General features: G+C 71.0%; 55 protein-coding genes (1 of these 55 cut by a window edge). 35 read left to right on the top strand and 20 right to left on the bottom strand.

The window, feature by feature from the left end; all coding sequences use genetic code 11:
• The 3 genes from JYK17_RS16300 to JYK17_RS16290 all read left to right on the top strand — a co-directional run.
• The coding region (locus JYK17_RS16300) for an FUSC family protein (RefSeq protein ID WP_222810618.1) at window positions 1-1,058 on the top strand (1,058 nt) is incomplete at its 5' end.
• Complete coding sequence (locus tag JYK17_RS16295; RefSeq protein ID WP_108009404.1) at window positions 1,055-1,597, top strand: MarR family winged helix-turn-helix transcriptional regulator; 543 nt, start codon at window positions 1,055-1,057, stop codon at window positions 1,595-1,597. The genes JYK17_RS16300 and JYK17_RS16295, both read left to right, overlap by 4 nt.
• Window positions 1,594-1,851: a DUF1905 domain-containing protein gene (locus JYK17_RS16290; RefSeq protein ID WP_108010122.1), complete on the top strand. Its 258-nt coding sequence runs from the start codon at window positions 1,594-1,596 to the stop codon at window positions 1,849-1,851. The genes JYK17_RS16295 and JYK17_RS16290 overlap by 4 nt, the downstream gene beginning before the upstream one ends.
• Window positions 1,852-1,876: 25 nt before the next feature.
• On the opposite strand, the gene JYK17_RS16285 is transcribed toward JYK17_RS16290, so the two are convergent.
• Complete coding sequence (locus tag JYK17_RS16285; protein ID WP_108009402.1) at window positions 1,877-2,269, bottom strand: VOC family protein; 393 nt, start codon at window positions 2,267-2,269, stop codon at window positions 1,877-1,879.
• A gap of 70 nt (window positions 2,270-2,339) precedes the next feature.
• On the opposite strand from JYK17_RS16285, the gene JYK17_RS16280 reads away from it, so the two are divergent.
• A complete protein-coding gene (locus JYK17_RS16280; protein WP_108009400.1) occupies window positions 2,340-2,876 on the top strand; it encodes a GNAT family N-acetyltransferase in 537 nt (178 codons plus the stop codon).
• A 15-nt stretch (window positions 2,877-2,891) separates the two neighbouring features.
• On the opposite strand, the gene JYK17_RS16275 is transcribed toward JYK17_RS16280, so the two are convergent.
• Window positions 2,892-3,575, bottom strand: coding sequence for a glycerophosphodiester phosphodiesterase (locus tag JYK17_RS16275; RefSeq protein WP_108009398.1), 684 nt, complete (start codon window positions 3,573-3,575; stop codon window positions 2,892-2,894).
• A 384-nt stretch (window positions 3,576-3,959) separates the two neighbouring features.
• On the opposite strand from JYK17_RS16275, the gene JYK17_RS16270 reads away from it, so the two are divergent.
• The 5 genes from JYK17_RS16270 (at window position 3,960) to JYK17_RS16250 (ending at window position 8,574) form a co-directional block, all read left to right on the top strand.
• Window positions 3,960-5,357, top strand: coding sequence for a DUF6421 family protein (locus JYK17_RS16270; protein WP_108009396.1), 1,398 nt, complete (start codon window positions 3,960-3,962; stop codon window positions 5,355-5,357).
• A gap of 41 nt (window positions 5,358-5,398) precedes the next feature.
• Window positions 5,399-6,148, top strand: a complete 750-nt coding sequence (locus JYK17_RS16265) for an SDR family NAD(P)-dependent oxidoreductase (RefSeq protein ID WP_108010120.1) — start codon at window positions 5,399-5,401, stop codon at window positions 6,146-6,148.
• Window positions 6,145-7,218 carry a threonine aldolase family protein gene (locus JYK17_RS16260; RefSeq protein WP_108009394.1) on the top strand — a complete coding sequence of 358 codons (1,074 nt, stop codon included), beginning with the start codon at window positions 6,145-6,147 and terminating at the stop codon, window positions 7,216-7,218. The genes JYK17_RS16265 and JYK17_RS16260 overlap by 4 nt, the downstream gene beginning before the upstream one ends.
• Before the next feature lie 81 nt (window positions 7,219-7,299).
• Window positions 7,300-7,872 (top strand): transglutaminase domain-containing protein, encoded by a 573-nt coding sequence (locus tag JYK17_RS16255; RefSeq protein ID WP_108009392.1) that lies wholly within the window; start codon window positions 7,300-7,302, stop codon window positions 7,870-7,872.
• Between the two features lie 9 nt (window positions 7,873-7,881).
• Window positions 7,882-8,574 carry a B3/B4 domain-containing protein gene (locus tag JYK17_RS16250; RefSeq protein WP_108009390.1) on the top strand — a complete coding sequence of 231 codons (693 nt, stop codon included), beginning with the start codon at window positions 7,882-7,884 and terminating at the stop codon, window positions 8,572-8,574.
• Window positions 8,575-8,578: 4 nt separating this feature from the next.
• On the opposite strand, the gene JYK17_RS16245 is transcribed toward JYK17_RS16250, so the two are convergent.
• Both JYK17_RS16245 and JYK17_RS16240 read right to left on the bottom strand, forming a co-directional pair.
• Window positions 8,579-9,307 (bottom strand): lysophospholipid acyltransferase family protein, encoded by a 729-nt coding sequence (locus JYK17_RS16245; protein ID WP_108009388.1) that lies wholly within the window; start codon window positions 9,305-9,307, stop codon window positions 8,579-8,581.
• A gap of 148 nt (window positions 9,308-9,455) precedes the next feature.
• Window positions 9,456-9,863 carry a DUF4395 domain-containing protein gene (locus tag JYK17_RS16240; protein ID WP_128803891.1) on the bottom strand — a complete coding sequence of 136 codons (408 nt, stop codon included), beginning with the start codon at window positions 9,861-9,863 and terminating at the stop codon, window positions 9,456-9,458.
• 75 nt (window positions 9,864-9,938) lie between these two features.
• Here JYK17_RS16240 and JYK17_RS16235 point away from each other — a divergent pair, with 75 nt between their 5' ends.
• The 4 genes from JYK17_RS16235 (at window position 9,939) to JYK17_RS16220 (ending at window position 13,154) form a co-directional block, all read left to right on the top strand.
• Window positions 9,939-10,352 carry a TlpA family protein disulfide reductase gene (locus JYK17_RS16235; protein ID WP_108010118.1) on the top strand — a complete coding sequence of 138 codons (414 nt, stop codon included), beginning with the start codon at window positions 9,939-9,941 and terminating at the stop codon, window positions 10,350-10,352.
• A gap of 208 nt (window positions 10,353-10,560) precedes the next feature.
• Window positions 10,561-11,076 (top strand): flavin reductase family protein, encoded by a 516-nt coding sequence (locus JYK17_RS16230; protein WP_108009384.1) that lies wholly within the window; start codon window positions 10,561-10,563, stop codon window positions 11,074-11,076.
• Between the two features lie 265 nt (window positions 11,077-11,341).
• Window positions 11,342-12,127: an electron transfer flavoprotein subunit beta/FixA family protein gene (locus JYK17_RS16225; protein ID WP_108009382.1), complete on the top strand. Its 786-nt coding sequence runs from the start codon at window positions 11,342-11,344 to the stop codon at window positions 12,125-12,127.
• 64 nt (window positions 12,128-12,191) lie between these two features.
• Window positions 12,192-13,154, top strand: a complete 963-nt coding sequence (locus tag JYK17_RS16220; RefSeq protein ID WP_222810617.1) for an electron transfer flavoprotein subunit alpha/FixB family protein — start codon at window positions 12,192-12,194, stop codon at window positions 13,152-13,154.
• 87 nt (window positions 13,155-13,241) lie between these two features.
• Here JYK17_RS16220 and JYK17_RS16215 read toward each other — a convergent pair whose 3' ends face one another.
• Window positions 13,242-14,117, bottom strand: a complete 876-nt coding sequence (locus JYK17_RS16215; RefSeq protein ID WP_234548431.1) for an endonuclease/exonuclease/phosphatase family protein — start codon at window positions 14,115-14,117, stop codon at window positions 13,242-13,244.
• Between JYK17_RS16215 and JYK17_RS40550 the strand changes: the two genes are divergently transcribed.
• The 3 genes from JYK17_RS40550 (at window position 14,005) to JYK17_RS16205 (ending at window position 17,749) form a co-directional block, all read left to right on the top strand.
• Window positions 14,005-14,292, top strand: coding sequence for a hypothetical protein (locus tag JYK17_RS40550; RefSeq protein ID WP_234548544.1), 288 nt, complete (start codon window positions 14,005-14,007; stop codon window positions 14,290-14,292). The genes JYK17_RS16215 and JYK17_RS40550 overlap by 113 nt on opposite strands.
• Window positions 14,293-14,345: 53 nt before the next feature.
• A complete protein-coding gene (locus JYK17_RS16210; RefSeq protein WP_128803893.1) occupies window positions 14,346-15,665 on the top strand; it encodes a DUF6986 family protein in 1,320 nt (439 codons plus the stop codon).
• Window positions 15,666-15,760: 95 nt separating this feature from the next.
• A complete protein-coding gene (locus JYK17_RS16205) occupies window positions 15,761-17,749 on the top strand; it encodes a serine/threonine-protein kinase (protein WP_108009374.1) in 1,989 nt (662 codons plus the stop codon).
• Here JYK17_RS16205 and JYK17_RS16200 read toward each other — a convergent pair.
• Both JYK17_RS16200 and JYK17_RS16195 read right to left on the bottom strand, forming a co-directional pair.
• Window positions 17,695-18,498 (bottom strand): hypothetical protein, encoded by an 804-nt coding sequence (locus tag JYK17_RS16200; protein ID WP_222810616.1) that lies wholly within the window; start codon window positions 18,496-18,498, stop codon window positions 17,695-17,697. The two genes, JYK17_RS16205 and JYK17_RS16200, sit on opposite strands and share 55 nt — an antisense overlap.
• A gap of 7 nt (window positions 18,499-18,505) precedes the next feature.
• Window positions 18,506-19,555 (bottom strand): LacI family DNA-binding transcriptional regulator, encoded by a 1,050-nt coding sequence (locus JYK17_RS16195; RefSeq protein WP_108009370.1) that lies wholly within the window; start codon window positions 19,553-19,555, stop codon window positions 18,506-18,508.
• Between the two features lie 234 nt (window positions 19,556-19,789).
• On the opposite strand from JYK17_RS16195, the gene JYK17_RS16190 reads away from it, so the two are divergent.
• Entirely contained in the window at window positions 19,790-20,737 is a 948-nt protein-coding gene (locus JYK17_RS16190; protein WP_128803896.1) for an ROK family protein, read from the top strand.
• An 80-nt stretch (window positions 20,738-20,817) separates the two neighbouring features.
• Here JYK17_RS16190 and JYK17_RS16185 read toward each other — a convergent pair whose 3' ends face one another.
• Complete coding sequence (locus JYK17_RS16185) at window positions 20,818-22,839, bottom strand: NPCBM/NEW2 domain-containing protein (protein WP_222810615.1); 2,022 nt, start codon at window positions 22,837-22,839, stop codon at window positions 20,818-20,820.
• A 132-nt stretch (window positions 22,840-22,971) separates the two neighbouring features.
• Entirely contained in the window at window positions 22,972-23,310 is a 339-nt protein-coding gene (locus JYK17_RS16180) for a hypothetical protein (RefSeq protein ID WP_108009363.1), read from the bottom strand.
• A gap of 95 nt (window positions 23,311-23,405) precedes the next feature.
• Between JYK17_RS16180 and JYK17_RS16175 the strand changes: the two genes are divergently transcribed.
• The 7 genes from JYK17_RS16175 (at window position 23,406) to JYK17_RS16145 (ending at window position 31,044) form a co-directional block, all read left to right on the top strand.
• Entirely contained in the window at window positions 23,406-23,609 is a 204-nt protein-coding gene (locus JYK17_RS16175) for a hypothetical protein (protein WP_108009361.1), read from the top strand.
• Window positions 23,610-23,756: 147 nt separating this feature from the next.
• On the top strand, window positions 23,757-24,800 hold the full coding sequence (locus JYK17_RS16170; protein ID WP_128803898.1) for an NUDIX hydrolase: 1,044 nt from the start codon (window positions 23,757-23,759) through the stop codon (window positions 24,798-24,800).
• A 211-nt stretch (window positions 24,801-25,011) separates the two neighbouring features.
• Entirely contained in the window at window positions 25,012-26,832 is a 1,821-nt protein-coding gene (locus JYK17_RS16165; RefSeq protein ID WP_128803899.1) for an ABC transporter family substrate-binding protein, read from the top strand.
• Window positions 26,833-26,917: 85 nt separating this feature from the next.
• The gene (locus tag JYK17_RS16160; protein WP_108009355.1) at window positions 26,918-27,904 is read left to right on the top strand and encodes an ABC transporter permease; all 987 of its coding nucleotides are present in this window, start codon (window positions 26,918-26,920) and stop codon (window positions 27,902-27,904) included.
• On the top strand, window positions 27,897-28,817 hold the full coding sequence (locus JYK17_RS16155) for an ABC transporter permease (RefSeq protein ID WP_222810614.1): 921 nt from the start codon (window positions 27,897-27,899) through the stop codon (window positions 28,815-28,817). Before JYK17_RS16160 ends, JYK17_RS16155 begins: the two co-directional genes overlap by 8 nt.
• The gene (locus JYK17_RS16150) at window positions 28,814-29,977 is read left to right on the top strand and encodes an ABC transporter ATP-binding protein (RefSeq protein ID WP_128803900.1); all 1,164 of its coding nucleotides are present in this window, start codon (window positions 28,814-28,816) and stop codon (window positions 29,975-29,977) included. Before JYK17_RS16155 ends, JYK17_RS16150 begins: the two co-directional genes overlap by 4 nt.
• The gene (locus JYK17_RS16145; RefSeq protein WP_128803901.1) at window positions 29,974-31,044 is read left to right on the top strand and encodes an ABC transporter ATP-binding protein; all 1,071 of its coding nucleotides are present in this window, start codon (window positions 29,974-29,976) and stop codon (window positions 31,042-31,044) included. The genes JYK17_RS16150 and JYK17_RS16145 overlap by 4 nt, the downstream gene beginning before the upstream one ends.
• Here the strand turns inward: JYK17_RS16145 and JYK17_RS16140 are convergent.
• From JYK17_RS16140 to JYK17_RS16130, 3 genes are all read right to left on the bottom strand, one after another.
• Window positions 31,017-32,072, bottom strand: a complete 1,056-nt coding sequence (locus JYK17_RS16140) for a protein kinase family protein (RefSeq protein ID WP_222810613.1) — start codon at window positions 32,070-32,072, stop codon at window positions 31,017-31,019. The two genes, JYK17_RS16145 and JYK17_RS16140, sit on opposite strands and share 28 nt — an antisense overlap.
• Window positions 32,073-32,083: 11 nt before the next feature.
• The gene (locus JYK17_RS16135) at window positions 32,084-32,788 is read right to left on the bottom strand and encodes an MBL fold metallo-hydrolase (protein WP_128803903.1); all 705 of its coding nucleotides are present in this window, start codon (window positions 32,786-32,788) and stop codon (window positions 32,084-32,086) included.
• Window positions 32,789-32,850: 62 nt separating this feature from the next.
• Entirely contained in the window at window positions 32,851-34,206 is a 1,356-nt protein-coding gene (locus JYK17_RS16130; RefSeq protein ID WP_108009345.1) for a dipeptidase, read from the bottom strand.
• A 132-nt stretch (window positions 34,207-34,338) separates the two neighbouring features.
• Between JYK17_RS16130 and JYK17_RS16125 the strand changes: the two genes are divergently transcribed.
• Window positions 34,339-35,625 carry a geranylgeranyl reductase family protein gene (locus tag JYK17_RS16125; protein WP_108009343.1) on the top strand — a complete coding sequence of 429 codons (1,287 nt, stop codon included), beginning with the start codon at window positions 34,339-34,341 and terminating at the stop codon, window positions 35,623-35,625.
• Here the strand turns inward: JYK17_RS16125 and JYK17_RS16120 are convergent.
• Window positions 35,615-36,064, bottom strand: coding sequence for a nitroreductase family deazaflavin-dependent oxidoreductase (locus tag JYK17_RS16120; RefSeq protein WP_108009341.1), 450 nt, complete (start codon window positions 36,062-36,064; stop codon window positions 35,615-35,617). The genes JYK17_RS16125 and JYK17_RS16120 overlap by 11 nt on opposite strands.
• A 168-nt stretch (window positions 36,065-36,232) precedes the next feature.
• Here JYK17_RS16120 and JYK17_RS16115 point away from each other — a divergent pair, with 168 nt between their 5' ends.
• From JYK17_RS16115 to JYK17_RS16105, 3 genes are all read left to right on the top strand, one after another.
• Window positions 36,233-36,919 carry a TetR/AcrR family transcriptional regulator gene (locus tag JYK17_RS16115; protein WP_222810612.1) on the top strand — a complete coding sequence of 229 codons (687 nt, stop codon included), beginning with the start codon at window positions 36,233-36,235 and terminating at the stop codon, window positions 36,917-36,919.
• A gap of 132 nt (window positions 36,920-37,051) precedes the next feature.
• Window positions 37,052-38,287 (top strand): sensor histidine kinase, encoded by a 1,236-nt coding sequence (locus JYK17_RS16110; RefSeq protein WP_222810611.1) that lies wholly within the window; start codon window positions 37,052-37,054, stop codon window positions 38,285-38,287.
• Window positions 38,284-38,949, top strand: coding sequence for a response regulator (locus tag JYK17_RS16105; RefSeq protein WP_108009337.1), 666 nt, complete (start codon window positions 38,284-38,286; stop codon window positions 38,947-38,949). The genes JYK17_RS16110 and JYK17_RS16105 overlap by 4 nt, the downstream gene beginning before the upstream one ends.
• Here the strand turns inward: JYK17_RS16105 and JYK17_RS16100 are convergent.
• Entirely contained in the window at window positions 38,910-39,194 is a 285-nt protein-coding gene (locus JYK17_RS16100; protein ID WP_222810610.1) for a DUF6332 family protein, read from the bottom strand. The genes JYK17_RS16105 and JYK17_RS16100 overlap by 40 nt on opposite strands.
• A 74-nt stretch (window positions 39,195-39,268) precedes the next feature.
• Window positions 39,269-40,753: an MFS transporter gene (locus JYK17_RS16095; RefSeq protein ID WP_222810609.1), complete on the bottom strand. Its 1,485-nt coding sequence runs from the start codon at window positions 40,751-40,753 to the stop codon at window positions 39,269-39,271.
• Window positions 40,754-40,838: 85 nt separating this feature from the next.
• Between JYK17_RS16095 and JYK17_RS16090 the strand changes: the two genes are divergently transcribed.
• Window positions 40,839-41,216, top strand: a complete 378-nt coding sequence (locus JYK17_RS16090; RefSeq protein WP_108009331.1) for a MarR family winged helix-turn-helix transcriptional regulator — start codon at window positions 40,839-40,841, stop codon at window positions 41,214-41,216.
• Between the two features lie 32 nt (window positions 41,217-41,248).
• Here the strand turns inward: JYK17_RS16090 and JYK17_RS16085 are convergent, their stop codons facing one another.
• From JYK17_RS16085 to JYK17_RS16070, 4 genes are all read right to left on the bottom strand, one after another.
• Entirely contained in the window at window positions 41,249-41,989 is a 741-nt protein-coding gene (locus JYK17_RS16085) for a maleylpyruvate isomerase family mycothiol-dependent enzyme (RefSeq protein ID WP_108009330.1), read from the bottom strand.
• A 24-nt stretch (window positions 41,990-42,013) separates the two neighbouring features.
• Entirely contained in the window at window positions 42,014-43,228 is a 1,215-nt protein-coding gene (locus tag JYK17_RS16080; RefSeq protein ID WP_222810608.1) for a L,D-transpeptidase, read from the bottom strand.
• Window positions 43,229-43,434: 206 nt separating this feature from the next.
• Window positions 43,435-44,787 carry a helix-turn-helix domain-containing protein gene (locus JYK17_RS16075; RefSeq protein WP_108009326.1) on the bottom strand — a complete coding sequence of 451 codons (1,353 nt, stop codon included), beginning with the start codon at window positions 44,785-44,787 and terminating at the stop codon, window positions 43,435-43,437.
• Between the two features lie 224 nt (window positions 44,788-45,011).
• Complete coding sequence (locus JYK17_RS16070) at window positions 45,012-45,776, bottom strand: GntR family transcriptional regulator (protein ID WP_222810607.1); 765 nt, start codon at window positions 45,774-45,776, stop codon at window positions 45,012-45,014.
• A gap of 411 nt (window positions 45,777-46,187) precedes the next feature.
• Here JYK17_RS16070 and JYK17_RS16065 point away from each other — a divergent pair, with 411 nt between their 5' ends.
• The 6 genes from JYK17_RS16065 (at window position 46,188) to JYK17_RS16040 (ending at window position 53,228) form a co-directional block, all read left to right on the top strand.
• A complete protein-coding gene (locus JYK17_RS16065) occupies window positions 46,188-47,678 on the top strand; it encodes a glycoside hydrolase family 3 protein (RefSeq protein ID WP_108009322.1) in 1,491 nt (496 codons plus the stop codon).
• Window positions 47,679-47,895: 217 nt separating this feature from the next.
• Entirely contained in the window at window positions 47,896-48,927 is a 1,032-nt protein-coding gene (locus tag JYK17_RS16060; RefSeq protein WP_222810606.1) for a phytanoyl-CoA dioxygenase family protein, read from the top strand.
• Entirely contained in the window at window positions 48,924-50,285 is a 1,362-nt protein-coding gene (locus JYK17_RS16055) for a DUF6271 family protein (RefSeq protein WP_108009318.1), read from the top strand. The genes JYK17_RS16060 and JYK17_RS16055 overlap by 4 nt, the downstream gene beginning before the upstream one ends.
• Window positions 50,282-51,490 carry a type III PLP-dependent enzyme domain-containing protein gene (locus JYK17_RS16050; RefSeq protein ID WP_222810605.1) on the top strand — a complete coding sequence of 403 codons (1,209 nt, stop codon included), beginning with the start codon at window positions 50,282-50,284 and terminating at the stop codon, window positions 51,488-51,490. The genes JYK17_RS16055 and JYK17_RS16050 overlap by 4 nt, the downstream gene beginning before the upstream one ends.
• Window positions 51,487-52,035 (top strand): GNAT family N-acetyltransferase, encoded by a 549-nt coding sequence (locus JYK17_RS16045; protein ID WP_222810604.1) that lies wholly within the window; start codon window positions 51,487-51,489, stop codon window positions 52,033-52,035. The genes JYK17_RS16050 and JYK17_RS16045 overlap by 4 nt, the downstream gene beginning before the upstream one ends.
• The gene (locus JYK17_RS16040) at window positions 52,020-53,228 is read left to right on the top strand and encodes an MFS transporter (RefSeq protein ID WP_108009312.1); all 1,209 of its coding nucleotides are present in this window, start codon (window positions 52,020-52,022) and stop codon (window positions 53,226-53,228) included. The genes JYK17_RS16045 and JYK17_RS16040 overlap by 16 nt, the downstream gene beginning before the upstream one ends.
• Before the next feature lie 76 nt (window positions 53,229-53,304).
• On the opposite strand, the gene JYK17_RS16035 is transcribed toward JYK17_RS16040, so the two are convergent.
• On the bottom strand, window positions 53,305-53,929 hold the 3' portion of the coding sequence (locus JYK17_RS16035; RefSeq protein WP_108009310.1) for an MFS transporter. It continues 548 nt past the right edge of the window; the window shows 625 of its 1,173 coding nt (coding positions 549-1,173); its start codon lies off the right edge, out of view; its stop codon occupies window positions 53,305-53,307.

Genomic DNA, 53,929 nt, shown 5'->3' with positions numbered 1-53,929 from the left:
ACGCCGCGAACGGCACCGAGGACGGCCGCTCCCGCGCCGCCGCGGCCGCCGCCGTCCAGGCCGCCTGGCACTCGCTCCTGGCCGCCGGCGACTCCCGCACCCGGCGCGGCCTGGAACGGCTCGTCGTCCGCGCAGAGGTCGCCCTCGCCGCCCCCGCGGACGCCGACCCGAAGCAACTGCGCACCTGGGTGCGGCGGTTGACCACCGCCGGGCCCGTCCCGGAGGTGCATGACCCGGAGGCCGCGGGCGAACTCCTCGGCGTGGACGCCGAACTCGCCGTCCCGGCCGCTCCGTTGTGGGCGCGGCTCGGCCCGCTCGCCCCCATCGCCGTACGCACCGCCCTGGGTTGCGCCCTCGCGGGGTACGTCTCCCTCGCCCTCGGTATCGGCCGCCCCTACTGGGCCCTGGTGACCGCGGCCTCGCTCTATCAGGCCAACCTCGCCCTCACCTGGACCCGCGGCGTCCAGCGCGTCGTCGGCAACCTCCTCGGCGTCCTCCTCTTCGCCGCCGTCGTCCCGCTCGCCCACCTCGGCCCGGCCGCCCTCGTGCTGTGCTGCCTCGCCTTCAACTTCGGCGCCGAGGCACTGATGGGCCGCAACTACTGGCTCGGCACCGTCTGCGTGACCCCAATGGCGCTGCTCATCACCGAGTTCACCGGATTCCAGCAGCCCGGACTGCTGATCACCGAGCGGGCCGTGGACACCGTCGTCGGCGCACTCGTCGGCTTCCTCGCCGCCGTCGCCGTCACCAACCGGCGCGCCGGCGACCGTGTCGAGCACGCCCTGGCCGCGGCCGAGCGCGCCCGTGAGCACGCGGCCCGGCTCCTGGCGGAGTCCGCTCCCGCGCCCGCCGCCGTGCATTCCGCGCGCCGTGCCCTCGCCGCGGCCCTGGCGGAGCTGCGTGGCACGGTCGATGCCGCGTCCGGTGAGTGGTGGCAGCGGGCCCTGCCTCAGGAGCGGGTGGTGCGCGCGGAGCGGGCGGGACACCGTACGCTCGCGGCTACGGTGCGGCACCAGGGGCCGTACCGGAGCGGCGAAACGGAGGGCGTACGGCCATGACGGCACCGAACGGGCGGCAGGCGGGGGCGAGCAGAGGCGACGACACCGTCTCCGCGGTCGTGCGGCAGTGGCAGGCCGTCCACCCCGATCTCGACACCGGCCCCATGGAGATCATCGGCCGTATCAACCGCTGCGCCGCCCTGCTGCAGCAGGCCGAGGACGCGCCGCTGCGCCGGGCGGGCCTCAGCCGCCCCGAGTTCGACCTGCTGGGCGCGCTGCGCCGCACCGGTCACGAGCTGACCCCGGGCGAGCTGGCCCGCGAGACCTTCTCCTCGGGCGCCGCCGTCACCAAGCGCCTCAAGCAGCTGACCGAGCGCGGCCTGGTGGACCGCCGCGGCGACACCCGCGACCGCCGCGTCGCCCACGTCCGCCTCACGGACACCGGCCGCGAACTCGTCGACGGCATCCTGCCCGAACAGCTCTCCTACGAGACCGCCGTCCTCGCCGTGCTGGACCCCCAGGGGCAGGGCGAACTGGCCGGACTGCTCGGCGAGTTGCTGGGCCGCCTCGAAGGCAGCCTGGGCGCGATCCGCGTCTGAGCGGCCGCCCGCCTCCTCAGCTGCCCGGAGCTCAGGCGGGTGGGGCGCCGCGCCACCGCGCCGTATCGACGTACGGCTGGGGCGTGATCCCGGTCCTCTCGCGGATCGGCGACATCGACTTCGAGACCTCGCTCTTCCCCAGGGACGGTGGTCATCTGCTGCCCCTGAAGGCCGCCGTCCGCACATTGCGGCAGATCACGGTCGACGACGAGGCGGCGATCGCCCGGCTGCTGGCGCCGGATTCCACGAACTGACCCGCACCGACCGCTGCTGGGAGCATCAGATCCCGGGCCGGTAGCGGATCGGATGGTCCTCCGGCACCTCAACGAGCACGATCCGCGTCCCGTCCGGATCCGCGATCCACATCTCGACCAGCCCCCAGGGCTCCTTCACGGGCGGACGCACGATCTCCACCCCCTTGGCGAGCAGCTCCTCGTGCGCCGCGTCCGCGTCCGCGACCTGGAGCCACAGCTGTACGGCCGGGGACGGCCCTTCCTGCGACCGTCCCGACACCTCCAGGAAGCCGCCGCCGAGGAAGTAGACGGTGCCGCGCTCGGGCCCCGTGCCGAACTCCCGGTAGACGGAAAGGCCCAACAGCTCGCCGTAGAAGCGGCGCGAGCGTTCGGGATCGACGGGGTGGAGGAGGGTCCGGCTGCTCAGCACATGCACCATGCGTCGGAGCCTAGTGGCGGCGTTACTCTCTTCGGAGCCCGCGCCGCGCCGAGACAGGAGAGCCGACCCCATGGAGACCGCCGCCGGACTGACTTTCCGCGATGCCACCGATGCCGATGTCGACGCCCTGGTCGTGCTGATCGAGTCCGCCTACCGCGGGGACTCCAGCAGGACCGGCTGGACCACCGAGGCGGACATCCTGGAAGGACAGCGCACCGACCCCGAGGGCGTGCTCGACGTCATCAAGTCGCCGGACTCCCGGCTGCTCACGGTCGAGCGGGACGGCGAGGTGATCGCCTGCTGCCAGCTCGAACACCGCGGTGAGCACGCCTACTTCGGGATGTTCGCCGTCAGCCCCCGGCTGCAGGGCGCGGGCCTGGGCAAGGTGATCATCGCGGAGGCGGAGCGGACGGCGCGCGAGGACTGGGGCGTGCGCGAGATGCACATGACCGTGATCTCCGTGCGCGAGGACCTCATCGCCTGGTACGAGCGGCGCGGCTACCGCCGTACGGGACGGATGACGCCGTTCCCGTACGGCGACGAGCGCTTCGGCATTCCGCAGCGCGCCGACCTGCAGTTCGAGCTGCTGGTCAAGGAGCTGACGTGACGTTCGCGCGCCGCTTCACGCCGTGAAGCGGCCGGTGCGCTTGATCTCCGGGTAGTCGGTGGTCGCGCCGTCCAGTTGCAGGGCCCGTACGAGACGGAGATGGTCCTGCGTGTTCACCACCCAGCCGATGACCCTCAGGTCCGCCTTGCGGGCCTGCTCGGTGATCTCCAGCGTCAGCCGGCGGATGTTGAGACAGACGGTGGAGGCGCCGACCTCGACCGCGCGGTCCACGATGTCGGTGCCGTAGCGGCTGCCGATCAGCGCGGTCCGGACGCCGGGCACCAGCCGGGTGATCTCGGCGACCGCCTCGTCGTGGAAGGAGGACACCTCCACGCGGGCGACCAGGTCGCGCTTGAGCATGACCTCGGCCAGCGCCCTGGCCGCCTGCACGTCCTTGATCTCGGCCTGCAGCGGGGCGTTCACCGCGTCCAGGACCTCCTCGAAGACCGGCACGTGCTCCCCGCGACCCGCGTCCAGGGCGCGCAGCTCCGAGAGGGTCTTCTCGGCGATCGGGCCGGTTCCGTCGGTCGTGCGGTCCACGTCGGTGTCGTGCATGACGACGAGGGCGCCGTCCTTGCTCAGATGCAGATCGAGTTCGATCACGTCGAGCCCGGCGTGCTGGGCGGCGACGAAGGAACGGAGGGTGTTCTCGGGTTCGACACCCATGACCCCGCGGTGACCGATGGTAAGGAAGTTCAAGGTTCAACTCGCTTCCGTCGACGGCGGCTCGGCTTCGCGCGCGACCGGAGCGGACGGCCACGCGGGCAGAGCCGCAGCCTAACGGCCCCGTCTCGCGATGAACCCGCTCGTACACAGGCGATCGGCGTGGCGTACGGGGCGATTTCGGCCGGTGCCGCCGGGCGCCGTCACCCTGGCGTGGGCGAGTCCTGCGGACATTGACCCCCCACCCCTACCCGCGGGGAGGGCACGCATACCCGGAACGGCGGCCTTCACCGCGTCTGACAGAAAAAACTTCGGTGACCATGCGGTTGCGCAGGATAATCTCCCGGGTCTCTCCTTGCTGAAAGGAAGCTCATATGTATACGGTCTCGATACGCGAGCTTCTCCCGTGGAGGATGGGACATGACGGAAATTCTTGTGCAGGCGGCTTCGGGGGATGAGATTCCTCCTGCGACCAGGGTGGTCGAGCACCCGGCGTGGCCGGTGCTCAAGGATGCCGTGGAGCTGATCCGGCCATGGCAGTCCAAGGACGGGTCGATCGACTTCGCGGCCGAGGGTGCTCCGCGGCGCGCGGACGCCGAGGCCGCGGTCGAGCGTGTCGTCGCGGCCGTGCGCGAGCTCTCCCCGCTGCTCGCGCACGACAGCGACTACCACGAGGCCCTGGCCAAGGACCTTCGCCGCTGGGCCGAGGGCGGCTTCGAGGTGCCCGACTTCCTCGACTCGCTGCTGGCCTTCCAGCCCGCGGCGATGCGCACGGACGGCCTGCAGCACCTGGTCGTCTTCCCCATGTACACGCAGAACGGCAACCCGGACCGCAACCTCGAAGCGGTCGTGCTCACCATGGTGTGGCCCGAGTGGCTGTCCGAGCTGGAGCGCACCCGCTACGACAACCCGCTGTTCTGCGGCATCAGGTTCGAGGACTTCACGGCCGGCTACGACACCAACTCCGCCGTCCTCTTCCCCGAGACCATCGCCGTGCGCGAGGCGCCGGAACGATTCTCCTGGGGCGGCATCTTCTGCGACCGCGAGGCCGCGCGCTTCCGCCGGGTCACCGAGGCCGCCGTCGACATCCTGGGCATCGAGCTGCCCGAGGACGTCGCCGCGCTGGTCCACGACCAGCGGCGCTGCGAGGAGGCCTTCGTGCTGTGGGACATGGTCCACGACCGCACCCACAGCCACGGCGACCTGCCCTTCGACCCGTTCATGATCAAGCAGCGCCAGCCGTTCTGGATGTACGGCCTGGAGGAGCTGCGCTGCGACCTCACCGCCTTCAAGGAGGCCGTGAAGCTGGCGGACGACGGCGTCCCGCAGGCCCGTGACGTGCAGTACGCGGTCCTCTTCGACCGGATGTTCCGCTTCCCGGTCACCGGCGAGCGCGTGCGCAACTACGACGGCCTCGGCGGCCAGCTGCTCTTCGCCTACCTGCACAAGCACGACGTGGTCCGCTGGACCGACAACAAGCTGTTCATCGACTGGCAGCGCGCCCCGCAGGTCACCAACCAGCTGTGCGCCGAGATAGAGAAGCTCTACCGCGACGGCATCGACCGCCCCAAGCTCGTGCACTGGTTCGCCGGATACGAGCTGGTCGCCACCTATCTGTCACCGCACCCAGGGTCCCGCTGGGCCAAGGGTCCGGACGCCCTCGACCTGACCCTGCCGCCGCGAAAGCTCGTCGATGACGTGCTTCCCGACGAGTTTCCGCTGAGCATGTTCTATGAAGCCCTCTCCAAGAAGCTGAAGAACGTGATTGCCTCCACCAAGGGCATCACGGCGGAGAGCGCGGAACGGGTCGCCGCGTGAGCGACCGCACCACCGAGAACGTGGCTCAGGAGGCGAAGACCATGGCGGGGAACGGAGCTCTCAGCGGTGCGGTGATCGCGGTCGCCGGCGGCGGCGGACCCGCGGGGCGGGAGGCACTGCTCCGGCTGGCCGAGTCGGGTGCGACCGTCGTCGCCGCCGACAACGATCCCGTACGGCTCGCGGAAGCCGTGGACGCGGCCCGCTACGCGTCGGGCGGTGCCACCGTCACCGGTGAGCCCGTCGACCTGCTGGACCTGGACGCCACCAAGGAGTGGGCCCAGCACATCGAGAAGGAGTTCGGCCGCGTCGACGGCCTGGTCCATCTCGTCGGCGGCTGGCGCGGCAGCGAGACCTTCATCAAGACCAGCCTCGACGACTGGGACTTCCTGGAGCTGCTGCTCATCCGGACCGTGCAGCACACCTCCCTCGCCTTCTCCGAGGCCCTGCAGCGCAGCGACCGCGGCCGCTACGTCCTGATCAGCGCCGCAGGCGCCAGCAGGCCGACCGCGGGGAACGCCGCGTACGCCGCCGCCAAGGCCGCGGCCGAGGCCTGGACGCTGGCCCTGGCCGACTTCTTCCGCAAGGCGCAGGGCGCCGAAGGGCTCTCCTCGGCGGCTGCGATCCTGGTGGTGAAGGCGTTGGTGCACGACGCGATGCGCGCCGAGCGCCCCAACGCGAAGTTCGCGGGCTTCACGGACGTCAAGGACCTGGCCGAGGCCATCACCGACGTCTGGAGCAAGTCTGCCGCCGAAGTGAACGGAAAGCGTCTGTGGCTGACCGAGAAGCCGTGAACCCCCCAAGGACCGACGCGCGTCGTCATCACGACCCGGAGGTCCGCGGTTTCGCCAGTGACAACTACGCCGGTGCCCACCCGGAGGTGCTCGCCGCCCTGGCCCTGGCCAACGGCGGGCACCAGGTCGCGTACGGCGAGGACGACTACACCGAGAACCTCCAGAGCGTCGTCCGCAGCCACTTCGGTGCCGCGGCGGAGGCGTTCCCCGTCTTCAACGGCACCGGCGCCAACGTCGTCGCGCTCCAGGCGGTCACCGACCGCTGGGGCGCGGTGATCTGTGCCGAGAGCGCGCACATCAACGTCGACGAGGGCGGGGCGCCCGAGCGCATGGGCGGCCTGAAGCTGCTGACCGTGCCCACGCCCGACGGCAAGCTCACGCCCGAGCTGATCGACCGGCAGGCGTACGGCTGGGACGACGAGCACCGCGCCATGCCGCAGGCCGTCTCCATCACCCAGAGCACCGAGCTGGGCACGCTCTACACGCCGGACGAGATCCGCGCGATCTGCGAGCACGCCCACGCGCGCGGCATGAAGGTGCACCTGGACGGCTCACGGATAGCCAACGCGGCCGCCTCCCTCGACGTCCCGATGCGGACGTTCACCAATGCCGTCGGCGTCGACATCCTCTCCCTGGGCGGGACGAAGAACGGTGCGCTGTTCGGCGAGGCGGTCGTCGTCCTCGAACCGGGTGCGGTCAGCCACATGAAGCATCTGCGCAAGCTGTCCATGCAGCTCGCCTCCAAGATGCGCTTCGTGTCGGTGCAGTTGGAGGCGCTGCTCGCCAAGGACCTGTGGCTGCGCAACGCCCGCCACTCCAACGAGATGGCCCAGCGCTTGGCCGAGGGCGTGCGCGCCGTGCACGGCGTGGAGATCCTCTACCCGGTGCAGGCCAACGGCGTGTTCGCCAAGCTCCCGCACGCGGTGAGCGAGCGGCTGCAGAAGCGGTTCCGGTTCTACTTCTGGGACGAGAACGAGGGCGTCGTGCGCTGGATGTGCGCCTTCGACACGTCCGAGGACGACGTGGACGCGTTCGTGGCGGCGCTCAAGGAGGAGATGGCGCGCCAGTAGCTCCGTGAAGTGATGCATAGATATGCGGGCAATCGAAAAGTCATTGACTGTCGAGTGAGCGCATTTCTATGCTCTGCGGGCATGGAGCTGATCCAGAACACCCCTGACTTGTCCGCGTATCTGGCCGCTGATGAGGCCATCGACCATGGGCATCCGCTGGTGCGGAAAACGGCCGCCCGGCTGGCTGCCGGGGCGACGGACTCGTATGCCTATGCACGGCTCGCGTTCGAGTTCGTACGCGACACGATTCCGCACTCGCAGGACTCCGGCGATCCGCGCGTCACCTGGCGCGCCTCCGACGTGCTGGAGCAGGGCACCGGCATCTGCTACGCCAAAGCGCACGCGCTGGCGGCGCTGCTGCGGGCCGAGGACATCCCCACCGCGCTCTGCTACCAGAAGCTGGACGTGGTGCACGGCCTGGTCGCCGTGCGGTTCAACGGCGCCTGGCATCGACAGGACCCCCGCGGCAACAAGCCGGGCGTGGACGCCCAGTTCTCCCTCCAGGGTGAGCGGCTGGCCTTCGCGCCCGACCCGAAGTCCAATGAGATGGACTACCCGGTGCTGTACGCTGAACCCCATCCGACCGTACTGAGCGTTCTGCGGGCCGCCCGTGACCGGGCCCAACTCTGGAGGACGCTCCCGCGCGCACTCTGAGGCAAGGCGATGACTCTCTCCCTGACCGTGTCCGACGAGGTGCGCGCTCTCGCGCCCGGCTTCACCCACCTCGCGATCGAGGCGCACGGCCTGACCAACGGGCCGAGCACGCAGGACAGTTCGGCGCTCCTCGACGACGCGGCCAGGCGTCTCGCCGCCCGCCTGGACGGCCGCGCCCCGCACGAGGACCCGCACATGGCGGCCTGGCGCGAGATCTACACGGCGTTCGGCTCCAAGCCCTCACGCACCCGCAACTCCGCGGAAGCCCTGGCCAGGCGAGCCCTCTCGGACGCGGGACTGCCCCGCATCAACCTCCTCGTCGACCTCTACAACGCCATCAGCGTCGCCCATCTGATCCCCGTCGGGGGCGAGGACATCGATCACATCACCGGCGGCATGCGGCTCGTGCGGGCCGCAGGGGACGAGGACTTCGTGACCGTGGCGGGCGGCGAGGAGGTCGTCGAGCACCCCGACGCCGGCGAGGTGGTCTGGCGCGACGGGACAGGCGTGACGTGCCGCCGCTGGAACTGGCGGCAGGGCCCTCGCACCCGCCTGACCGAGAGCACCGTTTCGGGCATCTTCCTGCTGGAGAGCCTCGCCCCGATGCCCGTCGCCGCGGTCGAGCGGGCGGGCGCCGAACTCGTCGAACTCCTGGAGAAGTTCAGCCCCGGGGCGCCGATCACCGTCCACGCCCCGAAGTGACGATTCAGCGTGCCTCGGCCGCCTTCACCTGCTCCGGAGTCGGCGCCGTGCCGCCCAGGTGGGCGGGCATCCACCAGGTGTCGTGCGGGCCCTTGGGCCGCACGGGGTAGGCACGCTGGGCGGCCTCCAGGAGTTCCTGGACCCGCTCGCGCAGCTGGCGGGTGATGGCGCCCGCGTACTTGTCCTTGGAAGCCTCGAGCGCCTCGCCGACGCGGATGGTGATCGGGGTGTGGCTGCGCTTGAAGTTGCGCGGGTGGCCCTTGGTCCACAGGCGCTGCGTGCCCCACAGGGCCACCGGGATCAGCGGGACGCCAGCCTCCTGCGCCAGACGGGCGGCGCCCGTCTTGAAGCTCTTCAGGGTGAAGGACTGCGAGATGGTGGCCTCGGGGAAGACCCCGACGATCTCGCCGGACCGCAGGGAGTCGAGCGCGTGCGCGTACGCCTGCTCGCCCTGCTCGCGGTCCACCGGGATGTGCTTCATACCGCGCATCAGCGGACCGGAGATCCTGTGCCGGAAGACCGACTCCTTGGCCATGAAGCGGACCAGACGCTTCTGGGGAAGCGCAGCGAAGCCGTCGAAGATGAAGTCCAGATAGCTGATGTGGTTGCTCACCAGCACCGCACCGCCCGAGCGTGGGATGTTCTCCGAACCCTTGCAGTCGATCTTGAGATCCCAGGCGCTGAACAACGCCTTCGCGAAGCCGATGACGGGACGGTAGACAAGCTCAGCCATGAACGGGGTGGACCCTTCTCTCTGCCTGGGAAGGGGGTTCCCCCGGGCGGGAAAGTTACGCAGCCGTAGGTATACGGCATTGCGCAGATCGTGCCCCAGATAACGAGTGGGTGGCCAGTCCTGGTGCCGTAGCGTGGCGAGATTCTCGTCACGTAGTGACGCGGCGTAGCACCAGGTACATCTCGCACCCCAGGCAGTACGCGAAGGCGGCGTTGAGGAAGGCCGCGGCCAGCGCGGCGGCGGTCGCGGCGAGCCCCAGCCAGGCCGGGCCGAGCACGAAGCCGACCAGCCCCAGGCCGGCGAAGACCAGGCCCACGGCCTGAGCGAACCGCGGCGGCTCCGGCGGCTCGAACTCGCGCGGCGGCCCGAGCCGTGGGCGTACGGCCCTGCGGAAGAGCCAGCCGTACGGCGAGCGCCCGACACCGCCCGCCGCGCCCAGCGCGAACGCCAGCGTCTGCCAGGCCAGCAGCCAGACGCTGCCGGTGATCAGCACGACCGCGAGGACGACGGTCGTCACGGCCGCCCCGAAGCGCGGCCCCCTCACATCGATGTCCATGAATCAAGCATTCCGCAACGGGAACGATTCGTGGAGGCGGGAATCTTTGCAGTCTCATGAATGCTTGTGCAGGTGATGACCGGACTTGTGGTGTGCGTGGTGGTGCTCGTGGCGGCGAGCGCCTACGGAGTGCTGCAGCGGCGGCGAAGCGGGAGGGTACGCGTGCGTGGGCGCGACGAAGGGAAACGGCTCGGAACGGCCGACCTGGGCAGTGAGCTGGGCGAACGAGCCACGCTCGTGCAGTTCTCCAGCGCCTTCTGCGCCCCCTGCCGGGCCACCCGGCGCGTGCTCGGGGAGGTGGCCGGCCTGGTCCCCGGCGTGACCCATGTGGAGATCGACGCGGAGGACCACCTGGACCTCGTACGCGAACTCGACATCCTCAAGACGCCGACCGTGCTGGTCCTCGACGCCGACGGCCGGGTCGTACGGCGCGCCACCGGCCAGCCGCGCAAGGCCGACGTCATCGCGGCCCTCGGGGAGGCGGTCTGACGGCCGTGATCGCCGGGGTGAGCCATCTCCCAGATGCCGGAACGTACTTGACTGTGTGCGCCACGTATCGTCAGCCTGACCGTATGCCCAAGGAAATCCTTCTCTTCGGGCGGGCTCATGTCGATCTGGCCCGCACCGCGAGCGCGCGCTGTCCGGACTGTTGAGCAGCCACGGACCAGCTTGCCCCTCTCCCCAGAAGGACAACTCCATGACGGCCACGCCCGATCTCGGCACCCGCACCCCTCAGCTCGCCTCTCCCGACCTCCTGCGCTCCGTCTTCCGCCGGCACGCCGCGGGGGTCGCCGTGATCACGGCGCGGGGCGCGTCGGGTCCGGTCGGCTTCACCGCCACCTCCCTCACCTCGGTCTCCGCGGAGCCCCCGATGCTCTCCTTCGGCATCAGCACCGGGGCGTCGAGCTGGCCGGCGATCTCCTCGGCCGACCACGTCGGAGTCCACATACTCGGCGAGCACCAGCAGGAGCTGGCCGCCACCTTCGCCCGCAGCGGCGCCGACCGCTTCGGCGCGCCCACGAACTGGCGCGAGGGACCCGAGGGCGTTCCCGTGCTCGACGGCGTCCTGGCCTGGCTGGTGTGCCGGGTCATCGGGCGCGTGCCCGCCGCCGACCAGCGCATCGTGCTGGCCGAGGTGGTGCTGGGCGACCCCACGGGTCCGGGCCGCCCGCTGCTCTACCACCAGGGTCGGTTCAACGGCCTGCGTGACTGAGGGCCCGCGTGACCGAGGCGTGCGTCATAGCGGCTGAGTGACCGATCCCTCCACGGCTCCCGCTGCGAACAGGTCGAGTTCCGATTACGCTGCGTTGCAAAGGTCACAGTTCAAAGCGCTTGCTTAGCGGGAACCGTATGGGTGTACTGGCGAGTAATATTTCGCTCGGAGCGCTGGTCGCCCCGATCGGGATCGGCCGCTTGAGGCGCCTATGCTGCCTGAAAGTAGACAGCACCGAAATGACGATTGCAGTAGGAGAGCCGGCGTGAGCTTGAGGATCGTTGTCACTGTGAAGTACGTGCCCGACGCCACTGGCGACCGGCACTTCGCCGATGACCTGACCGTCGACCGGGACGACGTGGACGGTCTGCTCTCCGAGCTCGACGAGTACGCGGTCGAGCAGGCGCTGCAGATCTCCGAGAACGCCGACGACGCCGAGGTCACCGTCCTGACCATCGGCCCCGAGGACGCCAAGGACGCGCTGCGCAAGGCGCTGTCCATGGGCGCGGACAAGGCCATCCACGTCGAGGACGACGACCTGCACGGCACCGACGCCATCGGCACCTCCCTGGTGTTGGCCAAGGCGATCGAGAAGGCCGGCTACGACCTGGTGGTCTCCGGCATGGCCTCCACCGACGGCACCATGGGCATCGTGCCCGCCCTGGTCGCCGAGCGCCTGGGTGTGCCGCAGGTGACGCTGCTGTCCGAGGTCTCCGTCGAGGACGGCACCGTCAAGGGCCGCCGTGACGGCGACGCCGCCTCCGAGCAGCTCGAAGCCTCGCTCCCGGCGGTCGTGTCGGTCACCGACCAGTCGGGCGAGGCCCGTTACCCGTCCTTCAAGGGCATCATGGCGGCGAAGAAGAAGCCGGTGGAGTCCTGGGACCTGTCGGACCTGGAGATCGACGCCGACGAGGTCGGTCTCGCCGGTTCCTGGACCAAGGTCGAGAGCGCGACCGAGCGTCCGGCCCGCACCGCGGGCACGATCGTCAAGGACGAGGGCGAGGGCGGCAAGCAGCTCGCCGAGTTCCTCGCGAGCCAGAAGTTCATCTGAGCCGCGCGGCTCAACTCGCACACCGCCCTTCAGACTTCGCACATCCGCAAGGAGTTCTCTTCCCATGGCTGAAGTTCTCGTCTACGTCGATCACGTGGACGGTGCCGTCCGCAAGCCCACCCTGGAGCTGCTGACGCTCGCCCGCCGCGTCGGTGAGCCGGTCGCCGTCGCGCTCGGTGCCGGCGCCGCTGACACCGCGTCCGCGCTCGCCGAGCACGGCGCCGTCAAGGTCCTCACCCACGAGGCCGCCGAGTACGCCGACTACCTGGTCGTGCCGAAGGTCGACGCCCTGCAGGCCGCCGTCGAGGCCGTCTCCCCGGCCGCCGTGCTGGTCCCGTCCTCCGCCGAGGGCAAGGAGATCGCCGCCCGTCTGGCGCTGCGCATCGGCTCCGGCATCATCACCGACGCCGTCGACCTGGAGGCCGGCGACGAGGGCCCGGTGGCCACCCAGTCGGCGTTCGCCGCGTCCTACACCACCAAGTCCCGCATCTCCAAGGGCACTCCGGTGATCACCGTCAAGCCCAACTCCGCCGCGGTGGAGGCCGCCCCGGCCGCGGGCGCGGTCGAGGCCCTGAGCGTCACGTTCTCGGAGAAGGCGACCGGCACCAAGGTCACCGGCCGCACCCCGCGCGAGTCGACCGGGCGTCCGGAGCTGACCGAGGCCGCGATCGTGGTCTCCGGTGGCCGTGGCGTCAACGGCGCGGAGAACTTCGCGATCATCGAGGCCCTCGCCGACTCCCTCGGTGCCGCTGTCGGTGCCTCGCGTGCCGCGGTGGACGCCGGCTGGTACCCGCACACCAACCAGGTCGGCCAGACCGGCAAGTCGGTCTCCCCGCAGCTGTACATCGCCTCCGGCATCTCCGGCGCGATCCAGCACCGGGCCGGCATGCAGACCTCGAAGACCATCGTCGCCATCAACAAGGACGCCGAGGCCCCGATCTTCGAGCTGGTCGACTACGGCGTCGTCGGCGACCTCTTCGACGTCGTCCCCGCCCTGACCGAAGAGGTCAAGGCCCGCAAGGGCTGACCGCCTCACGGCCCGACGAGGCCCCCGCGACCGCATCCGCACGGACGGCCGCGGGGGCCTCGGTGCGTCGCGGGGAGGGGGCCGCGCTCAGGCGAGGCTGATCGATGCCTGTACGGGCAGATGGTCGCTGGGGAACTGGCCGTGCTGGGAGAAGGTGTCGATCGTCGCCCGGTGCACCGTCGCCCACGGATTGGTGAGGATCCAGTCGATGCGGTCGCCGTTCGGCGTAAGACCCTTGTAGCCGTGGAACGTGCCATAGGCGGTGCTGCGCCGCTCCGCCGCGTCCCAGGTGTCGACGAGCCCCGAGTCCAACAGGATGTCGTAGACCGGGTTGTGGTGCGCGGGCACGTTGAAGTCGCCCGTCACCACCACCGGCAGCGTGTGGTCGAGCATGCCGATCCGCTCGGTCAGCAGCTGGGCGCTGCGCTCGCGCGCGTACTGGCTGGCGTGGTCGAAGTGCGTGTTCAGGACGTAGAACTGCCGCTTGCCGTCGGCGAGATCGCGGAAGCGTACCCAGGTGACGATGCGCGGGAAGGCGGCGCGCCAGGTGTTGGAACGGATGACCTCCGGGGTGTCGGAGAGCCAGAAGGTGTAGTGCTCGAGCGGGGTCAGGCGCCGGGTGTCGTAGTACACGGCCGTGGACTCGTCGCGGCTGCCGCCCTCGCGGCCGGTGCCGATCCATTCGTAGTCCGGTCCGAGGTCGGAGTCGATGTCCCGCAGTTGCTGGTACAGGCCCTCCTGCGTGCCGATGACATGAGGGTGCGCACGCTGCAGTAACGCGCGCATGACGGGTCTGCGGTCGCGCCAGCTGTTCGGTTCCTTCTTGCTCGCGAAGCGCAGGTTGAAGGTCATGACCTCGAGCCGGGGCGCCTGGGACGCCCGCGCCGAGGAGGAGGCGAACGGCGCGGGCGAACCCGACGCGGACGACGCGGACGAGGCGGAGACAGTGGCCGCACTGGACATCGGCACGGTGACCGCCGCGGCAAGCACTGCCTTCACACCCGTGCGGCGGGTGACCAGGTGCGGGTTCGGCACGGAGACTCCTAGGGGACGGCGGCCGGACGAGGCTGAACATACCGAGATCGGGGTGCCGCCCGCCGTGGACATGGTGTTGACCATCGTGAAGGTGCCCGGATAACTTCATTCTACGGATTGTTGATTCCGTACTGCGGAAAAGTTGGAGGGTGTGGGATGGGTCAGGGCCAGCAGGAGAAGGTGGCGACGAGTCTCGCGGGTGCCGTCAGCGAGGAGATCAGTGCCTCCCTCGCGCCGGTCGACGCCGAACTGGAGCGCCGCTACCCCGGCGACCCCGGCACCCGCCAGCCCGTCCACACCGTGTACGTACCCGGCGACGTCTTCGCCGCCGACACCATCCGCTCCTGGGGCGACCAGGCGCTCGCGGCCCTCGACCAACACGCCCCCGACGCCGCCTCCTTCGCCGCCGTCCTCGGCCTGTCCGACGAACTCGCCGAGCCCGTCCACGCGCGCGTGCGCGCCAAACTGCAGAGCGAGCCCATCGAGGACCTGCGCGTCGACTTCGAGGACGGCTACGGCCCCCGTCCCGACGCCGAGGAGGACGAGGCGGCGGCCCGCGCGGCACGGCTGATCGCGCAGGCGTACGAGAACGGCACGGCAGCCCCGTACATGGGCATCCGCATGAAGTGCATGGAGGCACCCGTGCGCGACCGGGGCATCCGCACCCTGGACATCTTCCTCACCGGCCTGATGGAGGCCGGCGGACTGCCCGAGGGGCTGGTGCTGACGCTGCCCAAGGTGACCTATCCCGAGCAGGTCACCGCGATGGTGCGGCTCCTGGAGGAGTTCGAGAAGGCACGCGGCCTGGAGAGCGGCCGGATCGGCTTCGAGATCCAGATCGAGACCAGCCAGTCCATCCTCGCCGCCGACGGCACCGCCACCGTGGCCCGCATGATCCAGGCCGCAGACGGGCGCGCCACCGGCCTGCACTACGGCACCTTCGACTACAGCGCCTGCCTCGGCGTCTCCGCCGCCTACCAGGCGAGCGACCACCCGGCCGCCGACCACGCCAAGGCGGTCATGCAGGTCGCCGCGGCAGGTACGGGCGTGCGGGTGTCGGACGGCTCGACCAACGTGCTGCCGGTCGGCCCGACCGCGCAGGTGCACGACGCGTGGCGCCTGCACTACGGCCTGACCCGCCGCGCGCTCGCCCGCGCCTACTACCAGGGCTGGGACATGCACCCCGGCCACATCCCCACCCGCTACGCGGCCGTCTTCGCCTTCTACCGCGAGGGCTTCGAGCAGGCCGCCGCCCGGCTCGCCCGGTACGCCAACCGGGCCGGCGGCGACGTCATGGACGAGCCCGCCACCGCCAAGGCCCTCAGCGGCTATCTGCTGCGCGGTCTGGACTGCGGCGCCCTCGACATCGCCGAGGTCGCCCGCGCGACCGGGCTGACCCGATCGGACCTCGAGGCCTTCGCGGCACCGCGGCGCGGCGACCTGACAGCGTCCTCCAAGCAGACGTCCGCCACGTAGCGGAGCTGTCACAGCCCGCACCGGCAACTGGTGTTGTCACCTCCGGCCCGTACCCTGGAGCGCACGCATCGACGTGACACAGGAACGGGGCGGCAGTGGCTTCGGGGGAGACCACCAACGGGAACGGGCAGGCCGACGGGACCGGTCGGCTGCTGGCAGGGCGCTATCGCGTCCTGGCCCAGCTCGGGCGCGGCGGCATGGGCGTCGTCTGGAGAGCCGTCGACGAAGTGCTGGGCCGCGAGGTCGCGGTCAAGGAACTGCGCACCTACACCGACGCGGACGGGCCCGAACTCGCCGATCTGCGGCTGCGGATGCAGCGTGAGGCCCGTGCGGCGGCCCGGGTGCGCCACCCCGGGGTCGTGGCGGTGCACGACGTGGCGGAGGTCGACGGCCGACCGCTGATCGTCATGGAACTGATCGACGGGCCCTCCCTGGACGACGTGCTGCGCGAGCGCGGTGCGCTCGATCCGCGCGAGGCCGCCGGGATCGGCGCCAAGGTCATGGACGCGCTGGCCGCGGCCCACGGCGCCGGAGTCCTGCACCGCGACGTCAAGCCCGCCAACATCCTGCTCGACCGCTCGGGCCGGGTCGTGCTGACCGACTTCGGCATCGCCACCATGGACGACCCGGGCGACGGCTCGGCCACCCATCTCACCCGCAGCGGCGAGATCGTCGGCTCGCTGGACTACCTGGCCCCGGAGCGCGCCCAGGGCGCCGACCCGGGACCGGCCTCCGACGTGTGGGCCCTGGGCGCCACCCTGTTCGCGGCGGTCGAGGGCTCCTCGCCCTTCCGCCGTACGTCCACGTATTCGACGCTCGCCGCGATCGTGACCGAGCCGCTGCCGGAACCCCGCCGCGCGGGCGCCCTCGGACCCGTACTGCGGCGGTTGCTGGACAAGCGGCCCGAGACCCGCCCCGAGGCCGAGCAGGCGCGCGAACTGCTGCAGTCGGTCGCGGACATGGGCGGCGCGGACACACCGACGACCACGTTGCGCGGTGAGACCGAGCCCAGGCCCGGGACGGAGCGCAGCCTTCCGGTGGTGCCTCCGGGCTTCGGGCCGGTGCAGCCCCCTGGAGCGGGGGAGCCGGACACGGTGCAGCCCGGCCGAGCGGAGACCGGATCCGGCACGCCCGGTTCCGACTCGGGCCGGCAACCCGGGCCGGTGTTCCCGGTGTTCGGAGCACCCGAGCAGGCCGCAGGTTCCACCGGGCAGGCAGCATACGGCGCGGACGGCGCCGGACAGGCCGCACACAGCGCGGCCTCCGGTGACCCCGCTGCCCAGTCGACCCCGGCCGGTTTCGGGCCGCCCGCGCCGATGGGGCCGTACTCCGCCTCCGCGCCCACCGGGCCGGTGCCCGCCTCGCCGCAGCCCCGGCGCAAGGGCCGTGCCCTGCTCGCCGCCGCGGCGGTCGTGGTCGTCCTCACAGCGGCCGGGACCACGGTCGCCGTGCTGAACGCCAGGAGCGGCTCCCAGGACGACGCCCGCTCGGCGGGAACGGCATCCGGGGCCCCGGCCACCGGAGCGACCACCGGCCGTACGGACGCGGACCGTTCCGGTGACCCCTCGCCCACGGAGAAAAAGGACGACAAGGGCTCGACCGAGACCAAGGACCCCGGCGAGAAGGACGGGAACGCGCCCACCGGCCGGGCCACCTCCTCCGCCCCCGCGAAGTCCTCCGGCGGCGGTACGACCGGCGGCGGCTCGGGCGGTTCAAGCGGAGGCAGTTCGGGCGGCGGCACCAGTGGCGGCGGTTCCGGCAACGGCGGTACCACCGGCGGAGGCGGCTCCACCACCCCGGCCCCGGCCTGCACCTCCATCGGCGGCGGCAAGTACAACTGCACGGTCTGGCGCACCGCGAAGTCCTACACCGCCGGCGGCGCCGAGGTCGGCGTCCTCAACGCGGGGGTCAACTATTTCTTCTGCCAGCAGAACCTGGGGCGCCGCGAGACGTCCGGCCGGTGGACCAACGTCTGGTGGGCGAGGACGGACGACGACAGCGGCAACACCAACGTGTGGGTCAGCGACGTCTACATCAGGGGCGGCAACAACGACGAACCCGTCCCGGGACTGCCGGTCTGCTGATCGGGCACGTACCGCTCCAGACCGGACGCCGTGACCAGCTTCTCCTCGGCGAGCACCCGGGTGCCCAGCTCACACAGCCCGGCATCGGCGCGCGCCCGTGCGCAGAACTCCTCGGGCGTGACGCCGAACAGCTGCCTCAACCGCGGTACGGACGTGAGGAGTTCGGTGATCAGTGCGCGCTGACCGGGATGCCGGCGAGGAGCGCCCCCGCCGTCGTGCAGGACCCCGCGCCGGTTGACGTAGACGTGGACGCCGGGCAGCAGCGTCCCGTCCTCCAGCTCGGTGCGCACCTCACGGCCCGGGAGCCAGGCTCGCCGGTAGTTGCCGTACGGCAGCGGCACCCCCTCGCTCGCGTCGATCACCGCGAGCTGCTCGGCGTCCAGCCAGGTGATGAACAACTCCCGCACGGCGCCAGGCGATTCGACCGGTGACGCGGAGACGTAGCCGAGCCGGCTGACGTGGGCGGAGACGCCCACGTCGAGGCCGGTGACGCGGGCGCGGACCATCGGAACGGGCGAGGCGATCCCGCTCTGCCGCATCTTGTGGCGCAGCTGGCCCGGACAGGCGTTGGAGCCCACCGCGAGGACCGGTACGCGGTCCTCGTGGGTCAGGCGGTCGAGGGGCAGCAGCAGATCGCCGTCGAGGAGCCCGGACTCCGCGGGCCAGGCTCCCGGGTACAGCAGCGGATCCGTGGCCGGAGCCGCGGCCAGGCCCAGTGCTTCGAGGGTGCGGTCCGCCCGGCCGTCCACGGTCCGCTCAGCCCGCCGGCGGCAGTTCGCCCGAGCCGCGGGTGATCAGCCGGGTCGGCAGTTCGATGCGCTCCGGGCTGAGCAGGGTGCCGTCCAGCTGACGGAAGAGCCGGTCGGCGGCCGTACGGCCGAGGGCCGCCGCGTCCTGGGCGACGACGCTCACGCCCGGGTCCAGCAGATCGGCGAGCTCGATGTCGTCGAAGCCGACCAGGGCGACCGGGCGCTGCTGCTCGGCGAGGACGCGCACCACGGTCACTGTCACACGGTTGTTGCCCGCGAAGATCGCGGTGACGGGACTGGAGCCGGAGAGCATCTCCTCCGCCGCCCGGCGCACCCGCAGCGGGTCCGTGACACCCAGGGACATCCAGGCGCTCTCCACCGTGATGTCCGCGTCCTCCATGGCCGCCCGGTAGCCGCGCAGCCGCTCGGCGGCCGTGTGGATGCGGGGCATGTCGCCGATGAAGCCGATCCGCCGGTGTCCGTGGGCGATGAGGTGGGTCACGCCGTCGCGGGCGCCGCCGAAGTTGTCGGACAGCACCACGTCGGCGTCGATCTGCCCGGCGGGACGGTCCACGAACACGGTGGCGACGCCGGCCCTGATCTCGGGCTCCAGATAGCGGTGGTCGTCACCGGCGGGGATGATCACGAGTCCGTCCACCCGCCGGGCGCAGAGCGCCAGCGCAAGTTCCTGCTCGCGGTCGGGGTCCTCCGCGCTGGAGCCGTTGATCAGCAGGGCGCCGTGCGCGCGGGCCACCTCCTCGACCGCGCGGCTCAGGGGGCCGTAGAACGGGTCGGCGAGGTCCTCCAGGACCAGGCCGATGCTGGCGGTGCGGCCCTTGCGCAGCACGCGCGCGCTGTCGTTGCGGCGGAAGCCGAGCGCGTCGATGGCCTCCTGGACCCGGCGCTCGGTCTCCGGAGTGACACCGGGCTCGCCGTTGACCACGCGGGAGACGGTCTTGAGTCCGACACCGGCTCGTGCGGCCACGTCCTTCATGGTCGGACGATTGCCGTATCGCGTTCCTGAGAGGGGAGTTGTTCGGCGAGCGGTCTCGGCCACGATGCGCTGTCCTGTCCTGTCTCGTCCACGGGGATGCGTCGACCATGAGTTTGTATGAGGATGTGGCGTCGAGCATAGGGCCTGGACAACGTTGTCATATGCAAGAGAGACTGTCCACCGCAATCTCCGGCCTCCGCCCCACCGCGAGACCGGCTCAATTCTTCTCCCCGGCCGAGGGGCGCAGGGCCCCCGGCCGACCGGAGAACCGATGCTTGACGGGGAGATCCGACACAGATGCAGACCGACCTCGTGGCTGCGCTCGACATCGGCGGCACCAAGATCGCCGGTGCGCTGGTGGACGACCAGGGCCGGATCCTGGTGCGTGCACAGCGTGCGACACCCGCGCAGCAGGACGGCGAGACCGTGATGGGCGCTGTCGCGGAGGTCCTCGGCGAGCTCACCGCCTCGCCCCACTGGGGGCGCGCCACGGCCCTCGGCATCGGCAGCGCGGGCCCCGTGGACGCCTCCGCGGGCACCGTGAGCCCGGTGAACGTGCCCGGCTGGCGCGACTACCCGCTCGTGCGGCGGGTGCGGGAGGCGGCCGGCGGCCTGCCCGTGGAGCTGATCGGCGACGGCGTGGCGATCACGGCGGCCGAGCACTGGCAGGGCGCCGCCCGCGGTCACGACAACGCGCTGTGCATGGTGGTCTCCACCGGAGTGGGCGGCGGTCTGGTCCTCAACGGCCAGTTGCATCCCGGCCCCACCGGCAACGCGGGCCACATCGGCCACATCAGCGTCGATCTGGACGGCGACCCGTGCCCGTGCGGCTCACGTGGCTGCGTGGAGCGCATCGCGAGCGGCCCCAACATCGCCCGCCGCGCCCTGGAGAACGGCTGGCGGCCGGGTCCCGACGGCGACACCTCCGCCGCCGCCGTCGCGGCCGCCGCCCGCGCCGGCGACCCGGTCGCCGTGGCGTCCTTCGAGCGCGCCGCACAGGCGCTGGCCGCCGGCATAGCGGCCACCGCCACCCTCGTCGAGATCGACATCGCCGTGATCGGCGGGGGAGTGGGCAAGGCCGGCGACGTCCTGTTCACACCGCTGCGCAAGGCCCTGGGCCAGTACGCCACCCTGTCCTTCGTACAGCGCCTGGAGATCACACCGGCCCAGATGGGCACGGACGCCGGCCTCGTGGGAGCGGCCGCGGCCGCGCTCGCCAAACGGGCGGACGCGGCTGCGGTCTGAGGGGGCCCGGGCAGGAACGGTCACCTGTGTGACCGGACCCCGGTCGGTGCGCTCGGACCCCTGCCTGGGCCCTGGCGGGCTCAGCAGGTCAGTTGTGCGTTCGCCCAGTCCGCGTGGTCCGAGTCGATTCCGTCGCCGCCGTCGGTGACGACGAGGCGGATGACCTCGGCGCCGGTCACGTCGGCGGTGAGGGGCTGGGCCGGCATCGCGTTGGTGAGGACGCCGGTGGAGGCGACCTTGGTGCCGTCGGCCCAGATCTCGAAGGCGACGGTTCCGTTCGCGCCCTTCTCGTCGTCGACGCCGACGTCCGCGGTGACCTTCTCGCACGCCTTGCCGGCGTAGAACTCGACGGCGCTCTCCGCGTGGACGCCGAGCCCCTTGTCGTACACCACGCCGCCGATGGTGATCGGATGACCGTCGCCCGCGTCGCTCTCCCCGTTGCTGGTGTTGCGCTCGACGGGCCCGTAGCCGTTGGTGGCCGACATCCAGGGCAGGTCACCGAGTCCCGAGGTGCCCGAGGGCGGCGGTACGACGACGGAGGCCGTCAGCGGCACCGAGCTGTCGACGCGGGCACCGGTCGGCGATCGGTAACTCGCCTTGAGCGCCAGGTCGTACGAGCCGGGCGGCGTCCCGGCCGGTGCGGTGACCGACCACTTGGTGCGCAGCGCATGGCCGGTCGGCAGGACGGCGGAGGCGGTCGGCGATGTCGCCTTGACCGTCCACCCGTCGGGTCCGGTCAGCCGTACCGAGACATGCCTGGCGGGCGTGCGCCCCAGGTCGGTGACGGCAGACGTCAGCGGGGTGGCCTTGCCCGCCTGCAGCAACGGGCTGCTGTCCAGGCCGAGTTCGACGGCCGGCGGGTGCGTGGCCCACTTGCTGTCGGCAGAGACCCGTACGAGCACCGTGCCGTGGGCCGGGACGGTCGCCGAGATGGTGCCCGCGGTGTTGTAGCTCTTGTGCTGCCACAGGTCGCGCAGCGTGTACGCGGACGCCTGCGGCAGACCCACGGCGGCGGCGGTCGTGGCGATGCGCTGGGCGGTGCCGGACTCGTTGAACAGGGCCACCGCGCGGCTGCCGTCCTTCATCTCCTTGGAGACGACCCAGCGTCCGCCCTCGGACGAGACGACCGCGCCCTGCTTGCCCAGCGGGTCCTGGTCGACGGCGATGACCTCCTTGTTGTCCAGGATGTCGAGCGTCGCCTGGGAGGCCTTGCGCAGGTCGGAGCCGATGAGCAGCGGGGCGGCCATGACCGACCACATGGAGAAGTGGGAGCGGTACTCGGTGTCGGTCATGCCGCCGTTGCCGACCTCCAGCATGTCGGGGTCGTTCCAGTGGCCCGGACCGGCGTACGGGGCGAGCGGGAGGTTCTGCTTCATATTCCCCAGCATCGAGCTCCAGTTGTCGCTGATGTCACCGGTGGTGCGCCACAAGTGGCCCACGTCGGCGGCCCATTGCCAGGGTTTGTTCTCACCCCATTCGCAGATGCTGTAGACGATCGGCCGGCCGGTCGCCTTGAGGGCGTCGCGCATGGTCGTGTAGCGCAACTTGGCGTCCACACCCTGGTTGTTGCAGTTGTCGTACTTGAGGTAGTCGACACCCCAGTCCGCGAACTGCTGGGCGTCGCTGTACTCGTGGCCGAGGGCGCCCGGGAAACCGGCGCTGTTGCAGGTCTTGGTGCCCGCGCTGGTGTAGATGCCGAGCTTGAGCCCCTTGGAGTGCACATAGTCGGCAACGGCCTTGATCCCGCCCGGGAAGCGGACCGGATCGGGTACGAGCTTGCCGTTCGCGTCCCGTTCCGGCAGGGCCCAGCAGTCGTCGAGATTGACGTACTGGTATCCGGCGTCCTTGAGCCCCTTCTCGACGAAGAGGTCCGCGATGCCCTTCACCATGGCCTCGTTGAACTCCGGGCGGCAGTTCGTGGAGTTCCAGTTGTTGAATCCCATGGGCGGGGTGAGCGCGAGACCGTCGTCCAGTGCGGGGGAGGCGGGCTGCCCGGCGGGCGCGGCCACCGCCGGCGCGGCAAGTCCCGCCGTGCACAGCAGACTCGCGGCGAGCAGCCCTACGACTCTTCGCCGGGGCGAGCGGGTGTGAAGGTGACGCATCGTTACGTTCCTCCGAGCACGCGAAAGGTTGGATGACGTCATGTCCGCGTCATCGCTGCGCGTTTACGGTAGGACGTGTTCGACTCTGTTGGAAGGGGTGCGGTAACGAGTGTTCGACAGACCGGAACCGGGTCAGCCGGGCAGGAACCTCCGCGCCAGATCACGGTGGTGCGCCGCGATGTCGCGCGCGCGGTCCGCCGGGAGGGCCGTCCCGGGCGCGCTGCCGAGGCGGTCGATCCGGTCCGCGAGGCGCAGATGCTCCTGTGCGGCGTGCTCACGGCACGGCAGGCAGGTGACGCTCTCCGGACGCCGGGAGGTCATCGCATACGGCACCCGGTGGCCGCAGCCCGTGGTGACGACGCTCGGTGGGTCGCCGACCAGGCCGAAGGTGGCCGCGAGCATGCCGCGGACCGCGGGATTGTCGGTGAGCATCCTCGCGTCGACATGGATGTGCCCGTCGGCTGCGTCCATCCGTCCTCCCGGGTCGGCTCGGCTTCAGCAGGGCCAGGGGGTCGCGCACGTCCATCATGCGTGACTCCGGTGCCGGTCCGGCAGTTGATCCGGGCATGAAGAAGCGCAGCATGATGGCCATCGCCTCCCTCGCCACCGGATTCGTCGTCGCGGCGATCAGCCCGTCGCACGGCGGGGAGCACCAGGTACTGGGCGATCACCAGGCCCAGAGCGACCTCGCGGTCGAGGACGCCCTCGGCACGGTCGCCCACGCCGTCCCGGACGGCGCTCTGCCCGGCGCAGACCAGGTCCTCGACTAGACCGGCGGCCGTTCAGGACCGGACCATCGCGCCGGTGACCCCAGGCAGGGGCACCGGCGCCCCGTTTTGTGCGCCCTCAACTGGGGCTGGTTTCCGTGGCAGGGTGGAGCGGGCAAGCCTCAGGGGGCCAACAGAAGAGGGGGACCTGTGACCGTCGTCTGGATCAACGGCGCGTTCGGTGCGGGGAAGACCACCACCGCACGGGAACTGATCGAGCTGATCCCGAACAGCACGCTCTTCGACCCCGAGGTCATCGGCGCGGCTCTCGCCCATCTGCTGCCGCCCAAGCACCTCGCCGAGGTCGGCGACCACCAGGACCTGCCGATCTGGCGACGGCTCGTGATCGACACGGCGGCCGCGATGCTCGCCGAGCTCGGCGGGACCCTGGTGATCCCGATGACCCTGCTGCGCCAGGAGTACCGCGACGAGATCTTCGGCGGCCTCGCCGCCCGCCGTATTGCCGTCCGCCATGTGCTCCTCGCCCCGGCGGAAACGATCCTGCGCGAGCGAATAGCCCGCCGCGAGGTGCCGCCGGACCTGCCGGACGGGGAGATACGGGTCCGGCAGTGGTCGTACGACCACATCGAGCAGTACCGCGCCGCCCTCGGCTCCTGGCTGGCCTCCGACGCCCATCCCGTCGACACCAGCGCGCTCACGGCGTACCAGGCGGCGGTGCGGATCGCGGAGGCCGTGGGCAGCGGTGAGGCGGCGGCCTGCGACATCGTGCAGACGCCCGAGCCCACCGCCGAGACGGTCGCCGCCGGCGTCCTCCTCTTCGACGAACAGGGCCGCGTCCTGCTCGTCGACCCCACCTACAAGGCCGGCTGGGAGTTCCCCGGCGGTGTCGTCGAACCCGGCGAGGCACCCGCCCGCGCCGGAGTGCGCGAGGTCGCCGAGGAGACCGGCATCCGACTCGACGACGTACCCAGGCTCCTGGTCGTCGACTGGGAGGCGCCCGCGCCCCCCGCCTACGGCGGTCTGCGGCTGCTCTTCGACGGCGGGCGCCTCGACTCGGCGGAGACCGCCCGGCTGCTGCTTCCCGGCCCCGAACTGCGCGGCTGGCGGTTCGTCACCGAGGAGGAGGCCGCGGACCTGCTGCCCGCGGTGCGCTACGAGCGGCTGCGCTGGGCGCTGCGGGCGCGTGAGCGCGGGGCCGTGCTGTATCTGGAAGCAGGCGTCCCGGTGGGCTGACATCACACCCTCCTGACCCGCCATCAGGGAACTTTGCCCGACGCAAAAGATCCCAAGGGGAAAACGAGGGTGAATTGTCGCCATCCCGGTATGAACAGGAACCTGCATAAGGTACACGCGAGTTCTAGCGTCAATGCGCAGCTCAGACCTCTCGCGGCCGCTCGGCCGCCACCACAAGGCCGCGGGGAACACCGCGAGCCGGAGGAGGGACATGCGCGCGCAGACACCGGCCCTCACAAGGGGACTCGCACTTGCCGCCGGGCTCGTACTCGCTCTCGCCGCCTGCAGCAGCTCGGGTGGCGGTGGCGGTGGTTCCAGCAAGAACGGCTCGGCCGGGCTCACGTCCTGCAACACCCAGGGCAAGGCCAACACCTGCAACTCCGGAGCCACCAAGTCCGGCGGAACGTTCACCTATGTGCTGGAGAAGAACATCCAGCAGTGGAACCTGCAGGACACCAACGGCAACACCTTCGAGAACGCCGAGGCGCTCGAAGTCGTCCTGCCCCAGGTGTTCGTGCCCATGCCCGACTTCACCGTCTCCCTCAACAAGGACCTGGTGACCTCGGCGACCCAGACCGGCACCAGTCCGCAGACGATCGTCTACAAGATCAACCCGAAGGCCGTGTGGAACGACGGCACACCCTTCTCGGCCGACGACTTCATGTACTACTGGCGCACCAACAACGGCAAGGACTGCCCGCCGCCGCCCGCCAGCGACAGCACCCAGACCAAGGGCTGCCTGCCGGAGAGCACCGCGGGCTACGACCGCATCAAGTCCCTGACCGCCTCCGACGGCGGCAGGACCGTCACCGTGGTGATGGCCAAGCCGTACTCCGACTGGAAGTCGCTCTTCGGCGGCGGCTATCCGTTCTATCCGGCGCACGTCGCCGAGAAGGTGTCCGGCGCCAAGGCGGGCGACGCCGCCCACATGACCGCCGCGCAGATGACGAAGGGCTGGCAGTACTTCCAGAAGAACCCGCCCACCAAGTACGCCACGGCGGGCCCGTACAAGATGTCGCAGTGGGCGGACAACGACCACGCCACGTACGTGCCCGACCCCAAGTGGTGGGGCGCGACCAAGCCGAGCCTGCAGCGGCTGATCTTCAAGGTCATCTCCGACGCCACCCAGGAACCGACCGCCCTGCGCAACAACGAGGTCCAGGCGATCTACCCGCAGCCCGAGGTGGACCTGGTCAACCAGGTCAAGTCCATCCCGAACGTCACCTACAACATCGGCAACGGGCTGCAGTGGGAGCACTTCGACCTCAATCTGCACAACCCGGTGATCGGCAAGTACACGGCACTGCGCCGGGCGATGTTCACGGCCATCAGCATCAAGGACATCGTGTCCAAGACGGTCGGCCAGTTCGACAAGAACGTGAAGCAGCTCGGCAACCACAACTTCGTTCCGGGGCAGGCGGGTTACCAGGACCTGGTCACCCCCACCGGACAGGGCTCCGGTGACCTCGCCAAGGCGAAGAAGTACCTGACGGACGCCAAGTTCACCGGGGTGGGCACCGCGCTGAAGACACCCGACGGCAAGGCCGTCGGACCCTTCAACTGCCGCTACACCACCGGCAACCAGATCCGGCAGAACGAGTGCCAGATCCTGCAGAGCGACCTCGGCAACCTGGGCATCAAGGTCACCATCAAGCCGATCGGCGCCGCCGACCTCGGCACGGTGCTGACCGGGCACCAGTACGACATCATCGTCTTCGCCTGGGTCGCGGCGCCCTTCCCGACGTCCGGCGCCCAGCAGAACTGGTCCACCGGCGGCGGCGGCAACTACGGCGGCTACAGCGACAAGAAGGTCGACTCGCTGGTCACCCAGGCCATCGGGCAGACCGACCCGGCGAAAGCCGCCTCCCTGCTCAACCAGGCGGACAAGATCATGGTCAACGCCGCCTACGTCCTGCCGCTGTACCAGAAGCCGACATTCCTCGCCGTGCAGACGCGGTTCGTCAACATGCGGAACAACTCCACGAACGTGGGGCCGCCGTACAACACGGCCGAGTGGGGCCTGAAGAAGTAGACCGTCCGTCCCGTGTCCGGTCCCGGCGACCCCGGGACCGGACCGGTCTCGAACCCCGCCCACCGGCCCCGCGAGAGAAGACCGCATGCTCGCCTACACCGTGCGCCGCATCCTCGTCTCGATCCCCGTCCTGATCGCCTCGACCTTCATCGTGTTCCTGGTCGTCATCAACGCCGGCGACCCGGTCGCCAACTTCGCGACCTCGCGGCAACCACCGCCCAGCAAGGCCGCCGTAGCCGCGTTCGCCCGGCACATCCACGCCGACGAACCGGCCGTCCAGCGCTACTGGAACTGGATCACCGGAGTCCTGCACGGCGACTGGGGCCCGTCCGTGCAGCCCAACCTCGACATCGGGCACGACCTGTTCACCCGCTTCCGGGTGACCGTCACCCTGGTCGCCTCCGCGATGATCATCGCCCTAGTACTGGCCGTGATCTTCGGTGTGTTCAGCGCCATCCGCCAGTACACGGCCGCCGACTACACCATCACCTTCTTCGGCTTCCTCTTCCTCGCCATGCCGGTGTTCTGGTTCGCGGTCCTGCTCAAACAGGCCGGAATCTGGTTCAACGAACAGACCGGCAGCCAGTTCCTCGGCACCATCGGCGAGAAATCCCCCTATCTCGAAGTCGACACCACCTGGAACGAGTTCACCGACCACATCGGCCATCTCGTCCTGCCCACCATCACCCTGGCCCTGGTCTCCTTCGCCTCCTGGACCCGCTACACCCGCGCCTCCATGCTGGAGGTCCTGGGCAGCGACTACGTCCGCCTCGCCCGCGCCAAGGGACTGCGCCGGCGCACGGTGCTGGTACGGCACGCCCTGCGCACCGCCCTCATCCCGCTGGCCACCGTCACCGCCCTCGACGTCGCGATCATCCTGGGCGGCGCGGTCATCACGGAGACGATCTTCCAGTGGCACGGCATGGGGGAGATGCTCGTCCAGTCGGCCTCGACCGTGGACGTCTACCGCACCATGGCCTGGCTGCTGCTGTCCGCCGTCGTCGTCATCGGGTTCAACCTCGTCGCCGATCTCCTCTACGCCGTACTCGACCCGAGGATCCGCTATGACTGACATCGAGGTACCCGGGTCGGCGGGCACCCAACTCCCGCACAGCGAACCCGAGTTCACCGTGAAGCAGCGCAGCCAGACCCAGCTGGTGCTGCGCCGCTTCGTACGGCACCGCGCCGCGATGATCAGCCTGGTGGTCTTCCTGCTGATCCTGCTGTGGGCGTTCATCGGACCGCACCTGTGGCACTACTCGTACCAGAAGTACACCCCCGACAACTCCCAACCCCCGTCCTGGAAGCACCCGTTCGGCACCAACTCCTCCGGCTACGACGCCTACGCCCAGGTCATGCGCGGCACCCAGACCTCGCTGAAGATCGCCATTCTGATCGCACTGGGCTCGACCTTCGTCGGCGCGATCTGGGGCGCCGTCGCGGGCTTCTACCGGGGGATGGTGGACGCGGTCATGATGCGCCTCTCTGACCTGGTGCTCACCCTGCCGCTGTTCGCCATCGCCCTGGTCATCTCCTCGCGCAGCGGCGGCTCCTGGTACTGGATCGCCGCCGTCATCGCCGGCCTGACCTGGGCGTACGTGTCCCGCGTGGTGCGCTCCACGGTCCTGTCGCTGCGCGAGAAGGAGTTCGTGGAGGCGGCGAGGGCGCTGGGTGCATCGGACGCGCGGATCATCTTCCGGCATCTGCTGCCCAACTCGCTCGGCCCGATCATCGTCAACGCGACCGTGCTGGTGGCCACCGGCATCCTCACCGAGACGGCCCTGTCCTTCGTCGGCTTCGGCGTCCAGCCTCCGGACACCTCACTGGGGTTGCTCGTCTCCCAGGCGCAGACGGCGGTCGACACCCGGCCCTGGCTCTTCTACATCCCCGGCGCGTTCATCATCGCCATCGCCCTGACCATCAACTTCATCGGCGACGGGCTGCGCGACGCCTTCGACCCCCGGCAGCAAAGGGTGCGACAGTGACGGTCATCGGCAAGGGCGAGGAGTCGGGCGCGGTCCTCGAAGTGGAGGACCTCAGCGTGGAGTTCCCCACCGAGGACGGACTCGTACGAGCCGTGCGCGGGGTCGGCTACCGCCTCGAGCGCGGCGACTCGCTCGGCATCGTCGGCGAGTCCGGCTCCGGCAAGTCGGTCACCGCGCTGGCCGTGATGGGCCTGCTGCCCGCCACGGCCCGGGTGCGCGGCTCGGTCCGCTTCGAGGGGACGGAACTGCTCGGACTGTCCGACGCACGCCTGTCGGACCTGCGCGGCAGCGGCCTCGCGATGATCTTCCAGGACCCGATGACCTCCCTCAACCCGGTCTATTCGGTGGGCTACCAGATCGCGGAGACACTGCGGCGCCACAATCCGGGCCTGAAGTCCCGCACCGCACGCGAGCGTTCGGTCGACCTGCTCGGCACGGTCGGCATCCCCAGCCCGCAGCGGCGCGTCGACAACTACCCGCACGAGCTCTCCGGCGGCATGCGCCAGCGCGTGGTCATCGCGATCGCCATGGCCAACGACCCCGACGTGATCATCGCCGACGAGCCCACCACCGCCCTGGACGTCACCGTGCAGGCGCAGATCCTCGACGCGCTGGAGACCGCACGGGCCGAGACCGGCGCGGCCCTGGTGCTGATCACCCACGACCTGGGCGTGGTCGCGGGCCACTGCGACCGGGTCTCGGTCATGTACGCGGGCCGGATCGTGGAGACCGGCTCCGTCGAGGACATCTTCTACACCCCGCGCATGCCCTACACCCTGGGCCTGCTCGGCTCCCTGCCCCGCATGGACCGCGAGGAGGCCCGCCTCACCCCGATCACCGGCTCCCCGCCCTCCCTGCTCAACCTGCCGCCCGGCTGCCCCTTCGCCCCGCGCTGCCCCATGCGCCGCGACGTCTGCGACAGCACGGAGCCGGCACTGCGCAGGACCGGGCACGAACTGCACCTCAGCGCCTGCCACTTCGCCGACGAACTCGTCGACACCGGCGCCGCCGAACTGTTCGACGCGATCGGCGCCGACGCCGAGGCGCTGGCCCGCTTCGCCGACACGACGGCCACGACGAACGGGACGGACGCCGTGAGCGGCACCGGTACGAACGCCGCGCGCACCACCGGGACGAGCACCGAGGAGGACCCCGTATGAGCGCCCCCGTCCGGGCCGAGGCGCCGCTGCCCCCGCTGCCGGGGCACGGCGGCAGCGGTGAACCGGTCCTCCAAGTGCGCGACCTCGTCAAGCACTTCCCGGTCATGTCCCGGGGCGTCGTACGCCGCCGCGTCGGCGACGTGCACGCCGTGTGCGGGGTCTCCTTCGACCTGTTCGAGAACGAGACCCTCGGCCTGGTCGGCGAGTCCGGCTCCGGCAAGACGACCACCGCGCGCACCATCCTGGGCCTGCAATCCGCGACCTCCGGCCAGGTCCGCTACCGCGGCACCGAGCTGACCGCGCTGAGCAGACGCCGGATGCGCCCGCTCCGCCGTGAGCTGCAGATCGTCTTCCAGGACCCCTACGCCTCCCTGGACCCGCGCATGTCCGTCCACGAGATCGTCGCCGAACCCCTGCGCATCCACGGCCGCTACGACACCGGCGGCGCGGGCGAAGTGCGGGAGCTGCTGCGGCTGGTGGGCCTCAACCCTGAGCACGGCAACCGCTACGCCCACGAGTTCTCCGGCGGTCAGCGCCAACGCATAGGCATCGCACGGGCGTTGGCCCTGCACCCCAAAGTGATCGTGCTGGACGAGCCGGTCTCCGCGCTCGACGTGTCGATCCAGGCGGGCGTCCTCAACCTGCTGATGGACCTGCAGGCCGAACTGGGTCTGTCGTTCCTCTTCGTCGCCCACGACCTGTCGGTGATGCGCCATGTGGCCGGCCGGGTCGCCGTCATGTATCTGGGCCGGCTGGTCGAGATCGCCCCGGCCCGCCGCCTGTTCGCCGCGCCCGCCCATCCGTACACCCAAGCCCTGGTCTCCGCCATCCCGCTCCCGGACCCGCGCAAGGAACGCGCCCGCACCCGCATCCTCGTCCAGGGCGACGTCCCCAGCCCGGTCCGCCCGCCCAGCGGCTGCCGCTTCCGCACCCGCTGCCCCAAGTTCGCGAACGAGCTGACCGAGAGCCAACGCGCGGCCTGCGTCGAGGAGGTGCCCGCGCTGATCGACCGGGGCGGCGGGAACCCGGTCGCCTGCCACTACGCGGAGAGCGTCGAGCTGTTGTAGGCGAGCAGCAGTTCCTTGTACGGGTAGGAGGTCTTCCGGCCTTCCTCGCGCAGCCGGCCGAAGAAGCGGTTCAGGACCGCGGTCAGGGAAGCGTCACGGGCGATGATCGCTGCTGCGGTCCTCGGGATGCCGTCCGTGCGCGCCCCCACCGCGCAGGCCCGCACGAACGCCTCCCGCTCGTTCCTGTCGTACCCGTAGAGCGCCGTGACCAGCCAGTTCACCAGGTAGGTCCGGGAGTACACGAGGTCGTAGTCGCGGTGCCGGTCGAAGAAGGCGCGCTCCGGCGGGGCGAGCCGGAAGCGGGGGCCGAAGGCGAGCCCGTAGTCGGCGAGGCAGAAGTCCTCGCCGTCGGTGACGACGTTCTGGAAGTGGACGTCGAAGTGCAGGAGTTGGTGGTCGTACAGGAACGAGGTCAGGGCGCCCAGCCACGCGTCCACGCGCGTGCAGACCCGGTCCGCGTCGTCGGTGCGCACCTGTGTGTCGAGCCAGTCGTGCAGGGTGTGCGGAAAGTACTCCAGGAACAGGGTCAGGCTCGCCGACGCCGTCCGCAGGTCCTCGATGCGCTCACGCACCCCGGAGGCGCCGCCCCAGTAGGCGACCACCCCTTCCACGTCGGCCAGTTCCTCGGGAAGGGGCTGCACGGCATCCGGCAGGACCCGCCAGTGGTGCAGCAGCGGAAAGCCCGAAAAGCGGTCGGACAGCGCCCAGTTCGTCGTCATCACGTGCGCGGCCAGCTCGCGCCACGCACCGAAGCCCGGGCTGCGACCGGTGCCGTAGTGGCACGCGGACGGCAGCTCGAAGTAGTTGGCCGTGGACCGCGTGTTCTCGGGCCGCCGCTCGATGTCCGTCAGCGGCACCTGCTTCACGAAGACCCGGCGGCCGTCCACCTCGACCAGCGTCGAACGCCCCCCGATCCCGGCGCCGTTGGGCGTCCCCGACGCCACGAGGTCCGCCAGCTCCCGGTCGCTGAGCAGGGCCAGCGTGGTGGCGAGGTCGGTGTGGGCGGCGCGACGCGCGGCGGAGGACATGACCACCATGCTCAGGGTGACAGCGGGTGTCTGTCTGCCGATCGGCGAAGTGTCGTGCCCGCGTGCCCGATCACCGGATCACCGTGCCCGAAGCAGGCGATCTCCGCGTCGAGTGCCGCGAGACGGTGGAACGAGGCGAGCCTGCCCTCCCGGTCGACGTTGAACACGCCCGGCAGCACACTGCCGTCCACGGGCGACGCCGCCACGGTGTCACCCGTGAACAGCACGCGCTCGCCCGGGAGATGGAGCGCGATGCTGCCGGGCGTATGACCCGGGGTGTGGATCACCCGCGCCCCGCCGCCGAGGTCGAGGACCGCGCCGTCGGCGATCTCGGTGACGTGCGACGGCCGTACGAAGTCGCCCCCGGGGAGCTGCCGGGACACCTCGGCGTGGATCGGCACCTCCCAGTCCTCGAACACCGGCGGTGGACCCGGGACCTCACCGCGGACCGCTGCGGCGTCCGACCGATGCGCCAGCACTTCGGCACCGGTCAGCGCGGCGAGCTCGCCCGCCCCGCCCGCGTGGTCCTCGTGGAAATGGGTGAGCACGATGCGGCGCACGGTCCCCGACGACTGCGCGAGTGCCGCGATCGACGCTCCCGCGCCCGGCGGGCCCGCGTCGATCAGCGTCACCTCGTCGCCGTCGCTCCAGAGATAGGCCTGGCCGACGGGGAAGCGCAGAAGGCGGAGACGGGGCAGCAGTTCTACGACGTCCATGACAGCGACCGTAGAAGAGCCCCCGTCCGGGGACGAGGGCCCTTTGCCGAGAGCAGAGCCGGTCAGCTCGCCGCGTAATTGCGCAGGAACAGCGCCTCCGTCACCGAGAGCCGCTCCAGCTCCTCCGGCGAGACGCTCTCGTTGACCGCGTGGATCTGCGCCTCCGGCTCGCTCAGGCCGATCAGCAGGATCTCCGCACGCGGGTAGAGCGCGGCGAGGGTGTTGCACAGCGGGATGGAGCCGCCCTGACCGGCGTACTGCATCTCCTGGCCGGGATAGGCGACCGCCATCGCCTCGGCCATCGCCGCGTACGCCGGGCTGGAGGTGTCGGCGCTGAACGCCTGCCCCTGGCCGATCTGCTCGGTGCGCACCCGGGCGCCCCACGGGGTGTGGGCCTCCAGATGCGCCTGCAGCAGCTTCGTCGCCTCGGCCGCGTCGACACCCGGCGGCACCCGCAGACTCACCAGCGCCCGCGCGCCCGCCTGCACGGACGGGGTGGCGCCGACGACCGGCGGGCAGTCGATGCCGAGGACGGTGACGGCCGGACGCGCCCAGATGCGGTCGGCGACCGTGCCCGAACCGATCAGCTCCACACCGTCGAGCACCTTGGCGTCCTGGCGGAACTGCTCCTCGTCGTACTGCAGGCCCTCCCACCCGGACCCGCCGGTCAGCCCGTCGACGGTCGTCGAGCCGTCCTCCGCACGCAGCGAGTCCAGTACGCGGATCAGCGCACCCAGCGCGTCGGGGGCGGCGCCGCCGAACTGGCCGGAGTGCAGATTGCCTTCGAGGGTGTCGATCTGCACCCGCACCAGGGTCATGCCACGCAGGGTGGCGGTGACCGTCGGCAGGCCGACGCGGAAGTTGCCCGCGTCGCCGATGACGATGGTGTCGGCGGCGAGCAGATCGGGGTGCTCCTCGGCGTACCGCTCCAGGCCGCCCGTGCCCTGCTCCTCCGAGCCCTCGGCGATCACCTTGACGTGCACCGGGATGCCGCCGTTCGCTTTCAGGGCGCGCAGCGCGAGCAGGTGCATGATCACGCCGCCCTTGCAGTCGGCGGCCCCGCGCCCGTACCAGCGGCCGTCGCGCTCGGTCAGCTCGAACGGAGGAGTCGTCCAGGCCGACTCGTCGAGCGGCGGCTGCACGTCGTAGTGGGCGTAGAGCAGCACGGTCTTCGCGCCCTCCGGCCCGGGCAGATAGCCGTAGACCGACTGGGTGCCGTCAGGGGTGTCGAGCAGGGCCACGTCCTGGAATCCCTCGGCGGCGAGCGCGTCGGCGACCCACCGCGCGGCGCCCTCGCTCTCGCTCTTGGGGAACTGGTCGAAGTCCGCCACCGACTTGAAGGCCACCAGCTCGGCGAGCTCCGTCCGCGCTCTCGGCATCAGAGAGGCGACGGTCCCGGCGACCGGGTTCGACGACATGGGCACGCTCCTTGTGGGTGCGACGTTGTACGGGTGGATAGCGAGATCCTCCCACAGTGGCCTGCGGCGATGTCCGCCGTAGGATGCGGGAGACAGGTGCGGCAGCGGCTTGATCGGGAGCAGTAGACCATCGTGAGCAGCGAGAACTCTTCGGCGGACGACGTGCAGCGGGTGTGGGACGTCGTCGTGGTGGGCGCGGGACCCGCGGGTGCCTCCGCGGCCTATGCGGCGGCGGTCGCGGGACGCAGCGTCCTGCTGCTGGAGAAGGCCGAGCTGCCGCGCTACAAGACGTGCGGCGGAGGCATCATCGGCCCCTCCCGCGACGCCCTGCCGCCCGGCTTCGAACTGCCGCTGCGCGACCGGGTGCACGCGGTGACGTTCTCGAACAACGGCCGCTTCACCAGGACCCGGCGCTCCCGCCAGATGCTGTTCGGGCTGATCAACCGGCCCGAGTTCGACCAGCAGCTGGTCGAGCACGCGCAGAAGGCGGGCGCCGAGCTGCGTACCGGTGTCACCGTGCAGCGCGTCGAGCAGCACGGCTCGGCGGTGCCGGACCGGCGCACGGTCGCCGTCGTCCTGCAGGGCGGCGAGACGCTGCTCGCCCGCGCGGTCGTGGGCGCGGACGGCAGCGCGAGCCGGATAGGGGCCCATGTCGGCGTCAAGCTCGACCAGGTCGATCTCGGTCTGGAGGCGGAGATCCCGGTGCCGGAGACCGTCGCCGAGGACTGGAAGGGACGGGTGCTGATCGACTGGGGCCCGATCCCCGGCAGTTACGGCTGGGTGTTCCCCAAGGGCGACACCCTCACGGTCGGCGTGATCTCCGCGCGCGGCGAGGGCGCCGCCACCAAGCGGTACTTGGAGGAGTTCGTCGGCCGGCTCGGCCTGGCCGGCTTCGAACCGAGCATCTCCTCCGGCCATCTGACCCGCTGCCGCGCCGACGACTCGCCGCTCTCGCGTGGGCGGGTTCTGGTGTGCGGTGACGCGGCGGGGCTGCTGGAGCCCTGGACCCGCGAGGGCATCTCGTTCGCGCTGCGCTCGGGACGGCTCGCGGGGGAGTGGGCGGTGCGGATCGCCGAGGCGCACGACGCGGTGGACACCCGGCGCCAGGCCCTGAACTACGCGTTCGCGGTCAGGGCGGGACTCGGCGTCGAGATGAGCGTGGGCAAGCGGATGCTGGCGGCCTTCGAGCGCCGGCCCGGTCTGTTCCACGCGGCGCTGACCGGCTTCCGGCCCGCGTGGAACGCGTTCAGGGACATCACGCGGGGCGTGACCACCCTCGCCGAGCTCGTGCGTACGCACCCGATGGCGCATCGCGCGCTGACCGCGTTCGACCGGCGTGCGACGACCGACACGTCCGCGGCGGCCCAAGAACCGCCTGCCGGGGACGAGGCCCCGGCGGCCGACGGGGTCACTTCCTGACGGTGATCCGGAAGACGGGGTGGTCGGGGGCGATGCGGCGCAGTTCGGCGTCGGGGGAGTCGGGGCCGACGCCGTTGAAGAAGACGCCGACCTCGGCCTTCCACCGCTTGAGGTAGGCCCGCAGCAGCGGCACCTTGTCGTCGTCGGTGACCTCGGTGGCGGTGAACGCCTCCACGTTCCTGCCGAGACGCAGCTCGCCTCCGCCGGCCGCCCGCATGTTGTGCGTCCACTGCACGTGGCCGCGCGGGGCGACGAGGTAGCGCTGCCCGTCCACCGTCAGCAGGTTCACCGGGGTGGTCCGCCATGCGCCGCTCTTGCGTCCGCGGACCGCGAGGATCCGGGAGCCCCAGACGCTGATGCCCCGGCGGGTCATCCAGGCGACGGCGCGGTTGAAGACGTTGACCGTGAACCAGCCGGGCTTCTGGACGTGTGTGGACATGGGAACTCCCATCGACGGAGAGAGCGTCGCTCCCTTTTGTGAGCACTGCTCTCGCTTGAAGAAGAGTCTGCACCGGATCGGTGATCCAGTGCAAGAGCAGTGCTCTCTTTTTTGTTCGCCGATCTGTTTTGTGTGCACTGCTCTCGATCCGTGGCAGACTTGCTGACCATGAACACCGCACACAGCGCCCGCGCCCGAGCCCGGATCGAGGTCACCGCCGCCATCAAGGACGAGGCACGCAGACAGCTCGCGGCCGAGGGCGCCGCCAAGCTCTCGCTGCGCGCGGTGGCCAGGGAACTCGGCATGGTCTCCTCCGCCATCTACCGCTACTTCCCCAGCCGCGACGACCTGCTGACCGCGCTCATCATCGACGCCTACGACTCCGTGGGCGAGGCCGCCGAGGCGGCGCACTCCGCGGCGGCCGAGGCCGGCCCCGTGCGGCTGTGGACCGCCGTGTGCGAGGCCATCCGGGAGTGGGCGCTCGCGCACCCGCACGAGTACGCGCTGATCTACGGATCGCCGGTCCCCGGCTACAAGGCGCCCGAGACCACGATCCCGGCCGCCGCCCGCGTCGGCTTCGTGCTGATCGGCATCGTCCGCGACGCCCGCATGGGACCCGGCCTGCAGCTGCCCCCTCTGCCCGCCGATCTGGAGGCCGAGGCGGAGCGCATGACCGGCGACTTCGCCTCCGACCTCCCGCCGGCCGCCGCACCGGCTCTCGTCGCGGCCTGGGCCCAGCTGTTCGGGCTGATCGGCTTCGAGCTGTTCGGCCAGTTCCACGGGGTCGTGGAGGAGCGCGAGGCGTTCTTCAGGAACGCGGCGGAGCGGCTGGCTCACGGGGTGGGGCTGTCGTAGGGCCCGGTCGGCAGCCGTAGGGCCGGGCGGAAAGCCGTAGGGCCGACGTGGTGGCGTACTTCCCGGGGAGTACGCGTGATCACCACGACCGGCGGACGCCCCGCGGCCCCGGCTGCGTCTAGCGTGGCGGACATGGACGAGCAGGATGTGCGCGGGGGCGGGCCGCCCCGGTGGTGGCGGTACGGGCCGCCGTGGATGAACCGCTGGGTCGACGAGCGGCACGCGCCCCGCTGGCCGTGGCGTTCCACTGTGCTGCTCACCGTCTTCGTGCTCGTCGGCTCCAACTACGCGGCGCACCAGCAGGCCGACGAGCGCCTGGCGCTGGACCACTTCGCGCGTCTGCTGCTGCTCGTGGGCTCGGGCCTGCTGCTGTGGCGGCAGCGGTATCCGCGGTTCGTCGTGTTCGGTACGGCGGCCGCGGCGACGGTCTATCTCGGCGCCGGGTATCCGTACGGGCCGGTCTTCCTCACCGTCGCACTGGCCTGCTTCAGCGCGGTGGTCGCGGGGCACCGGCGGGCCGCCTGGGGCGCGGTGGCGATGCTGTGGGCCCTGCATGTGCTGGTGGCCCACTGGCTGTATCGGTGGCTGCCGCCCTCCGGGGACCGGGCCGCCTCCTGGGGGCAGGAGATCGTGATCGCCACCTGGGTGGTGGCGATCGTCGCCCTCGCGGAACTGGCCCGCGCCCGGCGCGAGCAGTGGAGCAGGGAACGGGCCGAGCGGGCGCAGGCCGCCCGGCGGCGGGCCGACGAGGAGCGGCTGCGCATCGCCCGCGAACTGCACGACGTCCTCGCGCACAGCATCTCGGTGATCAATGTGCAGGCCGGTGTCGGCCTCGCGCTGCTCGACACGGACCCCGAACAGGCCCGCTCCGCGCTCACCACCATCAAGGCCGCCAGCAAGGAGGCGCTCGGCGAGGTCCGCCAGGTCCTCGACACGCTCCGCGCACCGGGAGACGCGCCGCGGGCCCCGGCGCCCGGCCTGGACCGGCTGCCGGAACTGGTGCAGCAGGCGGGCAGCGCGGGCCTCACCGTGGCGGTCGACGGAAAGCCGCCCCGCCTCGCGCCCGGCACCGATCTCGCCGCCTTCCGCATCGTGCAGGAGGCGCTGACCAACGTCGTACGCCACTCCGGTTCACGCCAGGCACGGGTGCACGTCGAACACGACGACCGGCAGCTGCGGCTGCGCATCGACGACGACGGGCCCGCGACCGGCGCCGACGCCGGCGGCAGCGGCAACGGTCTGGCCGGAATGCGGGAGCGGGCGGCCGCCCTGGGTGGCACGATCGAGGCGGGCCCGCGCCCGGACGGCGGTTTCCGGGTGCTCGCCGTACTGCCGTTGAGCGTCAAGGCCAAGGAGGACGACCGGTGATCCGCGTACTGCTCGCCGACGACCAGTCACTGGTGCGGGCCGGTTTCCGGGCGCTGCTCGACGCGCAGCCGGACATCGAGGTGGCCGGCGAGGCCTCCGACGGTGAGGAAGCGGTGCGCAAGGTGCGCGAACTGCGCCCCGACGTCGTCCTGATGGACATCCGCATGCCGGCCCTCGACGGACTGGCGGCGACCCGCCGGATCAGCGACGACGAGGCGCTGCAGGGCGTCAAGGTGGTCATGCTCACCACCTTCGAACTCGACGAGTACGTCTTCGAGGCGATCCGTTCCGGTGCCTCCGGGTTTCTGGTCAAGGACACCGAGCCGGAGGAACTCGTGCGTGCGGTAAGGGCGGTGGTCGAGGGGGACGCGCTGCTCTCACCCGGTGTGACCCGCCGCCTGATCGCGGAGTTCGCGGCCCGCTCCAAGGAGCCCGCGACCGCCGACGCCCTCGGCGAACTCACCGAGCGGGAACGGGAGGTGATGGCCCTGGTCGGCATCGGCCTGTCCAACGAGGAGATCGCCCGCCGGCTGGTCGTCAGCCCGCTCACCGCGAAGACCCACGTCAGCCGCACGATGGTCAAGCTGGGCGCCCGGGACAGGGCCCAACTGGTCGTCCTCGCCTACGAGTCGGGGTTGGTACGACCCGGCTGGCTGGGCTGATCCGGCCCGCGGTGACGGACCAGCACGCTGACGACCCGGGTGAAGAACAGGACGGGCGCGAGCACCAGTCCCGTGTGCAGCAGGACGGTCTCGACGCCGTGCCCCAGGTCGAAGAGCAGCGCCGGACCGGCGATCGCCCCGAAGACGACCGCCGCCGCGAACAGCGCACTGCACAGCGCGTATCCGATCTCGACGGTGATCGCGTCCCGCTCGGCCTGACTGCGCCGTCCCCCGTATTCGCTCATACCCGGAGTTTCACAGCCGTGTGCCCGGCGAGGCAACAGGCCCCGCCGGGCACACACTGCGGGAGGCGTTCCCCCTAGTCGCGTACGGGTACGCGCTCGGCCTCCTGGGCGGCGGACCTGGCGACCACGACGGACCGCGGCGTGCGCCGCGTGCGCAGACCGGTGAGCGTGATCAGCAGACCGGCGACGGCCACGCCCGTCACCACCATCAGACCGGGCCGGTAACTGTCCAACACCGCCTGCGGGGTGGCGTGTTCGGGGGCCTGGGCGGTGACCACGGCCGTCACGACGGCCAGGAAGATCGCGCCGCCCACCTGCACCGAGGTGTTGAGCAGTCCGGAGACCATGCCCTGCTCGTGGTCCTCGACACCGTTCGTGGCCTGGATGTTGAGCGAGGGGAAGACCAGCGCGCAGGCCGCGCCGATCAGCAGCATCGACGGCAGGATGACGGCGGCGTACACGGGGTCGAGGTTCACCCGCAGGAACAGCGCGTACCCGACGACCATCAGCGCGAAGCCCGCCGCGATCAGCCGCGGGGTGCCGAACCGGTCGACGATGGAACCCACCTTGGTCGAGGACACAGCCACCAGCGCACCCGCAGGCAGGAAGGCGAGCGCGGTGTGCAGCGCCGACCAGCCGAGCAGCGACTGCATGTAGAGCGTGGTCAGGAACTGGAAGCCGACGTAGGAACCGAAGAAGGCGAGCGCGCCGAGCTGGGCGCGGATCTGGTTGCCGGAGCGCAGCACGCCCAGCCGGATCAGCGGACCGGGCGAGCGGCGTTCGACCCGCACGAACACGGTCAGCAGCACGGCGACGGCCAGGAAGGACAGCAGCGTGCGGGCCGAGGCCCAGCCGGCCTGCGGCGCCTGGACGACGGTGAAGACCAGCAGCAGCATCGACGCGGTGCCGAGGACGGCGCCGGGGATGTCGTAACCGTTGTGGTCCTTCTCGCGCTCGCTGCGCGGCAGCAGCCTCAGGCCCGCCAGCAGGGCGATCAGGGCGATGGGCGCGGGCAGCAGCATGGTCAGCCGCCAACTGGCCTCGGTGAGCAGGCCGGAGAGGACCAGGCCCATCGAGAAGCCGGTGGCCGCGCAGGTGGTGTAGATCGACAGGGCGCGGTTGCGCAGCGGGCCCTCGGCGAAGGTCGTGGTGATGATGGACAGGCCCGCGGGCGCGGTGAAGGCGGCGCTCAGGCCCTTGACGAAGCGGCTGGCGATCAGCAGCGGACCGGAGTCGACCAGGCCGCCGAGCAGTGAGGCGACGGCGAAGACGCCCAGGGCGATCAGGAACACCTGGCGCCTGCCGAGCAGGTCCGCGGTGCGTCCGCCGAGCAGCAGGAGACCGCCGTAGCCGAGGATGTAGCCGCTGACGATCCATTGCAGCGTCGAGGTGGACAGATCCAGGTCCGTGCCGATGGACGGGAGCGCGACGCCGACCATCGACACGTCGAGCGCGTCCAGGAACATCGCGGCGCAGAGCACCAGGAGGGTGCCCCACAGCCGGGGGGTCCAGCGGACCGCCGAGGCCGGCGCCGCGGAGGTGGTGAGCGGAGAGGTCATGGCGGAGAGACTACATGCGTATGCATCGAATGCAAGTGCATTAAATTCTGATGCAATAATTTCGTGGTTCTGCTACGGTGCGTCCATGGCTGCGGACAAGGCCGAGCAGGCGCTCGTGGAACAGTGGCGGGACATCCTGGCGCTGCATGCGCGCACCCAGTGCGAACTCGACCGGGAACTGCACCAACACGGCCTGTGCGCCAGTGACTTCGAGGTGCTGGACGTCCTGTCGGGCGACTCCTGCGCCTACCGCGTGCAGGAGATCTCCGAGCGCGTCCATCTCAGCCAGAGCGCGCTGTCGCGGCTGATCGCCCGGCTGGAGAAGGACGGCCTCGTCGAGCGCACCATGTGCTCCGAGGACCGGCGCGGAGTCCGCGTGGCCCTCACGAGGAGGGGGCGCACGGTGCACCGCGAGGTGCTGCCGGTGCAGCGGGCGGTGCTGACCCGGATGCTGGAGCGCTGAAAGCCCTCATGGGGCGGCCCCACGGGGCGGCCTCAGCTCCAGGTGACGGCGGACTTCTCGCGCCACAGCGCGGCCACCGCGGCGTCCCCGGTCACCTCCGGGAACGGCTCACGGTTCCACAGCGACAGGTACAACTGCGCGGCGGGCCCGGCCACTTCGCAGTCCGCGGCCCCCGCGGCGTCCCGCGTGGCCGCCGGCGGCTCCTGGGACAGCCGTACGGTCCACACCGCGTCCTCCGCGTCCGTCGCCCGCACCCGCAGCACCCGCGGCTCGTCGCTGCGGACCCTGCTCTTGCGGCGGCAGTGGAAGCCGCGCAGCAACTCGTCGATGCCGTCCGCCGCGAAACCGGCCGCGATCTCGGACCGCACCCCGCCCCGTGCCGACTCCGCATCCACCCGGTGCACGGTCGTCTCGTGCGCCTGCCGCCGCGCCCAGAACGCGAGCGGCGAGGACGCGGGCAGAAAGGCCCAGCACTCCACATCCGCCGGGGCCGAGGCGAGGGTGTCGACGAGTTGCCGGTGCCCCTCCCGGAACCAGGCCAGCAGTTCGTCACCGTCGAGGTCGGGCAGCCCGCCGTCGGAGTGGTACGACGTGTGCCCCTCCGCGACGAAAGCCGCGGCCCACCGGTGCACCATCCCGGTGTGCCGCACCAGGTCGCGCACCCGCCACAGCGGACAGGTCGGCACCTCGGCATCACCCCCCGCCACCTCGGCCGCCGCGACCAGAAGCCGCCCCTCGCGGTCCAGAGCCTCCACGAACTCGGCTGTCTCCATGGGGTGAGTCTGCCGGATGGAGCGCTACCGCAGGGCGCCGCCCTCCTTCCAGGAGGCCCAGTCGACGTTCCAGTCGCCGTAGCCGTTGTTGATCGCCACGGTGTCTGTGGACCCGACGACCGTGACGGGGTCGCCGACGCTCACCTGGCCGTAGAACCAGCGGGCGTCGTCCGTGCTCAGGCCGATGCAGCCGTGGCTGCCGTTGGCCAGGCCGAACTTGCCCTCGTTCCAGGGTGCGGCGTGGACGTAGGTGCCGGACGGGGTGAGCTGGACGTCCCATCTGACGCTGCCGAGGTCGTAGGCCTCGTGGCCGAAGATGCGGACGGTCGAGGAGTCCATCCGGATGGTCGGCACCTTGCTCAGCACGACCATGGTGCCGTTCCAGGTCTCGTAGCCCTTCTTGCCGCTGGAGACCTTCAGTGCCCGCAGGACCCTGCCGTTCCGCGCCACGGTCATCGTCTTCCTCGTGACGTCCAGGGTGCTGGTGACGGCGTCCCCGATGCGGAAGTGCACGAGGCGCTGCCGGGTGCCGTAGACCCCGCCGCCCGCGTCGACGCCCGCGAGGTTCATGCGCAGGGTCACCTCGGTGCCCGGTTTCCAGAACCGCTCGGGGCGGTAGTCGACGCGGTCCTTGCCGTTGCGGTCCTTGATCCAGCTCCAGGCGCCGTCGACCGCGGGCGAGGCGGTGACCTCCAGCTTCCGTTCGACCGCCGCCTTGTTGCGGATCGGCTTGTCGAAGGTGATCGAGACCGGCATCGCCACGCCGACCGTCGTGCCCCGGTCGGGGACGTACTCGCCGACGAAGGTGTTGCGGGGCGCCTCGGTGGTGAAGGAAGCGGTCCGTTCGAGGGGTGATCCGCCGGACGCCCTGCCGCGGGCCTTCACCGTGTAGGTGGCGCCGGGGGCGAGCGGTGTGGTCGCCGTCCACACGGATCTGTCCTCGGACCAGGTTCCGGCGAGCCTGCCCGGCCCGGGGGAGGTGACCTCGACCGAGGTCAGTGAGCCGCCACGGACCCGGACGGTCACCTTCCGGCCGACCGGCACTCTCGCGCTGTCGTCGCCGGGTCGTACGACCACGGCGGCCGAGCGGTCCTTGTCGCCGTCGCCGGCCCCCTTGCCCGAGCCGCCGTCCGGGGCGCCCCCGGAGCCGCACGCGAGGAGCAGGACGGCCGCGGCCGAGGTGAACGCGACCGGGAGGGCGGTCCGGCGGCCCGTCCGTGCCGTGAGGCGCCGGCGCATGAGAGCCTCCCTTTCCTCAGGGGCCGGGCACCGGGTCTTCGGGACACCGGTTCCCCGGTATCCGGAACGCCGTCGACCCGCCCGCGTGGCTGGCTTCCGCACGCGGCATCCTCACCCCGCGGTGACCGCACTCGTCGCAGACACGACATCGGCATACGCCGACCGGCCCATCCCCGGCCCCCTCGCGCGATCCTGGGCTCGCCCCCTTACGCGAGCCCCCGGCGCACGACGCGAGGACTGCCGGCCTGCTGCGGGAGCCAGACCCGGCCCGGGGTGCCGTGCAGCTGCCAGGAGTCGGGCGGCCAGTACGCCACGTACTGGCGTACCGCCTCGTGGATCCGGTAGCGCGCCCGGCCGTCGGTGCCGGGGCCGCCGGGGTGCACGACATGGACCATCTGGTGGTCCACCAGCTCGTCGAGGAGATCCGCCGCGAGTCCTCTCGACGACGTCACATGTGTCACCACGTCGTCGACGCCGAAGTCGCCGCGCACCGTCCTGAGCCGCCGTAAGGCGGTCCTGACCGGGGCGGGCAGGCAGCGGTAGTGGGCCGCCACGCTGGCGTGCAGCGACAGGTCCCCGATGTGCAGGAAACGCAGACGGTCCTGCTCGTACGCCAGACGTTCCGCCAGGTCGCGCAGCGAGCGGTGCGGGCGGGCCGAGAGCCACAGCCCGGCGATGTGCAGGGCGAGCGGCAGCCGCGCGCAGGAGCGCAGGATGCTCACCGCGGAGGCCCGTTCCGCGCGCGTGCGCGCCGGACCGAGCAGATCCTCCAGGACCTGGAAGGCGTCCCACTCGGTGAGGGCGTCGACGGGCCTGCGGAACTGGGCGGTGAGCGCCGGGAGTTCGCGGCGCGCGGCGACCAGGACGGCGCTGCGGGCGCCGTCCACCAGCAGCGGCCGCACCTGCCCCTCGCTGTCGACGTTGTCGAGCACGACGAGGACGCGCCGTCTGCTGAGCGCGTCCCGCAACTGCGCGCCCGCCTCCTCCGGATGGTCCGCGACCTGTGCGGCGCCCAGGGAGCGCAGCACGCGGCGGACCAGTTCGTCGGACGTGAACGGCTCGGCGTCCGCTCCCGGGTGCGCGTCGACGAAGACCTGCCCGTCCTCGAAGCGGCCGCGCACCCCGTGCGCCGCTTCGAGGACCAGCGCGGTCTTGCCCGCGCCGGGCGGACCTACGACGACCGCGGGCGTTCCGAGGTCGTCCCGGTCGGTCGCCGCCAGATGGGCCCGCAGGGAGTCGATGTGCGCCTGGCGGCCGGCGAGGCGGTGGCGGGGGGCTGCGGGGAGTTCCGCCGGGGCCGGTCCGGCCGGTTCCCGTCGGGCCTCGGGGTGCGATCTGCGCATCAGCCGGCCCACCTCGCCGGGCGGCAGCCCGAGAGCCCTGGCGATCAGGACCAGTGACTGCTTGCGCGGGCGCGAGGTGTGACCTGTCTCCAGGTTGCGGATGGCCCGCACGCTCACGCCGGACCGCTCCGCGAGGTCCTCCTGGGTGAGGCAGGCCGCCTCGCGCGCGGTGACCAGTGCCTCCGCGAGCGTCGCAGTCGACGGTGTATGGGTCACGGGAGGCCTATCTCTGCTTCCGGGCCGGTGGCCACTGTCCTGTCGGCTTGGAATCGGCTGGTGAGAACACCCTGTTGTGTCACTGCTTTCCCAGTTTCGACGAGGTGAGGGGAAAGGTGGGGGAGGGCTGTGGTCCGGTCGCGCGATCATCGGGTCGCCGTGCGCGGGCGTCGAGAACGTGGGGGGCGCGAAAAGGGAACGAACACTGCTGAGCGGGCGGGGAGTCAGTCCGCCGTGGGCATCAGCGTCACCACGAACTTGTAGCGGGAGCCCCGGTAGACGGAGCGCACCCACTCCACCGGGCTGCCCTCGGCGTCGTAGGAGTGGCGGGTCAGCAGCATCACCGGAACCCCCACCTCCGTCTCGAGCAGTGCGGCCTCGTGCGGGGTCGCGAGCGAGGTCTCGATGCCCTCCACGGCCTCCGAGAGATGCACGTCGTAGGCGTCGGCGAGGACCGAGTAGAGGGATCTGTGTCTGCCCAGCGACTCGCGCAGGCCCGGGAAGCGCCGTGCGGACAGGTGCGTTCTCTCGATCGCCATGGGCTCGCCGCTGGCCAGCCGCAGTCGCTCGATGCGCAGCACACTGTCGCCGACATCGATGTCGAGCAGACACGACAGCTTCTCGTCCGCCTCGACGTGGTCGATGTCCAGGACGCGCGAGGCGGGTTCGAGGCCTTGTGCCTGCATGTCCTCGGTGTGGGAGGTGAGTTGGAGGGTGCGGTAGAGCTTCGGCCGTGCAATGAAGGTGCCCTTCCCCTGGATACGGTCCAGACGGCCCTCACCCACGAGTTCCTGCAGCGCCTGCCGGACGGTGGTGCGCGACGTGTCGAGCCGGACGGCCAGTACTCGCTCGGCGGGCATGCGCGCTCCCGGCTTCAGCGCCTGGACGATGTCGAGCACCTGCTGCTTGACGAGGTAGTACTTCGGCACGCGTGCGATCCCACCGGGAGCCCCGGTGTCGTACTGCGCGCTGCTGACGTCGGTGGTCATGACCTGCCTTCCGGGCGCTCTCGCAGGTGTCTCGTTATAGCCCCCGGACTCGCCTATGGTCTAGGCCAACTGCGGGGGCAGCTGCTCCGGCTGGGAGATGGTCCGGTGGTCCTCGCGGAGACGTCGGCGCGGCTTTCTGGGCCGTCTTGACGCTCTTAAAAGTCTAGGCCAAGCTCCGTGCAGGTCTACACCATTCGGCGCAGTCCGCGGAGGCGACACGCGGGGCGGTGGCGCCGCCGCCCCGTCAAGCACCGTGTTCGGCGGCGACCGCAGGCCCCGACGGCGCGGCCGCAGCCGTTTGCACCACCTGTCCTGTCCCAACTCGCCTTTCCGCAAAGCAAACCCCGCGAGCGGCACCGCAAAGCCCGTGAGCGGCCCGGCCGACGGCCCTGTGAAGGGATGACCCCTGCGATGACAGTTTCCGCCACCCTCGACGCCACCCTCACCCGAGACGCCCTCGCGGTGCTGCAGCCGGGGTTCGACGGCACCACCGTGCCCGACTGGGTGCGCCGCCGCGTCGGCGAAGGACTCGCCTCCGTCGCCCTGTTCGGCCGCAACGTCGTCTCGCACGGACAAGTGCGCCAACTCACCGCGCAGTTGCGGGCGGAACGGGACGACCTGCTGATCGCCATCGACGAGGAGAGCGGTGACGTCACCCGGCTCGACGTGCGCACCGGCTCCTCGTTCCCCGGCAACCACGCGCTGGGCGCCGTCGACGACCCCGACCTCACCCGCAGGGTCGCGCGTCAACTGGCCCGCCGGCTCGCCGAATGCGGCGTCAACTTCGACTGGGCGCCCTCCGCCGACGTCAACGCCAACCCCGACAACCCGGTGATCGGCGTACGGTCCTTCGGCGCGGACCCCGAACTCGTCGCCCGGCACACGGCCGCCTACGTCCGGGGCCTGCAGTCCGGCGGCGTCGCGGCCTGCACCAAGCACTTCCCCGGCCACGGCGACACCAACGTCGACTCCCATCACGCCGTACCGCGCATCGACGTGGACGAACACACGCTTCTCACGCGCGAGTTGCCGCCGTTCCGGGCGGCGGTCGAGGCCGGTACCCGCGCCATCATGAGCGCGCACATCCTCGTCCCCGCACTGGACCCCGACCGTCCCGGGACGCTCTCCCGCCGGGTCCTGACCGACCTGCTGCGCGGTGAACTCGGCTTCGACGGACTGATCGTCACCGACGCCATGGAGATGCGCGCCGTCGCGGAGAAGTACGGCCTGGAGCACGGCGTCGTGCTCGCGATCGCGGCCGGTGCCGACGCCATCTGCGTGGGCGGCGGCCTGTGCGACGAGGGCACGGTCCTCAGACTGCGGGACGCGCTCGTGGCCGCCGTACGCTCCGGGGAACTGCCGGAGGAGCGGCTCGCCGATGCCGCCGCACGGGTGCGGGAGCTGGCCCGGTGGACCGCCGGGGCCGGAGAGAACGCGCAGACCGGGGCCGACCCGGAGCCGGAGATCGGGCTGGTCGCGGCCCGCCGCGCTCTGGCCGTCACGCGCACCGGGCCCGCCGCGCCGGTCCAACAGGCCGTGTACGTCGCGACGTTCAGTCCGAGCGCCAACATCGCCGTCGGGGAGGAGACCCCCTGGGGTGTGGGTACCGAGCTCGAGCGCCTGCTGCCGGGCACCGAGACCGGCGTCTTCACCGGAGCGGGTGCGGGCGAGGCGGCACTGCGGGCCGTGGCCGGCCGGCGCCTCGTCGCGGTGGTGCGGGACGAGCACCGGCATCCCTGGATGCGATCGGCCCTGGATGTGCTGCTGGCCGCCCGCCCGGACACCGTCGTGGTCGAGATGGGCGTGCCGCAGTCCCCGCCGCGCGGCGCCGTGCACATCGCCACGCACGGAGCGGCCCGGGTCTGCGGTGTGGCGGCCGCGGAGGCGATCGTCAGCGGATGACGGTTCCGGCCGAGCGTACCGGCCGAGCGTTCGGTTGCTTGCTCAACAACCGGCAACTGACAGGCAGTTGGCGGCAACTTCGCCGGGTTCAGGTTGACATGGCGAATTGGTCCAGTCCACTTTGAGGGAACCTCAGTTCGACCGATGGAGATCTTTCGACCGAAGGAGATCTGGGGGTTCCACTCGGCCGCTGAGGACTCGGACCTTGGAGTGATGCATGCCGACGCCTCCCCGCTACCTGCACAGGGCGAAGACACAGCGCCCGTATTTCAGTGCCGACGGCGAGACCTACCTCGCACAGACGCAACTGCGCGACATCGAGAAGTCACAGCCGCTCCGTGTGCTGTCGGAGGACGACTTCGCCTTCTGGAAGACGTACGGCTATGTGGTGGTGCGCAACGCCATCTCGCCGGGCGCGGCGAAGAGCCTGCTCGAATTTGCCTGGGAGTTCCAGGGACTTGACCCTGACCGGCCCGAAACCTGGTACCAGGAACGGGAGTTCCGCTCGGACCTGGACCGTGACCTGCATGTCTACGGCTTCGTCGAGGCGTACCACCACCAGCTCATCTGGGACAACCGGCAGACGCAGCGGGTCTACGACGCCTTCGCCGACGTGTGGGACTGCGACGAGCTGTGGGTCACGCTCGACCGGCTGAACCTCAACCCGCCCAACCGGGGCAGCCGTTCGCGCTCGCTGATCGAACCGACCGACGAGGGCTTCGACATCGAGCTGCACTGGGACGTCGACACCACCCTCGGCGTGCTGCCGCAGCGGGTGCAGGGCATCGTGGCCCTCAACGACACCCAGCCCGAGCTCGGCGGCTTCCAGTGCTCGCCCGAACTGTTCCGGCAGTTCGAGGAGTGGCGGATCGCCCAGCCGGCCGGCCGCGATCCGATCAGGCCCGGGGTCGACCGCGCGGAGTTCCCCGTGGTACGCCCCGATCTGCAGGCCGGTGACCTGCTTATCTTCAACGGGCTGCTGGCCCACGGCGTCGCGCCCAACCACTCCGAGAACGGCGTGCGGGCCGTGCAGTACCTGTCGATGATGCCCGCCCTGGAGGAGCACGAGGAACTGCGCGACTCCCGTGCGGAGTCCTGGCGCACGCTCAGCACACCGGACTGGAACGGAACGCTGCTGGGGGACGCCGAGCGGCCCGAGTCGCTGCGGTACGGCCCCGCCACGCTCAACGACCTCGGCAGGAAGCTGCTCGGGCTCGACTCCTGGACCGGACAAGAGAGCGCGAAGTGAACCGACAGACCAGCACGGACCGGACCAGCACGGACCGGACCAGCACGGCCCGGATCTGCCTCACCCTCCCCACGAACAGGGCCTGTTCCGCCGCGATCGCCGAGATCGGCGAGGAGGCGGCGTACGCGGCCCGCACCTTCGCCGTCGAGGTGGATCTGCTGATCCTCGACTCCAGCGAGGAGGCCACGCGCGCCGAACACGCCCGCGCCGTCGCCGAGTTGCCGGCCGCTGCGAACGTCACCGTGCACCACCTCGACGAGTCGCAGCAGCGCGACTTCCTGCGCAGGGCGATCCGGCACTCCGGCCTCGCCGCGCCGGAGCGGATGCTCGAACTGATGCTGCCCGCCGCCCTGTCCTACGGCGCCTGCACCAACCGTGCCTTCCTGATCGCCAGTGCGCTCGGCTGCCGGTCCGTGCACCGCAGGGACTCCGACTGCACCTACCAGGTCTTCGACGGCGAGAAGGTCTTCCCGATCCATCACGAGCTGGCCTCGCTCGGCAAGCCCGCCACCGAGGCGTCCGCCGCGGTGTCCGAGACCCTCCTCGCGCCGGACCACGCCCACCGCCCCGTGTCCATGGTCGGCTCGTCGTTCATCGGTGAACCGTCCGTGGACATCGCCGAGATCGAGCGGCTCGACGCCGGCGTCTACCACGACGTGGTCAGCCTGTGGGGGCCGGTCGACTGGTCGGAGGAGCAGAAGCGGCAGCTGGTCGAGGAGTCCTTCAAGGGCGCCGGAACGGACCCCTTCACCGGCGACCACTCGACGCTGACGGTGGTCGACCCCATGCGGGTCGACATGAGCAACATCGGCTTCCACCACGAGGTCTACGAGCGCGTACCGCTGCCGCCGGGTACCGACACCATCGGCACCGACTACTTCCTCTTCCACCTCATCCACGACGCCGCCCTGCCCGGCGTGCTGCACAACCGCAACATCGAGAACTATTACACCCCGTACCGCCGCACCGACGCCGGATTCCGGGCGTACCAGATGCGGTTCGTGAAGTTCCTGCTGTCGATGCTCTACCTCAACTTCGTCTACGACAGGATGGGTTCGGCCGGCGCCGCGCTGCTCGACGAGCACGAGCAGGTGCGCGGCGACACCATCTCCGGCTTCCTCAGGGAGAGCACGGGTCTCGACCGGGCCGACAACATCTGGCGGCTGGACCGCGTCAGCACCTCCTACCGCAAACTGGGCGGCCGCTACGCGGAGTTCGCCGACCTGATGGACTCACGGCGCGAACAGCTGCTGGACGAGGCCGAGTCGGACACCGAGGACTTCGCCGTGCTGATCGACGCCTGGCCCACGCTGGTGCGGGCGGCCCGGGAGACCGGCCTCGGGAGTGCGGACGCGTGAGCGCGGAGCTGGACACGCGGCTGGCCGCCGCACTGGCCGGCGCGTCGTCGGACTGCATCGTCTTCGACCTCCCGGGGATCGCGGGCCAGTACGACCACCTGATGCGTGAACTGCCGGACGTCGCCGTCCGGTTCGCGATGAAGGCATGCCCCGTCGACGAGGTGCTGACCTGCCTCGCCGGCCGGGGCGCCGGCTTCGACGCGGCGAGCCCCGCCGAGATCACCCAGGCACTGCGGCTGGGCGTGCCCGCCGGACTGATCCACTACGGCAACACCGTGAAGTCCGACGCCAACATCGCCGAGGCCCATCGGCTCGGCGTGCACACCTTCGCCACGGACAGCGTGCAGGACGTGGCAGCGATCGCCGCGCACGCCCCCGGCGCCCGTGTGTACTGCCGCCTCGCCACCAGCGGGGAGGGCGCCCTGTGGGGCCTCAGCCGGAAGTTCGGCTGCTCGCAGGAGGACGCCGTCGCCGTGCTGACGGCGGCGCGGGCCGCGGGCCTCACCCCGGCGGGGCTGTCGGTGCACGTCGGCTCGCAGCAGATGACGTACGAGGCCTGGCAGCAGGCCGTCGAGCTGCTGGCCGACACGATGGTGGCGCTGCGCGGGCACGGGATCGTGCTCGACCACGTCAACCTCGGCGGCGGCCTGCCCGCGCTCGGCTATCTCGACCGGCACGGCAGACGGCTCGAACCTCCGCTGGACAAGATGTTCGCCGTCCTGCGCGAGGGCATGGAGCACCTGCGGGCGCTCAACGACGCACCCCTCGACTTCGTCATGGAGCCCGGCCGGCACCTGGTCGCCGACCACGGCGCCATCCGGGCGCATGTGTACCGGCTGACCGAACGCCGTCAGCCCGACGGGGAGCGGGCGCACTGGCTGTACCTGAGCTGCGGCAAGTTCAACGGCCTGTACGAGATGGACGAGTTGTGCCACCGGCTCGTCTTCCCCGGCCACACCGAGGGCGAGTACGTCTCCGCCGTGGTCGCGGGCCCGACCTGCGACAGCGACGACGCCTACGGAGCGGCGCACCGCCTGGTGCCCGAGGCGCTCGCCTCGGGGGACCCGGTGTGGGTCCTGTCCGCCGGCGCCTACGCCACCAGCTACATGACCCAGGGCTTCAACGGCTTCGGGCCGCTCGCGCACACGTCGGTCCATGACGGGAGCGGGCGGGCAGGCGCGGGCGCGGGAGGGCGGGAGACGTGAACCCTCACGCGGGCATCCGCCCGGTGCGCGACGGCGACTGGCCGGCCGTGGCGGCCCTGGAGGCCGAGGCGTACGCGGGCACTTCGCTGTCCGAAGGGCAGGCGGCGCTGGAGTCCAAGGGCCGCATCTCGCCCGGCACCTGCTTCGTGCTGGACCTCGGCGGACGCGTCACGGGGTATCTGCTCTCCCTGCCCTACCCGAGGTTCCAGTACCCGGATCTGGCCCGCACCGAGGAGCCCGTGCACCACGTGAGCAACCTCCACCTCCACGACATCGTCGTCGCCGAGGACCAGCGGGGCCGGGGATGGGGCAGCCGGCTGCTGGCCCGGCTGACGGACACCGCACGGCCCGCGTACGAGCACATCTCGCTCGTGGCGGTCGGCGGAATGGCGCCCTTCTGGGCGTCGCGCGGATTCCGGGCCCATCCGGAGATCCGCCTTTGCGAGAGCTACGGCGACGACGCCGTGTACATGTCCACCGCGGTGCCCGGAAGCGGTACCGGCGCTACGAAAGAGGTGGCCCGCTTCCCATGCCCCGTGTCCTAGACGACTTCAGGCGAACGCAATTGGCGATCGCCGCGCTGTTCTGCTTCCTCGGCTTCCAGTACGCCACCTGGGTCTCCCGGATCCCCGCCCTCAAGGCCCGGCTCGACCTGAACACGGGGGAAGTGGGCCTGCTGCTGATGGCCACCGGGGTGGGAGCGGTGGCCTCCTTCCCCCTGATCGCGTTCCTGATGAGACGCCTGGGCGCGCGGCTGCTCGCCCTGGTCTCCGGGCTGTGCCTGGTGGGGATCCTCTTCGCCCTGTCGGCGGCACCGAACTACCCGGTGGCCCTGCTGATCCTGTGCGCCGACGGTGTGGCGGTCGGCTGTCTGAACGTGGCCATGAACGCGCAGGGTGCCGCGCTCGAAAAGGCGCACGGGCGTACTGCCATGACCCAGCTGCACGCCACCTTCAGTGCCGGGTCGTTCCTCGCCGCGGTGGTGGCTTCGGGCATGAACGCCCTGACCTCGGACCTCCTGCCGCACTTCGCCGCCGCCTCGGTGGTGCTCGTACTGCTCCTCGGGGGCGCCCGGCTCCGGCTGCTGCCCGACGACCCGCAGGACCAGCAGCCCGCGGCGGAGCAGGGCGAGCGCAAGGGGGCCAAGCGCCCGCGCCGGCTGACGAAGCCGTCGCTGGTGATGGTGTGGCTCGGTGTCGCCATGGTGTTCGGCGAGGTGGTCGAAGGCGCCATGAACGACTGGTCGGCGCTGTACCTGAAGGACATCGCCGACGCGTCGTCCCAGGTCGCTCCGCTGGGCATCGCCGTCGTCTCGGGCACGATGGTCGTCGCGCGCCTCTTCGGCGACAACTGGCGCAGCCGCTGGGGCGACGCCCGGGTCGTCCGGATCGGCAGCGCCGTCGCGGGCACGGGCCTTGCCCTCGCTCTGCTGGCCGGAGGCGTGGTGCCCGCACTCATCGGGTTCGCCTGCGTGGGACTCGGCGTCGCCGCCGTGACCCCGTGCCTCTACGTGGCCGCGGCCGCCGAAGGCCCGGACGCCCTCTCCCTGGTCGCCTCCATGGGCACCACCGGCCTACTGGCCGGCCCCGCACTGATCGGCTTCGTCGCCGGAGTCAGCGACCTGGCCTGGGGGATGGGCGTCGTCGCGGCCTCAGCCGTGATCGTCTCCTTGTGCACGACTCGGCTGCGCTGGACGCCGACCAAGGAATCCGCGCCTCTTGCTGCTGATCCTGCCTGACCACGCGCGCTGCCCCGCCCCAGCTGGGGCGGGGCAGCGCGCTGGCGCGCCTGGAGTGGGCGAGCGGTAGGCCGCATCAGCGTGCCGTCGCCCTGCGGGTCAGGAAGGCGATCAGTGCAGCCGTTGCCGCCAGGACGGCGACGCTGGTCAGGGCGGTGGGGAGGGAGAACCAGTCGGCCATGAAGCCGATGGCGGGTGGGCCGAGCAGCATGCCGCCGTAGCCGAGGGTGGAGGCGATCGCGACGCCGTCGGGGCCGGCCAGGGAGCCGGCGCGTTCGACGGCGACGGGGAAGAGGTTGGCGAGGCCGAGGCCGGTGATCACGAAGCCGAGGAAGGCCGTCCACAGGGACGGAGCGAGCGCGCCGAGGAGCATTCCGGCGGCCGCCGTGCTCCCTCCGAGCACCATCGTGCGGGTCCGCCCCAGCCGTTCGAGCAGCCGCGTGCCCGTCAGCCTGCCGATGGTCATGGCCAGCGCGAAGCAGGAGTAGCCGACCGCCGCCGCGCCCGCCGTGGCGTCCAGGTCCTGTTGGAGGTGGAGCGCGCTCCAGTCCGCCAGGGCCCCCTCGCCGTACGCCGTGCACAGGGCGATCAGACCGAACGTGATCACGAGACCGCGGGTGCGGCGGTCCAGCCGGCGCGGGGCGACCGCTTCGCCGGGCGTGCTCTCGGGCGGCTCCGGCGGCTGGAGGCGCAGCAGCGTG

The sequence above is a fragment of the Streptomyces plumbidurans genome, from assembly GCF_019857225.1.
Taxonomy (GTDB): domain Bacteria; phylum Actinomycetota; class Actinomycetes; order Streptomycetales; family Streptomycetaceae; genus Streptomyces; species Streptomyces plumbidurans.
This window is presented reverse-complemented; position numbering and strand designations above follow the sequence as displayed.

Excerpts from the sequence above, each read along its gene's own strand:
- JYK17_RS16180 (WP_108009363.1), bottom strand. The coding sequence starts at position 23,310 with ATGGACGCAGCCGACGGGCACATCCATGTCGACGCGAGGATGCTCACC.
- JYK17_RS16270 (WP_108009396.1), top strand. The coding sequence starts at position 3,960 with ATGACGGAAATTCTTGTGCAGGCGGCTTCGGGGGATGAGATTCCTCCT.
- JYK17_RS16090 (WP_108009331.1), top strand. The coding sequence starts at position 40,839 with ATGGCTGCGGACAAGGCCGAGCAGGCGCTCGTGGAACAGTGGCGGGAC.
- JYK17_RS16065 (WP_108009322.1), top strand. The coding sequence starts at position 46,188 with ATGACAGTTTCCGCCACCCTCGACGCCACCCTCACCCGAGACGCCCTC.
- JYK17_RS16095 (WP_222810609.1), bottom strand. The coding sequence starts at position 40,753 with ATGACCTCTCCGCTCACCACCTCCGCGGCGCCGGCCTCGGCGGTCCGC.
- JYK17_RS16155 (WP_222810614.1), top strand. The coding sequence starts at position 27,897 with ATGACTGACATCGAGGTACCCGGGTCGGCGGGCACCCAACTCCCGCAC.
- JYK17_RS16110 (WP_222810611.1), top strand. The coding sequence starts at position 37,052 with ATGGACGAGCAGGATGTGCGCGGGGGCGGGCCGCCCCGGTGGTGGCGG.
- JYK17_RS16280 (WP_108009400.1), top strand. The coding sequence starts at position 2,340 with ATGGAGACCGCCGCCGGACTGACTTTCCGCGATGCCACCGATGCCGAT.
- JYK17_RS16230 (WP_108009384.1), top strand. The coding sequence starts at position 10,561 with ATGACGGCCACGCCCGATCTCGGCACCCGCACCCCTCAGCTCGCCTCT.
- JYK17_RS16235 (WP_108010118.1), top strand. The coding sequence starts at position 9,939 with ATGACCGGACTTGTGGTGTGCGTGGTGGTGCTCGTGGCGGCGAGCGCC.
- JYK17_RS16285 (WP_108009402.1), bottom strand. The coding sequence starts at position 2,269 with ATGGTGCATGTGCTGAGCAGCCGGACCCTCCTCCACCCCGTCGATCCC.
- JYK17_RS16255 (WP_108009392.1), top strand. The coding sequence starts at position 7,300 with ATGGAGCTGATCCAGAACACCCCTGACTTGTCCGCGTATCTGGCCGCT.
- JYK17_RS16190 (WP_128803896.1), top strand. The coding sequence starts at position 19,790 with ATGCAGACCGACCTCGTGGCTGCGCTCGACATCGGCGGCACCAAGATC.
- JYK17_RS16140 (WP_222810613.1), bottom strand. The coding sequence starts at position 32,072 with ATGTCCTCCGCCGCGCGTCGCGCCGCCCACACCGACCTCGCCACCACG.
- JYK17_RS16240 (WP_128803891.1), bottom strand. The coding sequence starts at position 9,863 with ATGGACATCGATGTGAGGGGGCCGCGCTTCGGGGCGGCCGTGACGACC.
- JYK17_RS16245 (WP_108009388.1), bottom strand. The coding sequence starts at position 9,307 with ATGGCTGAGCTTGTCTACCGTCCCGTCATCGGCTTCGCGAAGGCGTTG.
- JYK17_RS16175 (WP_108009361.1), top strand. The coding sequence starts at position 23,406 with ATGAAGAAGCGCAGCATGATGGCCATCGCCTCCCTCGCCACCGGATTC.
- JYK17_RS16130 (WP_108009345.1), bottom strand. The coding sequence starts at position 34,206 with ATGTCGTCGAACCCGGTCGCCGGGACCGTCGCCTCTCTGATGCCGAGA.
- JYK17_RS16080 (WP_222810608.1), bottom strand. The coding sequence starts at position 43,228 with ATGCGCCGGCGCCTCACGGCACGGACGGGCCGCCGGACCGCCCTCCCG.
- JYK17_RS16295 (WP_108009404.1), top strand. The coding sequence starts at position 1,055 with ATGACGGCACCGAACGGGCGGCAGGCGGGGGCGAGCAGAGGCGACGAC.
- JYK17_RS16160 (WP_108009355.1), top strand. The coding sequence starts at position 26,918 with ATGCTCGCCTACACCGTGCGCCGCATCCTCGTCTCGATCCCCGTCCTG.
- JYK17_RS16145 (WP_128803901.1), top strand. The coding sequence starts at position 29,974 with ATGAGCGCCCCCGTCCGGGCCGAGGCGCCGCTGCCCCCGCTGCCGGGG.
- JYK17_RS16085 (WP_108009330.1), bottom strand. The coding sequence starts at position 41,989 with ATGGAGACAGCCGAGTTCGTGGAGGCTCTGGACCGCGAGGGGCGGCTT.
- JYK17_RS40550 (WP_234548544.1), top strand. The coding sequence starts at position 14,005 with ATGACCTCGAGCCGGGGCGCCTGGGACGCCCGCGCCGAGGAGGAGGCG.
- JYK17_RS16070 (WP_222810607.1), bottom strand. The coding sequence starts at position 45,776 with ATGACCACCGACGTCAGCAGCGCGCAGTACGACACCGGGGCTCCCGGT.
- JYK17_RS16135 (WP_128803903.1), bottom strand. The coding sequence starts at position 32,788 with ATGGACGTCGTAGAACTGCTGCCCCGTCTCCGCCTTCTGCGCTTCCCC.
- JYK17_RS16265 (WP_108010120.1), top strand. The coding sequence starts at position 5,399 with ATGGCGGGGAACGGAGCTCTCAGCGGTGCGGTGATCGCGGTCGCCGGC.
- JYK17_RS16185 (WP_222810615.1), bottom strand. The coding sequence starts at position 22,839 with ATGCGTCACCTTCACACCCGCTCGCCCCGGCGAAGAGTCGTAGGGCTG.
- JYK17_RS16115 (WP_222810612.1), top strand. The coding sequence starts at position 36,233 with ATGAACACCGCACACAGCGCCCGCGCCCGAGCCCGGATCGAGGTCACC.
- JYK17_RS16250 (WP_108009390.1), top strand. The coding sequence starts at position 7,882 with ATGACTCTCTCCCTGACCGTGTCCGACGAGGTGCGCGCTCTCGCGCCC.
- JYK17_RS16100 (WP_222810610.1), bottom strand. The coding sequence starts at position 39,194 with ATGAGCGAATACGGGGGACGGCGCAGTCAGGCCGAGCGGGACGCGATC.
- JYK17_RS16165 (WP_128803899.1), top strand. The coding sequence starts at position 25,012 with ATGCGCGCGCAGACACCGGCCCTCACAAGGGGACTCGCACTTGCCGCC.
- JYK17_RS16210 (WP_128803893.1), top strand. The coding sequence starts at position 14,346 with ATGGGTCAGGGCCAGCAGGAGAAGGTGGCGACGAGTCTCGCGGGTGCC.
- JYK17_RS16060 (WP_222810606.1), top strand. The coding sequence starts at position 47,896 with ATGCCGACGCCTCCCCGCTACCTGCACAGGGCGAAGACACAGCGCCCG.
- JYK17_RS16215 (WP_234548431.1), bottom strand. The coding sequence starts at position 14,117 with ATGTCCAGTGCGGCCACTGTCTCCGCCTCGTCCGCGTCGTCCGCGTCG.
- JYK17_RS16120 (WP_108009341.1), bottom strand. The coding sequence starts at position 36,064 with ATGTCCACACACGTCCAGAAGCCCGGCTGGTTCACGGTCAACGTCTTC.
- JYK17_RS16040 (WP_108009312.1), top strand. The coding sequence starts at position 52,020 with ATGCCCCGTGTCCTAGACGACTTCAGGCGAACGCAATTGGCGATCGCC.
- JYK17_RS16220 (WP_222810617.1), top strand. The coding sequence starts at position 12,192 with ATGGCTGAAGTTCTCGTCTACGTCGATCACGTGGACGGTGCCGTCCGC.